Annotated in this window: 41 protein-coding genes and 1 rRNA gene (1 of these 42 running past the window's edge); 20 read left to right on the top strand and 22 right to left on the bottom strand. The window is 72.4% G+C overall.

The annotated features are described in order from the left end of the window. Both B124_RS03220 and B124_RS03215 read left to right on the top strand, forming a co-directional pair. Window positions 1–2,361 carry the 3' portion of a trypsin-like peptidase domain-containing protein gene (locus B124_RS03220; protein ID WP_496501076.1) on the top strand. Its footprint begins 1,587 nt before the window's first position, so only the last 2,361 of its 3,948 coding nucleotides appear in the window; its start codon lies beyond the left edge, outside the window; it ends in the stop codon at window positions 2,359–2,361. A 133-nt stretch (window positions 2,362–2,494) separates the two neighbouring features. Next, on the top strand, window positions 2,495–3,439 hold the full coding sequence (locus tag B124_RS03215) for a bifunctional riboflavin kinase/FAD synthetase (RefSeq protein ID WP_496501075.1): 945 nt from the start codon (window positions 2,495–2,497) through the stop codon (window positions 3,437–3,439). A gap of 54 nt (window positions 3,440–3,493) precedes the next feature. Here the strand turns inward: B124_RS03215 and B124_RS03210 are convergent, their stop codons facing one another. From B124_RS03210 to eccE, 8 genes are all read right to left on the bottom strand, one after another. Then, window positions 3,494–4,507 (bottom strand): ABC transporter ATP-binding protein, encoded by a 1,014-nt coding sequence (locus B124_RS03210; RefSeq protein ID WP_496501274.1) that lies wholly within the window; start codon window positions 4,505–4,507, stop codon window positions 3,494–3,496. Window positions 4,508–4,842: 335 nt separating this feature from the next. After that, window positions 4,843–5,820 carry an ABC transporter ATP-binding protein gene (locus tag B124_RS03205; protein ID WP_496501074.1) on the bottom strand — a complete coding sequence of 326 codons (978 nt, stop codon included), beginning with the start codon at window positions 5,818–5,820 and terminating at the stop codon, window positions 4,843–4,845. Beyond that, entirely contained in the window at window positions 5,817–6,797 is a 981-nt protein-coding gene (locus B124_RS03200; protein ID WP_496501073.1) for an ABC transporter permease, read from the bottom strand. The genes B124_RS03205 and B124_RS03200 overlap by 4 nt, the downstream gene beginning before the upstream one ends. Further along, window positions 6,794–7,849, bottom strand: a complete 1,056-nt coding sequence (locus tag B124_RS03195; protein WP_496501072.1) for an ABC transporter permease — start codon at window positions 7,847–7,849, stop codon at window positions 6,794–6,796. Before B124_RS03195 ends, B124_RS03200 begins: the two co-directional genes overlap by 4 nt. A 183-nt stretch (window positions 7,850–8,032) precedes the next feature. Beyond that, window positions 8,033–9,925, bottom strand: a complete 1,893-nt coding sequence (locus tag B124_RS03190) for an ABC transporter substrate-binding protein (protein WP_496501071.1) — start codon at window positions 9,923–9,925, stop codon at window positions 8,033–8,035. 227 nt (window positions 9,926–10,152) lie between these two features. Next, window positions 10,153–14,007, bottom strand: a complete 3,855-nt coding sequence (locus B124_RS03185; protein WP_496501070.1) for an SCO5717 family growth-regulating ATPase — start codon at window positions 14,005–14,007, stop codon at window positions 10,153–10,155. Between the two features lie 215 nt (window positions 14,008–14,222). Next, entirely contained in the window at window positions 14,223–14,942 is a 720-nt protein-coding gene (locus B124_RS03180) for a hypothetical protein (RefSeq protein WP_496501069.1), read from the bottom strand. Next, the gene (gene eccE / locus B124_RS03175) at window positions 14,942–16,165 is read right to left on the bottom strand and encodes a type VII secretion protein EccE (protein WP_496501068.1); all 1,224 of its coding nucleotides are present in this window, start codon (window positions 16,163–16,165) and stop codon (window positions 14,942–14,944) included. The genes B124_RS03180 and eccE overlap by 1 nt, the downstream gene beginning before the upstream one ends. Window positions 16,166–16,417: 252 nt before the next feature. Here eccE and eccB point away from each other — a divergent pair, with 252 nt between their 5' ends. From eccB to B124_RS03160, 3 genes are all read left to right on the top strand, one after another. Then, window positions 16,418–17,929 carry a type VII secretion protein EccB gene (gene eccB / locus B124_RS03170; protein WP_496501067.1) on the top strand — a complete coding sequence of 504 codons (1,512 nt, stop codon included), beginning with the start codon at window positions 16,418–16,420 and terminating at the stop codon, window positions 17,927–17,929. Then, on the top strand, window positions 17,929–19,194 hold the full coding sequence (mycP, locus tag B124_RS03165; RefSeq protein WP_496501066.1) for a type VII secretion-associated serine protease mycosin: 1,266 nt from the start codon (window positions 17,929–17,931) through the stop codon (window positions 19,192–19,194). Before eccB ends, mycP begins: the two co-directional genes overlap by 1 nt. Window positions 19,195–19,454: 260 nt before the next feature. Further along, window positions 19,455–19,895, top strand: coding sequence for a DUF2563 family protein (locus B124_RS03160; protein WP_496501065.1), 441 nt, complete (start codon window positions 19,455–19,457; stop codon window positions 19,893–19,895). A 195-nt stretch (window positions 19,896–20,090) separates the two neighbouring features. On the opposite strand, the gene B124_RS03155 is transcribed toward B124_RS03160, so the two are convergent. Further along, complete coding sequence (locus B124_RS03155; protein ID WP_496501064.1) at window positions 20,091–20,417, bottom strand: hypothetical protein; 327 nt, start codon at window positions 20,415–20,417, stop codon at window positions 20,091–20,093. Window positions 20,418–22,091: 1,674 nt separating this feature from the next. Between B124_RS03155 and B124_RS03150 the strand changes: the two genes are divergently transcribed. The 3 genes from B124_RS03150 to B124_RS03140 all read left to right on the top strand — a co-directional run bounded on the left by B124_RS03150 (window position 22,092) and on the right by B124_RS03140 (window position 24,111). Next, window positions 22,092–23,348 (top strand): S8 family serine peptidase, encoded by a 1,257-nt coding sequence (locus B124_RS03150; RefSeq protein WP_496501063.1) that lies wholly within the window; start codon window positions 22,092–22,094, stop codon window positions 23,346–23,348. Window positions 23,349–23,458: 110 nt separating this feature from the next. Then, window positions 23,459–23,812 (top strand): WXG100 family type VII secretion target, encoded by a 354-nt coding sequence (locus B124_RS03145; protein WP_496501062.1) that lies wholly within the window; start codon window positions 23,459–23,461, stop codon window positions 23,810–23,812. Between the two features lie 14 nt (window positions 23,813–23,826). Next, a complete protein-coding gene (locus tag B124_RS03140; RefSeq protein ID WP_496501061.1) occupies window positions 23,827–24,111 on the top strand; it encodes a WXG100 family type VII secretion target in 285 nt (94 codons plus the stop codon). Between the two features lie 465 nt (window positions 24,112–24,576). Here B124_RS03140 and B124_RS03135 read toward each other — a convergent pair whose 3' ends face one another. From B124_RS03135 to B124_RS03125, 3 genes are read right to left on the bottom strand one after another with little or no spacing between them, the layout of a single operon-like run. Then, the gene (locus tag B124_RS03135; protein ID WP_496501060.1) at window positions 24,577–24,858 is read right to left on the bottom strand and encodes a DUF7848 domain-containing protein; all 282 of its coding nucleotides are present in this window, start codon (window positions 24,856–24,858) and stop codon (window positions 24,577–24,579) included. Continuing rightward, window positions 24,855–25,199, bottom strand: a complete 345-nt coding sequence (locus tag B124_RS03130) for a hypothetical protein (protein WP_496501059.1) — start codon at window positions 25,197–25,199, stop codon at window positions 24,855–24,857. Before B124_RS03130 ends, B124_RS03135 begins: the two co-directional genes overlap by 4 nt. Next, window positions 25,196–25,423, bottom strand: a complete 228-nt coding sequence (locus B124_RS03125; RefSeq protein ID WP_496501058.1) for a hypothetical protein — start codon at window positions 25,421–25,423, stop codon at window positions 25,196–25,198. Before B124_RS03125 ends, B124_RS03130 begins: the two co-directional genes overlap by 4 nt. A 555-nt stretch (window positions 25,424–25,978) precedes the next feature. Between B124_RS03125 and B124_RS03120 the strand changes: the two genes are divergently transcribed. Together B124_RS03120 and B124_RS03115 are read left to right on the top strand one after the other, a co-directional pair. Next, on the top strand, window positions 25,979–26,830 hold the full coding sequence (locus B124_RS03120) for a helix-turn-helix domain-containing protein (RefSeq protein ID WP_496501057.1): 852 nt from the start codon (window positions 25,979–25,981) through the stop codon (window positions 26,828–26,830). Continuing rightward, window positions 26,811–27,032, top strand: coding sequence for a DUF397 domain-containing protein (locus tag B124_RS03115; RefSeq protein ID WP_496501273.1), 222 nt, complete (start codon window positions 26,811–26,813; stop codon window positions 27,030–27,032). Before B124_RS03120 ends, B124_RS03115 begins: the two co-directional genes overlap by 20 nt. Window positions 27,033–27,227: 195 nt before the next feature. Here B124_RS03115 and B124_RS03110 read toward each other — a convergent pair whose 3' ends face one another. The 4 genes from B124_RS03110 to eccCa form a co-directional block, all read right to left on the bottom strand. Continuing rightward, the gene (locus tag B124_RS03110) at window positions 27,228–28,355 is read right to left on the bottom strand and encodes a hypothetical protein (protein ID WP_496501056.1); all 1,128 of its coding nucleotides are present in this window, start codon (window positions 28,353–28,355) and stop codon (window positions 27,228–27,230) included. Window positions 28,356–28,360: 5 nt separating this feature from the next. Continuing rightward, window positions 28,361–30,481 (bottom strand): hypothetical protein, encoded by a 2,121-nt coding sequence (locus tag B124_RS03105; RefSeq protein WP_496501055.1) that lies wholly within the window; start codon window positions 30,479–30,481, stop codon window positions 28,361–28,363. Window positions 30,482–30,494: 13 nt separating this feature from the next. After that, entirely contained in the window at window positions 30,495–31,013 is a 519-nt protein-coding gene (locus B124_RS03100) for a hypothetical protein (RefSeq protein ID WP_496501054.1), read from the bottom strand. A 175-nt stretch (window positions 31,014–31,188) separates the two neighbouring features. Next, a complete protein-coding gene (gene eccCa / locus B124_RS03095) occupies window positions 31,189–35,184 on the bottom strand; it encodes a type VII secretion protein EccCa (RefSeq protein WP_496501053.1) in 3,996 nt (1,331 codons plus the stop codon). A gap of 133 nt (window positions 35,185–35,317) precedes the next feature. On the opposite strand from eccCa, the gene eccD reads away from it, so the two are divergent. Beyond that, entirely contained in the window at window positions 35,318–36,802 is a 1,485-nt protein-coding gene (gene eccD, locus B124_RS03090; RefSeq protein ID WP_496501052.1) for a type VII secretion integral membrane protein EccD, read from the top strand. Between the two features lie 22 nt (window positions 36,803–36,824). Here eccD and B124_RS03085 read toward each other — a convergent pair whose 3' ends face one another. Genes B124_RS03085 through B124_RS03070 form a run of 4 tightly spaced genes read right to left on the bottom strand, consistent with a single transcriptional unit; the run spans window position 36,825 to window position 45,951 of the window. After that, window positions 36,825–38,897, bottom strand: a complete 2,073-nt coding sequence (locus tag B124_RS03085; protein WP_496501051.1) for a protein kinase domain-containing protein — start codon at window positions 38,895–38,897, stop codon at window positions 36,825–36,827. Window positions 38,898–38,922: 25 nt separating this feature from the next. Beyond that, on the bottom strand, window positions 38,923–41,169 hold the full coding sequence (locus B124_RS03080; protein WP_496501050.1) for a protein kinase domain-containing protein: 2,247 nt from the start codon (window positions 41,167–41,169) through the stop codon (window positions 38,923–38,925). Between the two features lie 14 nt (window positions 41,170–41,183). Further along, complete coding sequence (locus tag B124_RS03075; RefSeq protein WP_496501049.1) at window positions 41,184–43,472, bottom strand: outer membrane protein assembly factor BamB family protein; 2,289 nt, start codon at window positions 43,470–43,472, stop codon at window positions 41,184–41,186. Window positions 43,473–43,500: 28 nt separating this feature from the next. Further along, window positions 43,501–45,951 (bottom strand): outer membrane protein assembly factor BamB family protein, encoded by a 2,451-nt coding sequence (locus tag B124_RS03070; protein ID WP_496501048.1) that lies wholly within the window; start codon window positions 45,949–45,951, stop codon window positions 43,501–43,503. Window positions 45,952–46,446: 495 nt separating this feature from the next. On the opposite strand from B124_RS03070, the gene B124_RS03065 reads away from it, so the two are divergent. The 6 genes from B124_RS03065 to B124_RS03040 all read left to right on the top strand — a co-directional run bounded on the left by B124_RS03065 (window position 46,447) and on the right by B124_RS03040 (window position 52,997). Next, entirely contained in the window at window positions 46,447–46,965 is a 519-nt protein-coding gene (locus B124_RS03065) for a M23 family metallopeptidase (RefSeq protein ID WP_496501047.1), read from the top strand. Window positions 46,966–47,173: 208 nt separating this feature from the next. Further along, the gene (gene rpsO / locus B124_RS03060; RefSeq protein WP_027743620.1) at window positions 47,174–47,461 is read left to right on the top strand and encodes a 30S ribosomal protein S15; all 288 of its coding nucleotides are present in this window, start codon (window positions 47,174–47,176) and stop codon (window positions 47,459–47,461) included. Window positions 47,462–47,871: 410 nt separating this feature from the next. After that, the gene (locus tag B124_RS03055) at window positions 47,872–50,100 is read left to right on the top strand and encodes a polyribonucleotide nucleotidyltransferase (RefSeq protein ID WP_496501046.1); all 2,229 of its coding nucleotides are present in this window, start codon (window positions 47,872–47,874) and stop codon (window positions 50,098–50,100) included. Next, on the top strand, window positions 50,097–51,521 hold the full coding sequence (locus B124_RS03050; protein ID WP_496501045.1) for a M16 family metallopeptidase: 1,425 nt from the start codon (window positions 50,097–50,099) through the stop codon (window positions 51,519–51,521). The genes B124_RS03055 and B124_RS03050 overlap by 4 nt, the downstream gene beginning before the upstream one ends. A 245-nt stretch (window positions 51,522–51,766) precedes the next feature. Next, window positions 51,767–52,522 (top strand): 4-hydroxy-tetrahydrodipicolinate reductase, encoded by a 756-nt coding sequence (dapB, locus tag B124_RS03045; RefSeq protein ID WP_496501044.1) that lies wholly within the window; start codon window positions 51,767–51,769, stop codon window positions 52,520–52,522. A gap of 22 nt (window positions 52,523–52,544) precedes the next feature. Further along, the gene (locus B124_RS03040) at window positions 52,545–52,997 is read left to right on the top strand and encodes a hypothetical protein (RefSeq protein WP_496501043.1); all 453 of its coding nucleotides are present in this window, start codon (window positions 52,545–52,547) and stop codon (window positions 52,995–52,997) included. Window positions 52,998–53,028: 31 nt separating this feature from the next. Here B124_RS03040 and B124_RS03035 read toward each other — a convergent pair whose 3' ends face one another. Together B124_RS03035 and B124_RS03030 are read right to left on the bottom strand one after the other, a co-directional pair. Then, on the bottom strand, window positions 53,029–53,592 hold the full coding sequence (locus B124_RS03035; protein ID WP_496501042.1) for an SCO5741 family PH domain-containing membrane protein: 564 nt from the start codon (window positions 53,590–53,592) through the stop codon (window positions 53,029–53,031). A gap of 113 nt (window positions 53,593–53,705) precedes the next feature. Further along, on the bottom strand, window positions 53,706–53,951 hold the full coding sequence (locus tag B124_RS03030) for a hypothetical protein (protein WP_496501041.1): 246 nt from the start codon (window positions 53,949–53,951) through the stop codon (window positions 53,706–53,708). Window positions 53,952–54,296: 345 nt separating this feature from the next. Here B124_RS03030 and dapA point away from each other — a divergent pair, with 345 nt between their 5' ends. From dapA to B124_RS03015, 3 genes are all read left to right on the top strand, one after another. Then, entirely contained in the window at window positions 54,297–55,196 is a 900-nt protein-coding gene (gene dapA / locus B124_RS03025; RefSeq protein WP_496501040.1) for a 4-hydroxy-tetrahydrodipicolinate synthase, read from the top strand. Window positions 55,197–55,378: 182 nt separating this feature from the next. Next, window positions 55,379–57,064 carry a ribonuclease J gene (locus B124_RS03020; protein WP_496501039.1) on the top strand — a complete coding sequence of 562 codons (1,686 nt, stop codon included), beginning with the start codon at window positions 55,379–55,381 and terminating at the stop codon, window positions 57,062–57,064. A 391-nt stretch (window positions 57,065–57,455) separates the two neighbouring features. Then, a 16S ribosomal RNA gene (locus tag B124_RS03015) occupies window positions 57,456–57,671 on the top strand; the annotation flags it as partial.

Raw genomic sequence — 57,671 nt, 5'->3', positions numbered from 1 at the left:
GGCACGGCCCGAGCGGGGGAGCCGGGCGGGGTCGGGGTGGGGGTGTCGGCGGACGACGCCGCTGCCCTGGCCGGGGACGGGGCCGCCGCGCCGGCAGCGGCTCCGCCGCAGACCGGCGCGGGCTCGCCGGTCTTGAGTGCCGGCGCGGGGCCGGCAGCGGCGGCGTCGTGCGGGACGGGGGCCGGGGCGGGGCGGGGGGAGGTGTTTGAGGCGTACCTTGCGCTCGTCTGTCTGCGCGTTGCCTCCCGGCTCGCGCGCGGCGCCGGGCCCCGTGGTGTCGCCGTCCGGCGGCTTGCGGCGTATGTCGCCGGGCAGGTGCACGAGGCGGCGCGGCGGTCTCTGGGGCCCGGGCAGGGGGAGCTGGAGCGGGCGGCGTTCGAGGAGCTGTTCCCGTGGCGGGTGCCGGATCGGCGCGCCGGGCTCACCGGGTGGGCCGCCGCGGTGCTCGCCGAAGGGCTGCTGGTGCCCGCGGGCGCCGGGTACCGCTTCGCGTACGAGGAGTTCGCCGACTGGCTGCAGGGCGCGCACCTCGACGCCGACGCCGCCCTCGCCGTGCTCGTCCACAGGACCTCCGAGCGCCTGCGCCCCGGCGGCCCGCCGTCCTCCGTGGACGGGGCCGGCGCGCGGCGGGTGCTGCCGGTGCCGCCGCACCGGATCGGGACCTGTGTCGAGGCGCTGCTCCTGCTGGAGCGGCGGCGCGGCCGTACGGAGCTGGCCCAGCGGCTGACGGATCTGCTGGCGGCCGTCGGCGCCGCGGCCACCGGCTGCTCGCCGATCCCGGAGCCGCGGCGTGAGCCGGAGCTGCGGCGTGAGCCGGGGGCGGGCGGCAGGCCCCCGGCCCCCGTCCCCGCTCCCGCTCCTGCTCCCGCTCTCGCCCCCGACCCCTGGTCCGACGGCGGCGGCGGCTGGTGGGCCGGTCACCTGCTCGCCGGGACCCTGCTGCGCGTCCCCGACGCCCGCCCGTACCGGCAGGTGATCCGGCGGCTGGTCGACTGCGTCGCCGGCCACGCCGCCCGTTCCGGCGGCTCCGCGCGGCTCCCCGGCGTGCTCGCCCCCTTCGGCCCGTCGTTCTTCACCCGGCTGCCCCTCCCGCTCGCCGACCGCCTCGACCTGCTGCGCCTCCTCGTACCCGCCGACACCCGCCGCCCGTCCGCGTACCTGACCGCCGCCGGGGAACTGCTCCGCGCCGACCCGGCCGCCGCGCAGCCGCTCCTCGTCGCCTGGTTCGACGACGAGCGTGCCCTGCCCGCCGAGGGCGCCACCGTCGCCGACGCCGCCCAGGCGCTCCTGCACACCCACCGCGCCCGCGCCACCGACGACCTCGCCGACGCCCTCATCGCCTCCGCCCACCCGCGCGCCGGCGAACTCCTCGCCGCGCTCGCCGAGGACGAGCCGTCCGCCCTCTCCCGCGCCGTGGACCGCTGGGCGCGCGACCCGCGTGCGCAGCGCCGGGCCGCCGCCGCCACATACGCGCCGTCGACCGCCCGGCACGCCCGCGGCGCCGCCGACCGCGCGCTTCTCCGCTCCGCCGCGCAGGCCCTGCTCGCGCGCGCTGGCGACGACGCCCTCCACGGCCCCGCCCTCGCCGTGCTCCTGTGCGACCCCGACAGCCGCGCCGCGTACCTCGACCGCGCCCTGGCCCTCCTCGCCGGTGACGACCCGCACCTCACCCCCGCCGACTTCGCCCCCGTGCTCGCCACCCATCCCGGGCCCGTGCTCGACGCCTTCAGGGACCGCCTCCACCGGCCCGGCAGCGGCGCCGCCGACGTGCTGCACGCCCTCGCCCGCGCCCGCACCCTCGCCCCGGCGGCGGCGCGCAGGGCCGCGGACCTCGTCCGCGAGTACGTCGCCCACCACCCCGAAGGCGCCGCGGGCGCCGCCGACTTCGTCGACCGGCGGCTGGAGGACGGGCAGAGCGACCGCGCCGTGCTCCTCCCGCTCGCCGTCGAGCTGCTGACCGCGCACTCACCGGTGGTACGCCGCGCGCTCGCGCCGGTCGCCGCGGACCCGGGCACCCCCGCCTCCCGCGCGCCGCGCCGCGAGCTGCTCGCCATCCTGCTGGACCGCGAGCGCGAACCCGCCGTGCTCGACGCGCTGCTCGCCGCGGTCGGCCGCGCCGCGGGCCGCCGGGCGGAACAGCACACGCGGGACCTGGTCCGGTGCATCGGGGCGCTGCTGTCCCGTACGCCGGAGGGCGCGGCGGTCTTCGACCGGCGGCTGGCGGTGCTCGCGGCCGAGCTGCCCGCGTTCGCGGCGCAACTGCGCGGGTGGCTGGCCGTGGACCGGGACGCCTGGGCGGTGCTGCTGGGGCCGAGCGCGCAGCTCGCCGTGGGTGCGGCGCACCCGCGGCGGGCGTCGTGAGCACGCGGGCGCGGGGCCCGGAGCCGGTCCGACCGCCGCCCGGGTCCTGCGCCGGGCCGCGAGCATGGCAGTCTTGTGTTCCACAATCCCGTACGGGGCAGGCATGACAACGGCGGACCGAGGAGCGGGCACTGTGCAGCGCTGGCGTGGCTTGGAGGACATCCCCGAGGGGTGGGGGCGCAGCGTCGTCACCATCGGCTCGTTCGACGGCGTGCACCGCGGCCACCAGCTCATCATCGGCCGGGCGGTGGAGCACGCCCGGGAGCTGGGCGTGCAGTCCGTCGTCGTGACCTTCGACCCGCATCCCGCGGAGGTCGTACGCCCCGGCAGCCACCCCCCGCTGCTGGCCGCGCACCACCGGCGGGCGGAGCTGATGGCGGACCTCGGCGTGGACGCGCTGCTGATCCTGCCGTTCACCGCGGAGTTCTCGAAGCTGCCGGCCGCGGATTTCGTGGTGAAGGTGCTGGTCGACAAGCTGCACGCGCGGATGGTGGTGGAGGGGCCCAACTTCCGCTTCGGCCACAAGGCCGCCGGCAACGTCGAGCTCCTCGCCTCGTTCGGCGAGACCTACGACTACGCCGTGGACGTCGTCGACCTCCAGGTCAGCGGCGCCGCGGGCGGCGGTGAGCCGTTCTCCTCCACGCTCGCCCGGCGGCTGATCGCCGAGGGCGACGTCGCCGGGGCGGCGGAGGTGCTGGGCCGGCCGCACCGGGTCGAGGGCGTCGTCGTACGGGGCGCGCAGCGCGGCCGGGAGCTGGGCTTCCCGACGGCGAACCTGGAGACGCTGCCGCACACCGCGATCCCCGCGGACGGGGTGTACGCGGGCTGGCTGGACGTTGCGGGGGAGCGGCTGCCGGCGGCGGTCTCGGTGGGCACGAATCCGCAGTTCGACGGCACGGAGCGGACGGTGGAGGCGTACGCGCTCGACCGCGACGACCTCGATCTGTACGGGGTGCACGTGGCCGTGGACTTCCTCGCCTTCGTCCGCGGCCAGCAGCGCTTCGACACGGTCGAGGACCTGAAGGCCCAGATGCGCCGCGACGTCGACGTCTGCCGCGAGCTGACCGCAGGACAGTGACCGCGCCCGCCCGGGCCTGACCCGGGCCGGCGCGGTCGCGCCGTGCCCGTAGCGCTACGCGGAGGGACCAGCCGGGCCTGCCGCGGCTTCCGGGCCGGCCGGGTTCGCCGCCGTGGTCCCCGCCAGGTGGCACGCCACCCCAGGCCCCGTCCCGGCCAGCACCGGCAGGTCCGTGCCGCGGCAGTCGTCGGCCACGCCCGCCGACGCCGCCTCGCCGGAGGCGAGTTGCTGGCAGCGGGCGTGGAACCGGCAGCCGCCCGGGATCCGCGCCGGATCCGGCGGCTCGCCCGTCAGCACCACCGGCGCCGTCCCCGACTCCGGCAGCACCGACAGCAGGGCCTTGGTGTACGGGTGCCGCGGCGCGGTCAGCACCTGCTCCACCGGGCCCGCCTCCACGATCCGGCCCAGGTACATCACCGCCACCCGGTCCGCGATGTTCCACGCAAGACCCAGGTCGTGCGTGACGACCAGCGCGGAGAGCCCCAGTTGGTCGCGGAGCCGCAGCAGCAGGGCCAGGATCTCGCCGCGTACCGAGGCGTCGAGCGAGGCCACCGGCTCGTCGGCGACGAGCAGCTCCGGGTCGAGGACGAGGGCGCCGGCGATGACGACGCGCTGCCGCTGCCCGCCGGACAGCTCGTGCGGATACCGCAGGAAGAACCGCTCCGGCGGGCGCAGCCCGGCGCGGGAGAGCGCGGAGGCCACGACGGCGCGCTCGTCGCCCGGGCGGCCGTGGATGCGCAGGCCCTCGGCGACGGCGTCGTAGACGGTGTGCCGCGGGTTGAGCGACCCGCTGGGGTCCTGCAGCACGAGCTGGACCTGCCGGCGGTACGCCTTGAGCGCCCGGCTGCCGTACGCCAGCGGGGAGCCGCGGAAGGAGACACTGCCCGCGGTGGGGCGGACCAGGCCGAGGAGCGCGCGGGCCAGGGTGGTCTTGCCGCAGCCGGACTCGCCGACGAGGGCGACGATCTCGCCGGCGCCGATGGCGAGGTTCACGCCGTCCACGGCCCGCGCGGCGGGCGCGCCGTGCCGCCCGGGGAAGACGACACGCAGCCCGCCCGCGGCGAGCAGCGGCTCGGCGGCGGTGCCGCGGGCGGCTCCGCCGCGTACGCCCTCGGCTGCCGCCGCGGCCGAGACCTCGCGCTTGCGCAGCTCGGGCCGCCGTTCGCCGCCGTGTGCGTCCGCGTCCGCCGCGTCTTTCGCCGCGTCCGCGGGCGCGCGCTTGCGTAGCCCGGGGTGCTGTTCGCTGCCGTGTGCGTCCGCGTCCGCCGCGTACGTCGCCGCGGCTACCGGCTCGCCCCCGCGCGGGACCGGCCGTTCGCCGGTGCTCTCCTGCGCCCCGGCCCGTACGCCCTCGTCCGCCCCCGGCTCCGCGCCCTTCGGCGCGTTCTCCGCCGACTCCCCGGTCACCGTGCCTCCTTGACGCTGTTCACATGTACGCACGCCGCCCGCCGCCCCGGGCCCGCCTCCCGCAGCCGCGGGTCGTCCGCCGCGCAGGTCTGAAGCGCCACCGGGCAGCGCGGGTGGAACGCGCAGCCCGGCGGCAGGTGCGCCGGGTCCGGCGGGTCGCCGGGAAGGCCCTGCGGGGCGCGGCGGTCCGCGGTGCGGCCGACGGTCGGGAACGCCGCCGCCAGGGCGCCGCTGTACGGGTGCTCCGCCGCCGTGAACACCCGCTGCGCCGGGCCCTCCTCGACGATCCGGCCCGCGTACATGACGGCCAGCCGGTCGCAGGTGTCGGAGAGCACCGCCAGGTCGTGGCTGATCATCAGCAGGCTGATGCCCTGGTCGGCGACCAGCCGCTCGATGAGCCGCAGGATCTGCGCCTGGATCATCACGTCCAGTGCCGTCGTCGGCTCGTCGGCGACGATCAGCCGCGGGTCGCACGCCAGCGCCATCGCGATCATCACCCGCTGCCGCTGGCCGCCGGAGAGCTCGTGCGGGTAGGCGCCGCCGCGGGCGGCCGGCAGCCCGACCTGTTCCAGCAGCCCGTCCGCCCGCCGCCGGGCCGCGGGCTGGGAGGTCTCCAGCCGGTGCAGCAGGATCGGCTCGGCGATCTGGTCGCGGATGCGGTGGACGGGGTTGAGCGAGTGCATCGCGCCCTGGAAGACGATCGACGCGCCCGCCCAGCGCACCGCGCGCAGCCGCCCCCACGACATGGTGAGCACGTCCTCGCCGTCGAGGAGGATCTCTCCGCTCAACCGCGCCGTGCGCGGCAGCAGCCGCAGCAGTGCCAGCGCCAGGGTCGACTTGCCGCAGCCCGACTCGCCGGCGAGGCCGAGCTTCTGCCCGGCGGCCAGGGTGAGGTCCACGCCGCGCACCGCGGGCACGGCCGCGGCGCCCGTACCGTACGTCACGTGCAGGTCCCGCACGTCGAGGAGCGTCACTTCGCCACCCCCAGCTTCGGGTTGAGGACGGATTCCAGCGCCCGGCCGGAGAGCGTGAAGCACAGGGCGACCACCGCGATGGCCAGGCCCGGCGGCACGAGGAACGACCAGTGGCCCGAGCTGATCGCGCCCGCTTCGCGGGCGTCCTGGAGCATGCCGCCCCAGGAGATGACCTGCGGGTCGCCGAGGCCGAGGAACGCGAGCGTGGCCTCGGTCAGGATGGCCTCGGAGATGACCAGCGTGGTCTGGGCGAGGACCAGCGGCATCACGTTCGGCAGCACGTGCCGGAGCATGACGTGCGTGTGCCCGCCGCCGAGCGCGCGGGCGCGTTCGACGTACGGGCGCGCCTCGATGGCCAGCGTCTGCGCCCGTACCAGCCGCGCGGTCTTGGGCCAGGCGGCCACGCCGATGGCGATGATGACGGTGGTGACCGACCGGGACATCACCGTGGCCAGCACGATGGCCAGCACCAGCGTCGGCATGACGAGGAAGAAGTCGGTGACGCGCATCAGGACGCCGGACAGCCAGCCGCCGTAGTGGCCGGCGACCATGCCGACGAGGGTGCCGATGCCCACGGTCAGCGCGGCGGCCAGCAGCCCGACGGTGAGCGAGATGCGCGCCCCGTGGACCAGGAGATCGAGCACCGGGCGGCCGAACTGGTCGGTGCCCAGCGGGAACCTGGTGCTGGGGTCCTCCAGCGCCGTGCCCGGCGCGTCGGTGACGCTGTCGGCGTCGGCGCCGACCAGCAGCGGTGCGGCCAGCGCCACGAACGCGATGACGACGAGCGCGGCGAGGCCCACGAGCCCCGCGCGCTGCCTGCGGTACGCGCGCCAGAAGCGGGCCGCGGAGCGGCGCCGGCGCGCGCGGGCCAGGGCCCGCGGGTCGGCGGCGGGTTCGGCGGCGGGTTCGGCGGGTTCCTTGACGGGCGGAACGGTGGGCTCCGGGCCCGGCTCCTCGCCCAGTGCTTCCGTACTCATCGGCCCACCCGGGGATCGAACAGCGGATAGATCAGGTCGGCGAGCACGCTCGCCAGGATCATCGAGCCCGCGTAGACGATGAACAGGCCCTGGACCAGGGGCAGGTCGGGGACGCTCAGCGCCTGGTAGAAGAGCCCGCCCAGGCCCGGCCAGGAGAAGACCGTCTCGACCAGGATGGAGCCGGCCGCGATGAAGCCGAGGTTGACGAAGACGAGCGTGATCGTCGGCAGCAGCGCGTTCGGCACGGCGTGCCGGCGGCGTACGAGATCGTCGCGCAGCCCCTTGGCGCGGGCGGCCGTCAGATAGTCGCTGCCCATCTCGTCGAGCAGCGAGGAGCGCATGACCAGCAGCGTCTGCGCGTAGCACGCGGCCACGAGGGTGAGCACCGGCAGGACCATGTGGTGGATCACGTCCACGACGTACGCGATGCCGTGCTCGCCGCCCGACTCCATGCCGCCGGTGGGGAACATGCCCGGGACGGGGCCGATGCCGACCGAGAAGACGATGATGAGCAGCATCCCGAGCCAGAAGTGCGGCACCGACCACAGGGTGAGCGCGACGCCGGTGTTGACCTTGTCGCCGAGGCCGCCGTGCCGCCAGGCCGCGCGGGTGCCCAGCCAGAGCCCGAGCGCGCTGTAGAGGACCACGGCCGTGCCGGTGAGCAGCAGGGTGGCCGGCACGCGCTCCCAGATGAGGTCCAGCACCGGCTCGTTGAACTGGTACGAGTCGCCGAGGTCGCCGGTCAGGGCGTCGCCGACGTACTGCGTGAACTGCTCCCACAGCGGCAGGTCGAGCCCGTACTGCCGGCGCAGCGCGGCCAGTTGCTCGGCGTCGACCCTGCGGCCGTGCGTCATCGTCTTGACCGGGTCGCCGGGGATGATCCGGAAGAGGAAGAAGCTGGTGAGGAGGATGGCGAAGAGGGAGACCGCGGCGCCGGCGAGCTTGCCCGCCACATAGCTGAGGTAGGCGCGGCGGGAACTGCCCGCGGGGCCGCGGGCGTCGGGCGCCGGTTTCACGGCGGCGGGGGTGACGGATGGGTCTGCCGTTGACATGGCCCTCGCTTTGCTGGGGGTGCCGTCCGGGGGGCGTGGCGCGGGCGCGTGGCCCGCGGATGGGGTGCGTCTCGGGCGGGTGGATGCGTCCCGGGCGGATGGGGTGCGTCCGGGACGGGGGTCGGGCGGGGTGGCCGGCGCCGCGCGGCGCCGGCCACCCCGGGTGGCGAGGGTGCGTACGGGCTACTCGCGGTCCTCCGCGGTGGCCCGGCGGCGCAGCGTGAAGACCACGCCCGCCGCGACCACCACGACGACCGCCGCGCCGCCGCCGAGCAACACGCCCATCGCCGAGCCGCCGTCGTCGGACGCCTCGGCGGCGGGGACCGCGGTGGCCCAGCTCCAGGAGCCGTCCTGACCCCAGATGTTGCCGTTGCCCGCGGGCATTGCGGTGATCGACTTGATGTGGTCGGTGCGGTACGCCTCCACGGAGTTCGGGTACGCCAGCACGTTCATGTACCCGGTGTCGTAGAGCAGCGACTGCATCTGGCGGACTATCTCCGCGCGCCTGGCCGGGTCGTCGTACGCGGCCAGTTGCTCGGCGTAGAGCCGGTCGTACTCCTTGTCGCAGATGAAGTTGTCGGTCTGCGCCACGTCGTCCTCCGACGCCGGCAGCGCGGCGCAGGTGTGGATGGCGAGGACGAAGTCCGGGTCGGGGTTGACCGACCAGCCGTCGAAGGCGAGGTCGTACTCACCGGCCACCCACGGGTCGCCGACGTTGTCCAGGCACTGCAGGTCCAGGCCGATGCCCAGCTCACCCCACCACTCCTCCAGGAACTTGCCCGCCGCCTTGTCCTTGGGGTCGGTGGCGTGGCACAGCATCCGGAAGTTCAGCGGCTTGCCGTCCTTGCCGACGCGCTTGCCGTCCTTGAGTTCGTAGCCCGCCTGGTCCAGCAGCCGGGCCGCCTTCTCGGGGTCGTAGCCGACCTTCTGACCGGCCGGCGGCTTCCAGTGGTAGTCGGCGAAGCGCGGCGGGATGTAGCCCTCGCCCTCGACGCCGTGCCCCTGGAGCACCTTGTCCACGATCTCCGCACGGTCCACCGCGAGGAAGAGCGCCTCGCGCACCCGCGGGTCGAGCAGCGCCGGATGGCCGTCGCCGAACTTGCGGCCCTTGAGGTCCCGCGCGCCGGGGTTGGTGGCGATGGCCCAGAAGCGCCTGCCCTGGCCGTCGTTGACCTTGATGTCGGACTGGCCCTCGAGCGACGCGGCCTGCGCCGGCGTCAGGTCCGGTACGAAGGACACCTCGCCCTTGCGCAGGGCGGCGACGGCGGCGTCGGTCTCCTTGTAGTACTTGAACGTCAGCTCGTCGAACTCCGGCTTGCCCCGCCAGAAGTTCTCGTTCGGCTCGAAGGTGACGTGCGAGTCGGTCTTGAAGTCCGTGAGCACGTACGGGCCGCTGCCGACGACCGGGAAGTCGGCGTCGTTGTTGAACTTCCCCAGGTCCTCGACGTCCTGCCAGACGTGCTTGGGCACGATCGGCAGGTCCATCGAGTTCATCGTGGCCTGCGGTTCCTTCAGCTCCACGACGAGCGTGTGCGGGTCGGGCGCAGAGACCTTCGCGAAGTTGGCGACGTACGAGCCGTTGGCCGCGCCCGCGGCGTCGTCGGTCATCATCGTGTGGAACGTCCAGCGGGCGTCCTCGGCGGTCAGCGGCTCGCCGTCGGACCACTTCACACCGTCGCGGATGGTGTACGTCCACGTCTTGCCCGCGTTCGAGGGCTCCCACTTCTCGGCCAGCCCCGGGATGGGCTTCTGCGTCTTGACGTCGTAGTTGACCAGGGAGTCGTACATCAGCCGGTTCATGCTCGTGGCCACGAGGGTGACCGCGAGGAAGGGGCTGAGGGAGTCGACGCTCTGCGCGACGGCGGCCGTCAGCACTGTCTTGTCGCCGTCGTCACCGTCGCCGTCGTCGTTCTGGGCTGGTCGCGCCGCGGCCGGGCCGACGGCGGCGGACCCGATCAGGGCAAGGGCCGCGGCGCCCGCGCAGAGCGCGCGGCGCAGCCGGCGGCCGGGGCGGGCGGCGGGGGTCGGCCGGCGGAGTGGGCCGGGCGTCAGGGCGTTGTCGTCGGTGGGCTGCATGACACCTCGCGGGCTGAAGGGGGCGGGATGCCGGCTGACCGGCCTGGCGGTCGGGTCTGTCTAGCGAGGTTGGTCTAAACATGTCAACGACCGTGACCGGCATGTACGAGGGCGATACCCGGCTGAAACGCGAATGAGGCCCGCGCCTTCAAAAAGGCTGCGGGCCTCATTGGTTCAACCCAATGGCGGCAGGCCGGGCGGGCGCCCGGCCCGGGGCGGCTAGGACGTCACCCGTACGGGCTCGGGCCGGACTGCGCCTGGGACGGGCCGGTGCCGGGAGCGCCACCCGGATAGCCGCCTCCGCCCGGGTACCCCCCGCCCGCGCCGTACCCGCCGGCACCGCCCGCGCCGCCGGCCTGGCCGGGCAGCGGCGGCATCGCGTGCGGCGGCTGCTGGCCGCCCTCGCCGGTCCACAGGCCCTGCGCCTGCTGGGCGCGGGTGAAGTCCTCGGCGACGAGCGCGGCGAGGTTGAAGTACGCCTCCTTGGTCTTCGGCCGCATCATCGACAGGTCCAGCTCGGCACCGGCCGACAGGTGCTCGTCGAACGGGATCACCTGCACCGCGCGGGTGCGCTGCTTGAAGTGGTTGACGATGTCGTCGATCTTGATCATCTTGGCGGTCTCGCGGACGCCGGAGATGACCGTGATGCTGCGGGAGACCAGGTCGGCGTAGCCGTGGGCGTGCAGCCAGTCCAGCGTGGTGCTGGCGCTGGACGCGCCGTCGACGGACGGCGTGGCCACGACGATCAACTGGTCGGCGAGGTCGAGCACGCCGCGCATGGCGCTGTAGAGCAGGCCGGTGCCCGAGTCGGTGAGGATCACCGGATACTGCTTGCCGAGCACGTCGATGACGCGGCGGTAGTCCTCGTCGTTGAACGTCGTGGAGACCGCCGGGTCGACGTCGTTGGCCAGGATCTCCAGACCCGAGGGCGCCTGCGAGGTGAACCGGCGGATGTCCATGTAGCTGTTGAGGTACGGGATCGCGGTGACCAGGTCGCGGATCGTCGCGCCCGTCTCGCGGCGCACCCGGCGGCCCAGGGTGCCGGCGTCCGGGTTGGCGTCGATCGCGATGACCTTGTCCTGCCGCTCGGCGGCGAGGGTCGCGCCGAGCGCGGTGGTGGTCGTGGTCTTGCCGACGCCGCCCTTGAGGGAGATCACCGCGATGCGGTAGCACGACAGCACCGGCGTGCGGACGAGGGCGATCTTGCGCTGCCGCTCCTCCTCGGCAGCCTTGCCGCCGAGCTTGAACCGGGACAGGCCGCCCCGCTCCGACTTGCGCTGCGGCTTGTGCTTGTCGTGCAGCAGTTGGTCGGAGGACAGCTCGACGGCCGCGGTGTAGCCGAGGGGGGCGTTGTGCACCGGCTGGCGGCGCTGCTCGGGCGAGACCTCGGGCCAGCCGCCGGACCGCGGGTCGCCGCCGCCGGGCTGGGCGGGGGGCGCCGGGGAGGTGGCCGGTGTGAGGGCGCCCTGGCCCGGAGCGCCGGGCTGGGAACCGCCGGCGGGCGGGAGGCCGGGGGGCTGCTGACCGGGTTGACCGGGCTGGCCGGGCTGGGGCTGCTGCGCGGGCTGGCCGGGCTGTCCAGGGAGGCCGGGTTGTCCGGGGAGGCCGGGGTAGGTGCCGGGCTGACCCGGCTGACCGGCCTGCTGTACCGGCTGTCCGGGCTGCTGTCCGGGCTGGCCCGGCTGACCAGGCTGCTGCCCCGGCTGGCCCTGCGGGGCGCCGGGCAGTTGGGGCCAGCCGTAACCGCCCTGCGGGGCACGGGAGTCGGGCTGCTGGCCCACCGGCGGTACGGGCACGCCGGAGGGCGACGCCACGGTCCAGCCCGGCGGCGGCTCGGCGGCGGGCCCGGGCGGGGCCGGCGGGGTGGCACCGGCGGACTCCGGGGCGGCGCCGGGCGCCGGGGCGCCGGGCGGGACGGCGCCCGGAGCGGGCTGGGCCGGGAACGGCTGCTGGGGCGGTGCGGCGGCCTGCGGGGCGGAGGGCGCCGCCGGGGGAGCCGCGGGAGGCTGCGGTGCGGACTGCCCGGGTACGGGCTGCGGGGTGGCCGCCGGCCAGGGTGCGCCCGCGGCGGGCGGCGGCGCGGGCGGCAGGTCCGCCGCCGGGGGGCGCTGCGTCTCGGCGGCGGGGAACTGCGGCGGGAGCGGCGGCAGCGCTGTCGGCGAGGCGGACTCGCCGGGGGCGGGTGCGGCTGCCCACGGGTTCGCGCCGGCGGGCCCGCTGTCCGTCACGTACGGGCTGGCCTGCGGCGGCGCGTCCTGCGGCTCGTCGTCGCGTACGGGCGCGGCGTCCGTCGGCACCCGGTCCTGCACCTCGGCGGCGGCGGGCACGGCGTCGTTCGGCTCGTCGTCCGCGGGCGTACGGTCTTGTACCTCCGCGGCCTGCGCCCGCAGCGAGGCGGGTGAGAAGCGCATGGTCGCGCCGCTCACCACGTCGCCCCTGTCCGGGTCGTCCTCCGCCTCGTCGTCTTCGCGGACCTGGCCTTGGTCCTGGTCCTGGGCCGCCTGCGCCGCGTCGGGCGCGGCGTGCGCGACCAGCGGGGTCAGCGTGCGCGTGGCGTCGTCGCGGTACGGGGCGGGCGTACCCGCGTCGTCGCCCTCCGGCCGCGGCGGCGGCGCGAACTGCGGTGCGGGGAAGGCGGATCCGCCGGCCGCGGGCGCGTCGTCGGCGGCCGGTTCCGCGGCGGGCGGCGTCCCGGGCAGGGGCGGCCATGCAGCCCCCGCCTCCGGCGCCCCGGCGTCGTCACCGGACGCGTCGGCCTCGCTGTCCGCGGCCTCCGGCGTCCCGTCGTAGGCGGGCCACCCGGCCCCGGACTCAGCTTCGGCGGGCTCGTCGGCCTCGGGCACGCTGCTCCGCCAGCCGCCGGCCGGGGCACCGGCCGTGTCCGGCGACGCGTCGCCGGCTGCGTCGTCGTCCGTCTCCGCGGCGGACGCGAACGGCCAGCCCGTTCCCGCTTCCCCGCTCGCCTGCGCGGCGGTGTCGCTGCGCCAGTCGTTGCCGCTCTGCCAGCCGGTGTCGTGCTGCCAGTCCGTTCCGGACGCCTCGGACTCCGCCTCGGGGGTCTCGTCGGTGTCCGCGGTCGCCGCGGCCGGTTCGTCGTCGTCCGCCGTCCGGTCCGCGGACGTGTCCGCGGTGCTGTGCCAGGTGTTGTCGGACCGGTCGTCCTCGTCCGCCTGCGCGGCCGGCGCCGTCTCCGGGAGCGAGGGCCAGTCGGCGCCGGACCCGGAGTCGTCGTCGGCGGACGCCTCGGTGGCGGCGGACCACTGGGTGCCGATGTCCCCGTCGTCGTCCGCGGCGGCCGTCGGCGCGGACTCCGCCGTGGCTCCGGCGGGCTCCTCCTGCGGCTCCGGCCCGGCGGAGGCGGCGTCCTGCTCGTCGTACGCCGCGGCCTCCCGGTCATCCGTCTCGTCGGTGCCCACCGGCGTCGCGGAGGCGCCGCCGCCGTACCAACTCGGCGTACTCACATTCGGAAAGGTGAACTCCCCGGACGCCGCCCCGGGCGCGTCCCCGGCGTCCCTGTTCTCGGTGTCCTCTCCCCCGTCGGCATCGGCGTCGGCCTCCGGCACCGCCGGGGCCATCGGCAGCGCCGCGAACGCCACCGCGCCCGGGTCCGTCGCCGCCGTCAGCGGCGCGGAGTCGTCCTCGTCCGCGTACGCCTCATCCTGGTCGTCGTCCCCGGCCTCTTCCGCGTCCGCGTCCGCGTCTGCGTCGGCGTCCGCCTCCGGTACCGCGCCGAATCCCGGCTCCGCGGGCGCCGCTTCCGGGGCGGCCTCGGGCCGCGGCGGCTCGTCCGGCAGCGTCAGCAGGAACGGCGGCGGCGTCATCGACTCCGGCACCGGCCCCGGTGCCTGGGCGTGGGCGGCGGTGAAGCCGTTGGGCAACGGGGGCATCGCCGAGCCGGCGTGGGGTGAGCCGGTGCCGGCCTCCTCGTCCTGCCTGGGGCTCGGGGCCGGCACCCCCTGCGTGTACCAGGCGGCGGGCGCCGGGCTGGTGGTGAACTCGCCCGTACCCTCCGGCTCCGTACCGGACCGCTCGGCATCGGGGCTGGCCCGGCCCGCGCCGTTCTCGTCCCGATCGCTGCTCACTGTGCCTCCCGTATCCCCTCGCACCACGGCGGTCGTGCCGGCGCCTGCCCGGTGCCGTGTGCCTCTCCCACCCTAAGGGGAGGACGGAGCGCGCCGGCAGGCCGGATCGTCGCAATCGGCAACGGATGTGTCACCGTTCAGACCCCGGACCACACGGCGGCCCGGCACATCCGCGGGTATCCGTCAGCCGGCCGGTCGGCACACCGGGCGCGCGGTCAGTCGCCCCTGCGCGGATTGCCCAGCAGTCCCGTCTCCGCGTCCGTCGGGTGGATGCCGGCGTACTGCCTGCCGGCCGGCGTGCACCATAGGGTCACCCCGTCGGGCAGCGTCGGGAGCGTCTCCACGTCCGGCCCCGGCAACTGCATCAACTGCCCGATCTGCGCTGCTTCACCGGGTGACACCCGCTGCACCCCGACAAGCGACGCCCCGTGCAGCAGCCGCACCGCGGCGCGGCTCAGATACGGCACCACGGTCACCACCGACTGCCAGGGCGACGGGAGCATGCCGTGCCGCGGCAGACGCGTACCGCTGTCGCGCAGGACCACGACCGGCGCCGTGACGGACGGCGCGAGCGCCGGGACACGGCCGGGGTCGAACAGCGCGACGGGACCGGGAACGCCGCCCGGCCGGCGGACCGCCTGCGCCACCGGCTCCCACGAAGCGGCACGCCCCGTCTCGACCGCGACGCGCACACCGGTCCCCGCGGCGCGCAGCGTCAGCACCTGCGCCGTCCACAGGCTGCCGATCAACGCCACCGCGTACCGCACCGGATGGCACAGCCCCAGCGCCAGCGGACGGCCCTGCGCGTCGTTCCCGACCACCACGCCGTCGTCCCCCACCGGCACGGCGAGCGCGCCGAGGCTGTCGTCCCGCAGCGCCTGCCCGGCCCGGCGGGAGCCGCGCAGCCCCCGCATCGCGATCCGAACGCCGGGCATCAGCGCGTACCCCCCAGCGGCAGCGAGGCGAGCACCCCTGGCAGCTGCTCGCGGTCCAGCCGCACCAGGCCCGTCCTCGCGGCCCGCGCCTGCCGCTCCAGCAGCCGCCGCACCTCGACGAGCTCGCGATCCGAGCGGGCGGTCACGCGCACGTGGGCGCGCAGCGACAGCGACCCGCGGGCGCTGCCGCGCCCCAGCGCCACACTGAACGTCGAGGCCACCGCCGGCACCGCGGTCAGCAGCGACACCGCCCACGGCAGCGTCCCGGCCGACCGGTCCAGTACCGGCCAGCGGCCGACCGCGTACGCCGTGTGCCACGCCCGGTCGCACCGCCACGCCCGCATCGACTCCTGCGTCCGCCGCCGCGGTGGCGCGCCCTCCGGCACCGGCGCGGGTACGTCAGCGTGCGGATCGGCGCCGGCCGACAGCGCGAGCGCGGAGAGCAACTCGTCCTCGTCGAGCACCGTGGCGCGGAAGCCGGCCCCCGTGACCCGGCTCGCCAGGTGGTCGGTGACCCGCACCAGGCAGCGCTGGGCACCTTCGCGACCGCCGCCGCGCGCCTCCACCGCCTCCCGGCACAGCTCCGGGTCGAGCTTCAGCGCCACCCACGTGTGCCGTACCGCGGGCACACCGCTCTGCTCGTACAGCGGAAGGTAACTGCTCCGCAGCACCGAACTCTCCGGCATGAGCGCCGCGGCCGGCGGCTGCACATGCTGCACGAGCTGCACCGATTCGAGCGCGATCCCGTCCACCTCAAGGGCGTCGCGCAGCAGCTCCAGCGGAAACGCCCTGCTGCCCTGCGGCGGGTGCAGCGCCGCGCCGCGCGCCTCGACATGCAGAACGGAGGTGAAGAACGTGCCGTCGCCGACCATGCCGACGGTGCGCCGGGCACGGTCCACGTAGCCGAACGACCGCACGGACGGAGCCCATTCCGTGATCGGAACCAGCCGCGGGTCCACCGGCGGGTCGGGGAGCACGGCGGCGGCCATCCGCTTGCGCGCGCGGAAGGCGAACTGCGTCGACAGCCAGTCGAGGACCGACCGGCGGCGCCGGCGTAACAGCGCCAGCGTCATGAGGCCCGCAGCGACCACCACCGCGGGCACCAGCAGCCCGTCGACGGCCGCGGCCACCAGCGGCACGGCGAGGGCCAGCTCGATGAGAACCAGCTGGGTCAGCGCGAACGGCCCCACGCGGTTGGTCCGCGCCTCGGTCCGCAGAGCCACCTGGCCCGCTGCCGGCCCCGGTACGGCGGCGGGCGCGGGATCCGGCGGCCGTGCCGGGCCGCGCGGCTCAGCCTGCAGCGCCACATCGCCCCCCAAGGTCGGTTGCCGCTTTCTCCGATGGCGTCGTGCAGTGACGCCCTGTAGAACGGTGTTGAACCGACAATCACCCTACCGGATATGGTGTGCCCCGCCGGAGGTCACCCACGGGCCGCGGGGCGGCAACCGGCATCGGCGGCGAGGGGCGGAGCGCAGATGGCGTCACGGCGGGACGAGTTCAACGCGTACACCTACGCCAGGAAACGCCTCATCGGGCAGTTCTTGCAGCCCTCACCCACCGGCACCGAGGAAGGTGCGCCCCTGCCGCTGCGAGCCGTCCTCCCCGGCATGGTCATCGCGGTCGTGATCCTCGCCGTCTTCGGCGCCGTCGGCCTGTTCAAGCCCCGGGCGCCCGAGGGCTGGGACGACGTCGGCGCGAAGGTCATCGTCGCCGACGAGTCCACCACGCGCTACGTCGTCCTGAAGACCGACGGCAAGGCCCAGCTCCACCCCGTACTCAACATGGCCTCCGCCAAGCTCCTCCTCGACCCGGACAACGGCGAGGTCGTCAAGGTCGCGGAGAACATCCTCGACGGCGGGGACCTCCCGCACGGCGCCACCCTCGGCATCCCCTACGCCCCCGACCGCCTGCCCGACGCGGCCGAAGCCGCGGACGCCAAGCGGTGGGCGGTGTGCCAGCGCACGGGCGAAGGCGGCGGTTCCGTGCAGAAAGCGGCCTTCGTCTTAGCCGAGCGCGACCACGGCAAGGTCGAGGGCCGGGGCCGGTTGCGCGGCGGCGACGTCCTCTTCGTCGTTGGCCCAGGCGACGACCACTACCTGGTGGACCGCGAGGGCAAGCGCTACCCCATCGAGCCCGACGACCACCTCCTGCGCGTCGTCGTCGGCGACAGCGAGCCGCAGCGCGTCACCGATGCGTGGCTGCGCACCCTCCACCGGGGCGACTCCGTCGACTTCCCCGCCCTCGACGGCTACGGCTCCGCGGCCGGCGTCGGCGGCATCGATGCCGGCCTCGACCGGATCGGCACGGTGCTGCGCGCCCCCACCGGCGAGGGGCCGCGGCACTATGTCGTACTCGACGGCGAGATCGCCCCGGTCTCCGACTTCACCGCCAAGCTCCTGCTCAACTCCGAAGACGCCGTCGAACTCGGCCAGGACGGCTCGCCCGCCGATCTCGGTGCCGGGTCCTTCACCCCGGCCGACACCGCCTACGACGACGACCTCGACTGGCCGCGGCCCGAGGCCACCGCGGTCAACTCCGCCACCGCCCAGGGCACTCGGAACACCGTCTGCAACGTGCTGCGCCACGTCGACGGCGACACCGGCGAAACCACCCTCAGCACCTGGGCCGGCACCGACTTCCCCGCGCCCCTCCCCGAGGGCACCACCAGCGCTTACGTCACCCCCGGTGCCGGCCAGCTCTACCGCCAGACGCGCGGCACCTCCGCCACGGCCGGCGCCGTATTCCTCGTCACCGACACCGGCCTGCGCTACGCCCTGCAGTCCAACGCCGACAGCGCCCAGGACGACGCCGGTATCGGCATCGACGACGAAAAGCGCGAGCGGCTGCAACAGGAGGCGCGGCAGGCGCAGACCCGGCTCGGCTACGGCGATACCAAGCCCGTGCCCGTACCCATCGACTGGTCCGAATTCCTGCCCACGGGACCGCGGCTGTCCACCTCCGCCGCCCGCCAGCCGCAGGGGTCGTGATGCCTGCCGGACCGCGAGTCGCCGCGGCCCTCGCCGTACTGGCGCTCGCCGCGCCCCTGGCCGCCGTGCCCCTGGCCGCCGCACCGCCGGCCGCGGCCCAGACCGGCCCCGGCGCGGCCAGTTGCAGCAGCTTCCCGGCGCGGCCCTACGCCGGCAAGCCGTGGCCGCTGCAGCGCGTACTCCTCGACGAGGTCTGGGCCCACGCCACCGGCGCGGGCGTGACGGTCGCTGTCATCGACTCCGGCGTCGACGCGGGCCACCCGCAGCTCCGCGGCGCGGTCGACACCGACAACGGCGGCAACTACCTGCCCACGAAGGACGACCAGAACCGCCCGATCGAGCGCGGCAAGCCGAACGGCACCTCCGACGCCGCCGGGCACGGCACCAAGGTCGCCGGCATCATCGCGGCCCGCCCCGCGGACGGCACCGGCTTCGTCGGACTGGCCCCGGAAGCCACCGTCATCCCTCTCACCCAGAACGACGCGGAGGGCAACGGCACCGCCGCCGGCCTCGCCCAGGCCATCGACCACGCGGTGCGGAAGGACGCCGACATCATCAACATCAGCCAGGACACGACCGGCGCCGTACGTCCCGACGCCACCCTCCAGGCGGCCGTGAACCGCGCCCTCGCCGCGGACGTCGTCGTCATCGCCTCCGCGGGCAACGAAGGCACCGGCGGCAACGTCAAGGACACCTACCCCGCCTCGTACGAAGGCGTCCTCGCCGTCGCCGCCTCCGACCGCAACAACGAGCGTGCCCCCTTCTCCCAGTCCGGCGACTTCGTCGGCATCGCCGCCCCGGGCGTCGACATCATCTCCACTGTCCCCCGGGGCGGCCACTGCCTCGACAACGGCACCAGCTTCGCCGCCCCGTACGTCGCCGCCGTCGCGGCCCTGGTCCGCGACAAGCACCCGGACTGGACCGGCGCCCAGGTCGTCGCCCAGCTCCAGCAGACCGCGGAACGCACCATCCCCGGCCCCGACCGCCTGGTCGGCTGGGGCGTCGTCGACCCGGTCCGGGCCCTGACCGAAGACGACCAGCCAATCGACGAGCCGGTCGAGCGCAACGCCGCCGCGGGCGGCAAGGGCCCGCAACCGCAGCCTCTCCAACAGGGCGAGACCGCGGCGGAGCGCAACCGGCGTCTGGGCACGTACACCGTGGTGGGCGGCGCGGTGCTGGTCGCCGTGGTCGCCGGCACGGCGGTAGTCCACCGCGACCGGCGCCGCCGCCTGCGCCCGCGGCCCGACGCTGTGACAAAACCATGACAATGGCGTGGCTGGTTGGCGAGTAGTCGCCAGATTCTGGAGTGGGGGACGACACCGTGACGAAACTGATGCACCATTGCCGCGCCCCGCGGGTTTATGCCGGTGAACACAGAGCGCGAATCACCGAACTGATCGCGCCAAAAGGGCAGTTGCTGCCTATGGCGGTTGGAATCGCACCCGCGCCGTGACTAGAGTTGCAAGTGCGCGACATCGGAGGAACGTGACGAGCTGAGGGTACAACCGGGGAGAACGGGGAAGCCGTGCTGGCACCGTTAGGTGACGGGACCACGAGCGCCGCGAAGGTCAAAGTCGTCTACGACTCGCTGGCCACGTTCAAGAGCAACGTGGACAGGATTCTCACCGCACTCGAAGAGTCCCCCGCGGCGCGCACGCGGGTAGCCGAGCAGCGGATCACCAGGAACGCGGTGAGCGGCGCGAACGCCCCTTTCCACGAGGCCGACGCGCTCTACGAGAACTTCCACCGCGTGCACCACGAACTCACCCGGCTGTCCGCGATGCTCAGCGACCAGGTCGAGTCGCTGGGAATCGTCGTCCAGGGGGCGTCGCAGGGCTTTGAGAACCTGGAGGAGTCGCAGCGGCAACGTTTCTGGGAGATCCAGTCCCGGCTGGAGCAGCGCGCACCCGACCGGACGGACAAGGCCGAGACCGACGTCACGGACTGGGACTACGCCCCCGAGTGAGGCCGTGCGGTAGACGACCCGGCGAGCAGAGAGTGGAGAACCTGTCGTGAGTGGCGAGAAAACCACCGCAGAAGAGGGCCTGCCGGACGAGCCGGTGACCGCGGCGCCCCTGGTGAACGCGGACGCGTCACGGGCGTTCCAGTCCCTGGGGCCGCTCGCCGGCGGCACCGCGGCAGGCAGCACGAGCTTCGACGCCTACGGGCTCAACGAGCTGGTGGGGCTGGTACGAGGCGCGAACCCGAAGGAACTCGGTGCGGCCGGCCAGAAGCTGTTCGACGCCGCCAGGGCGATCGAGAAGGCCGCCGACGACCTGGACAACGACATCGAACGGACCGACTGGGACGGCGAGTCCGGAAACCAGTTCCGCGAGTACAGCAGGAACCTCAGCAGGTCCACGCGGCAACTCGCGGCGTACGCCGCCAACGCCGGCACGCAGATCGCGGCGGCGGGCGAGGGCCTGGCGATGGTGCAGGGCTCCATGCCGCCGCCGGACGACGGCTCGGGCCCGCGGGTCGAGGACATCCCCGGGCAGTTACGGGAGCCGGACAACGAGGAGTACGCGGACGCGCTCGCCGCGCAGCAGAGGCGGGAGAAGAACCGGCAAGAGGCCATCAACCAGATGAACAAGCTGGCCTCGTACTACTCGGTGACGAACAGCTCGCTGGAGTCGGCGGAACCGCCGGTGTTCAAGCCGATGCGCGGGGCGCAGGTGCCGCGGCCGGACCCGAGGATCCAAACAGGTGGAAGCGGTGCCGGCGAAGGGGGCGGTGCAGGCGGTCAGCCAACCCCCGCAGCCGGACCGGGAGCTGCGGCAGCAGGCTCCGGATCGGCCATGCCTGCGGTCGACGCCGGAGGCGCCGCAGCCGGTGGCCCGGCATCGGCGGGCGGGTCGCCGCCAGACCGTACGACACCGAGCCCAGTGGTGGGAACGGGGTTGGGCAGCGCAGGTACTCCCGCACCACCCCCGACGGTGGGAACGGGTTTGGACAGCGTCGCCGTTCCCACACCTCCGGCCGAGGCGGCCCCACGCCCGGTGACGCCCGGGCAGCCGGGGCCGGCGCCGTCTGGCGGCCCGCCGCCCTCTGCCGGCGGCATGCCGATAGCTCCTCCAGTTGGCGGGCCTCGCCCGGTGAGCGCAGCTCCCCCGACGGCGAAGAGCCCCGGTCCGGGGCCGGCGGCCGGTCGGCCGATGGGCCCGGCACCTCAGGTCGGCCGACCTGGCATGCCTACCGGGGCCGGCCCCACCGGAACCAGCCCTGTTGGCCGACCCCCGACGGCCACTGGTCCGGCAACTCCCGCGGGAAGACCTCCCGTGACCGGCGCGCCCCCTCCGGCAGCGAGACCTCCGGTCACGGGCGGAATGCCCACGGCGGCTCCGCGGTCTCCCTCGGCCGGTTCACGACCTCCTGTCGGCAGACCGGGAGTCGTCGGTGGGATGCCTACGTCATCCGGCACGCCAGGCCGTCCCGGTACCGCCGTGGGGCGGCCGGGTGTCGTGGGCGGTCCCCCCGGTCCGGCGGCTGGGCGTGGTTCCGGCCCGGGGATGACGGGGCGTCCTGGCGCCGGGCCACGCCCCGGTGTCGTGGGGGGTACGCCCGTTCCCACCAGGCCGTCCGCACCTCGCCAGCCTGTATCTCCGGTTACACCCCGCAGTGGCGGTCCAGCCGGCCGCCCGGGAGTTGTAGGTGCTCCCTCCGGTGGTGCGGTGCCCGCGGGCCGTGCTCCGGGTCCGGCAGCGAGCCGGACCGGCGCGGTGATCGGGTCTCCCTCGGGTGCCACCGGCAGGCCACCGACCGCACCTGGCTCTCGAACGGGTACGAGTAGTCCGACTGGAAGGAGCACGGAGAATCCAGCACCCAGCGGGCCGTCTCGGGGCACGCGAAGCAATGCCGGCATCACCGGAGGACAACCACAGCGCCGCTTCGAGCCGGGTTCTCCACGCGGCGCCGGTGCAGCAACGGGAGTCACCGGCACTCCGCGCAACGTCGGTGCAGTACGTCCGTCGCGAGGGTTCACGCCGGGAGGTGCTGGGCTTGTCGGTGATGGAAACAGCGCTCGGTGGACCGAGCCGAGCGATTGTGATCGACACGAACCAGTATTCTCCGACGAGTTGCTCACCGATGGGGACGGTCGTTCATCGGAAGAGCAAGATGACCTCCCACGGGCAGCGGAGTAGCACCGCATATGAAGGTGAGTATGACCGCACGGGTTGCAGCGAAGGCGCGGACACGGAAACGGTGGAGCGAGATCCTCGCCGTCGTGGTCACCCTGACCACCGCGTGGATGCTCTCGCTGACGGCATTAGCACCGGTGGCTGCGGCCCAAGGGGTACAGTCACAGCAGTGGTATCTCGATCCCATGCGGGCCGAAGACATCTGGGAGGTCAGCACAGGGAAGGGCGTGACGGTGGCAGTCATCGATTCTGGCGTTGACCCAGCCAGCCCGACCCTGGAAGGCAGATTGCTCCCGGGTGAGAACTTCGCCGACAGTCCGGGTGACGAGAACACAGACTTCTCCGGCCATGGGACGACGATGGCTGAACTGATCGCAGGCACTGGAAAGGGCGGTGGGCTGCGCGGCCTCGCGCCCGAAGTGAAGATTGTGCCGATTCGCATCGCCATGCCTGAAGATTTCGGAGGTGGGCTGGATGCCACGCCCGCTGTTATGGCCAAAGCGATCAGGACAGCCGCGGATCGCGCCGACATCATCAACATGTCGTTCGGTAGTGAATACTCTGCTATCGATGAACGAGAGGCAGTAGAATACGCTGCCAGAAAAGGTAAGTTGATGTTTGCTGGGGTGGGAAACGATGCCAAGAAGGAGGGGGCGGCAGCCATCTATCCCTCCCAATATCCGCACGTGGCCGCCGTCGCCGCAGGTGATGAGTCTGGCACGATTTCCGACTACTCTAAGTACGGAAAGGACACAGACGTCACGTTCATGGCCCCGGGTGACAACATCCCGGGTCACTGCACGCCTGACATCACGCAGTACTGCGTTGCTGGCGGTAGCAGTAACGCGACCGCCCTGGCCTCAGCGTCCGCCGCCCTTATCTGGGCCGAGCACCCCGACTGGAACGCGAACCAGGTCATGCGCGTCATGATCGAGACCGCCGGGTTGAAGAAGAAGAGCAAGTACATCGGCTGGGGCTCGGTGAAACCCGGCTCCAACCTGCTCAGCGGCAAGGGCGATCCCGGCGACCCGAACGTCAATCCGCTGACCAAAGAGCGAACCAAGGACCCGGCGGAGGCGTCTCCTTCACCAGAGGACACCACCGACAAGCCCACCCCGGGCGATGAGGCAGTTGCCGATGACGACAAGGCGGATACGGCCGCCGAGGGCGATTCAGACGGCGACAACGACCTCATCGCGATCATCGCCCTCGTCGCCGGTATCGCTCTCCTCACAGTTACGGTGTTCGCCTTCGCGCGACAGCGCCGACAGTCGCCGTAGGAAGAAACATGTGAGCGTTCCGCGTACGGCCCGCTCGCGAAAGGAGATCGCGTCGGGCAGCGATCGGGACCAAGCGACACAGTAAGCAACTTTCAGGAGGATGGAACACGATGGGTGCGCAACGAGATGCCAAGCACGTCGAGTCAGAAGCCCAAAGAATCATCGCAGACACCCAGAGCCTGCAAAGTGATCTCATGACCACCATCGGCAAGCTCAACGCCGCGGTCGACGCGATCGAGCAGGGCTGGAAGGGCTCGGCGCACGGTGCTTACGACGCCCTCCAGCGCAAGGCCAACGAGCACGCCCGGCAGTTGCACAAGAAGCTGCAGCTCATCGAGGAAGCATTACAGATGAGCAAGAGCGGCTTCGAGCAGCACGAGGTGGAAGAGCTCGAAAACTTCAACAGGCTGCACCAGGCCAGCCCGATCAGCGACTTCATCGACGCGACACCGACCGTCAAGTAACGCCGGGGGGAACCATGGAAATCACCTACGGGACCGTCATCATGGCGGCCGAGGACATCAAGACGACCACGGAGAGCCTGGTCGCCCGCCTCAACGACCTGGACGCACGGGTGACGGCACATGTCCAGGAGAACTTCATCGGCGAGGCAAGCCAGGCGTACTTCGCCCAGCACAGCGGCTGGAAGAGCCACGTCGACGGCCTGAACGGCACGCTGCTGGCCATCTCCCAGGCATTGCAGAACGCCACCGCCGGCTACCAGGCCACCGACCGCCGCGCCGCCGCCCAGTTCGACATCTGAGCCGCCAAACCCGGCGTCACGGTCAGAGCCAGGAGGGGTGCCCGCCACTCGGCAGGCACCCCTCCTGGCCTTGACTATCCCGGACAAGCCGGCCCACCACGCTCCCAGGGCTTGATCAAGCCCTGCCAAGACGGCGGGCCCCCGCGGTCAGGCCCCCGGGTGGGAGCCGAGAGCGAGAGGGGACCGGGCCGTGTTCGGCGGCGCCCGACACGCCACCGAACCCCGCGACCGTTGGCCCGGCTTCTCGGCCCCGGCCCTGCACGGGGAACGGGAAGGGGCTGCGGGCGCGGGTGCGTAGGATAGCGGCGCCCCCTGGGGCAGGTGATCACCAGAGGGCGCCGCCGCGTTCCCTGCGGCGGGCGGTGCCGGTCGCACGCCCCGTCGTCCCGGGGCATGAGACGTGACCACTCACACGAGGGACAGGGGGCGGCACAGGGCCGTGCGGTGTGCCCGCCGCAGGGGCCTCTACGGCGCCGCGTCGGGGGTGTCCGCCGAGGCAATCGGCGGCGCGGCTACGAGGTGGCCGGTAACTGCGGCGTGGAAGCGTGTATGCCCGGCTCGTCCGGCCTGCGCAACGCACCAGTCCTGCACCGGCGTCCACCCCGGGTGGGCACCGGATGCCGCAGGGCACAGTGTGCACGCGGCCGAGTGCGACAAGCCCGCGTGCCCGTCCGTCGCCAGCGTCCACGGCGCACACACCGGCCGCGTGCCCGCCGCCGGGCGTGCAGCGCTGTCCGCGGCGCTCATCCGAACCCCTCTCCCGGGGGTGTCCACCCCGGGCCGGTGCCGTCGTCTGCCGGGTCGTTGTCCGGTTCGGCTGCACGCTGTCCGCGGCTCTGCGCGACCCGTAGCGCGTCGCGTAGCGCCTCACTCAGCCGCTGCACCAGGAACCGTAGTTCAGTCTCCGAAACCCCACCGGCGAGCATCCGGGCGGAACGCTCCAACAACTGGTGTCCCCAGACGAGTTGCTGGCCCTCGATGGCATCGGCGTACGCCGACAGCCACCCCGGGCCGACCGGCACGTAGCACGGGTGCCCCTCCGGCGTCGTCCACGGCAGCAACCGCATCTCCGACAGGCGTGCGCTCACGTCTCCGCCCCCCGGGCGATCAGCCGCGCCAGACACCGCGCCACCGGCGGCGACACCGCACCCAACTCGACCATCCCGTACGCGGGCTTGCCGCCCTTCACCGTCTGCGGCTTCACGTCCATGGCAGGGAACGAAACCCCCGCCTTCCGCAGCGCGGCGGAGAGTTCATCCCGTGCCGCGTCCGCCTCTCGAACCTTGCCGCCGCTGTCTGCCCGTGCACTCACGCGGGCACCTCCACTCCATGAATCCAGCGCGGACCCGCATCAACCCCGTGCGTCGCAAGGACCAGAGCACGCCGCCGCTCCCGCTGCAGACGCGCCACCTCCCGCCGCCCATGGGCGACTACGTACGGCCGGACAATCCCGATGTCCTCACCACCCACCACACGCACACACGCCACAGGCACAGTCGGCCGATCCAGACGGCAGGCGACCGGACTTGAGCCGGCCTCTCGGTGACGCCCCGGCGCAGGCAGTAACCACCTCAGCAGCGGCACGAACAGCCACGCGATAACTTGGAACACGTCGTCAACCTCCTGGGGTTGAGGGCCACGCCCCCGGACCGTTCGCGCGGTCGCGGGGGTCTTGCATGTGGCCAGTCGAGTATGAGAACCCGCCCCGCATCAGGGGGTGTTGGAGCCGTGGGGAGGGCTCTACGCCGTGTCATCCGGCACGGGGCGGGAGTGGTTACCACCATCCCCGACCGGGAACACTGGGGACACATCTGACGTGGGACCGAAACCCGGGTAGTGCCCAACGAGCTGAAGGCATGTTCGAACGGTGGAACTGAATAGCGAGGATGAGGAACTGACACCCCGTAAGAAGTTGGGGAAGCGAATCAAGCGCCTGAGAGAGAAAAAGGGCCTTTCTCAGCGCGCCCTCTGTGAAGCGATCGACAGTCCGCCACTTCCGCACAGCTATCTAGGGCGTGTGGAACGTGGCGAACAATTGCCCTCTGAGGGTCTCTTAAGGAAGCTTGAAGAGTTCTTCGATGCGGACGGAGTGCTGTTCGATCTCTGGGAGATGGCGCAAGATGAGACGGTTGTTGATTACGGGCGAGCTTTCGTAGGCAAGGAAGGGAAAGCGACCCGCATTCATACCTTTTCGAGCAGTCTAATTCCTGGGCTACTGCAAACCCCGGAGTACACGCGTTCCCTCATTCCCGCGAGCCTCCCCGGAGCTATGCAGTCGGACGAAGAAATTGATGGCGTGGTCGAGCGGCGAGAACGACGCAAGCGGGTATTCACCAAAGACGATCCGCCGTTCTATTTGGCAGTCATTGACGAATCGGCGCTTAAGCGACCAATAGGTGGCGTAGGGTGCATGTGGCGTCAAATCTCTCACGTCATCGAGATGGCGCGGTCGCCCAACATCACAGTGCAGGTCCTGCCGTTCGTCTGCGGGGAGCACTCTATGCTGGGTGGGAGCATGACTCTGCTAACGCTCCCGAGCGGTGCCACAATTGGTTACGTGGAGAGCTTCGCGTCTGGGGAATTGGCGGAATCGCCGAAAAAGGTTCTTGAGTTTACGCAGATGTTCGACATGGCTCGTTCGAAAGCGTTGTCCGAACAAGAATCCTTCAACCTGTTGAACGCTTACTTGGAAGAGTATGATGATGAAGACCATTCTTGATGCGTCTACGCTAAGCGGCTGGCGTAAGAGTAGTTACAGTAATGCGCAGGGTGGCGACTGCCTGGAACTCGCCGACGGCTTTCCGAGGGGAATTCCCGTCCGTGACAGCAAGAATCCCTGTGGCCCGGCGCTGGTCTTCTCGGCTGACGGTTGGTCGTCGTTCGTGTCGGCCGTCAAGCGCGGGGAGTTCCCCGCCACCTGACCCACGCAGCAACCAGTCACCGAAGCGAGCGGCCCCCTTGACCCGGGGGCCCTCGTCCCTCCCGGGGATTGCATCTACCCGTCCGGCGCAGCGCCGTGGAGTGAACTCCCTGCCCGCAGTACCTCTCAGACGTGCAGAAACATTCCGTCTTGTTGAACAGTGTCTACGGCGACGCGGTGCCGTTTCCCGGTGAAGTCAGCTTTCCGGCAGTGGGTGTGGAGGGGCGCATCCGTGGCGGCCTGATGATCTGGCTGCGAACTCCTGGAGGGCGGACCTCAGTAATTTCCGATCGAGCCGCTTTACTTCCCGCTCGAAGATGCCATACCACTCGGCGATGTAAAGGGCCTCGCCCTCCGTGCATCGCGCCGTCGTCCACACCAGGCCCCTTCTGTCTCCGGACGCGCCTTGCACGTGCGGACCCATATCCGTCTCCGAACGGGCACTGTCCACGTAGGGCCCGTAGTACGCCGAGAGCCGGTAGTGGGGAAGCTTAAGGCCGTCGTACAAATCGCAGTTCTCAATAGGTGCTGTCGCATCGGCCGGGACAGGGTCGGCGGGGGCGTTGATACCGGCACAGGTCGTCCGTGGTCCACCTCTTGGCGGCAGTGTGCCCTCCGGGATCTCGGGGATCTCGGGAAGGGCGTCGATCTGCGTACCGGGTTCTGTCTTGCAGCCGCTCTGACTTGCAGTGTCGAGGGCCGTGCTCGTCACCGCCCGGGCGAGCGCGCGAGGCCCCTCGCCCTCCTCCACATCCACGCCCACCTTACCGACGGCGGTAAACGTGACCGCGAGATAGGAGTCGTGCGTGTTGTTGTCTCCCTTGCAAGGCAGCACGACAGCCGCTCGCGGCAGTTTACTCGTGTTGAGTACGCCGTGCCACCCGTTGCCGATGGGAAGCACGCCCTGGCCGCGGTACGTGTCATGCCGATCCAGTTGCTCAAGAAGTCCCGAGTCCTTGGCGTCCCAGGAGATGTCTACGTGCAACCATCCCCCACTGTCCCGAACGTCGCCGATGTCGCAGCTCATGGCCGAGCCCTTGCCGAACGCGGCGGACGGCCCCGGATCTGTCGTGCGCAGTCGGTCGATGTCCAGTAGGTTCTTGAGTTCAGCGTGATTGACAACGCCCTGGCAGGCGTCGTCAAGCGTGCGGTTGTTCTTCCACTTGTCGTAAGCATCGTTTGCATAGCGGCCGATGGCCGCCAGAAGTGCAAGGAGCAGCACACCGGCCAGCACGATGAGGCGGCGGCGGAGCTTGCGCTTTGGTCCGCGGGGGTGCGGTTCTTCACCAGCCTCCGAAGCCCCGCCGACGGTCGTCACGTTCACCTGCCTCACACCACCCGAAGCGCGGAAAGTGCCGTATGGCGCTGTGCGATATAGCTCTGTTTCGCCTCGCCGCGCATCTGCTCCACGAGGGCGTCCTCCAGCGGATCCATGTCTCTCCTGTCAGCCCACTCGTCTATCAGGTCATTGACGCCCTCGTTCTTCGCCGCCAGGTCAGTGGAGTTCCGGTGCACGGCCACCTGCTCTGCCTCCGCCTGTACGTCCTTCGCCCACTCGTAGGTCGCCGCGTCGATCAGACGCTGCGCAGGGTCGCCGACAACCGGTATCTGGGTCACAGCCGCGCCCCCACCGTGATAGCTGTAGCGGGCCACGTCGTTGGCCCAGCCCACCCTGGCGTCCCGCTCGTCCATGATGATGTCCGCGCCGATAGCGTTGTACACGCCGGCGCTGCTGCCGACGCGCTTGGCCGCGCTGTCCCAGTCTTCCGTGCCGTACTTCCCGGGTTCCTGAGGTGCGCTGATCAGGTCCTGCGCGGACTGGAAGCGGTCCGCCTCGTAGAGAAGAGAGAAGTTCTCCGGGGCCTCGGACACACCGCGCATGACGCGCACCAGGCTTTGCAAGTCGACGTCGACGGCGCCGTTCTCGCCACTGACGATGGGATCGCCGCCTACGTGCTTCTCATATCCCCGGACGTCGGAGAAGATGGCATGGGTGTCGTCGCTGTAATTGGCCAGAGCACGGGCGAGGGGTTGTTCCATGCCGGGTGGAATGCTGGTGTCGCCTTTTTCGCCTGCGTCGAGGAGCTGAATAGCCTCCTGCATAAGGCGCGCTTCTGCGATCGTGTGCTTGCTGTCCCCTTTGAGGTCCGCGGAGCCGGGCGGCTCTCCTGTGGTCGCGGCCTCGATCGCCAGCCCCAGCCCTTGGTGGCTGACCGTTGAGGTCGCGCTGCCCGGCCACTCCCGTTCCTCGAGCAGGTAGGTCAGGTTGTCCGTCTGGTTGGGATCGAGGTAGGACGTGGCCGCGTCGGGGTTTTTGCTCATGACTGACAGGAGGTTGTCCAGCGGATCGTGATGGATCCCCTCCTCCTCGCTGCCATGCTCGTTCCAGATCGCAGAACCGTCCTCCTCCGCTGCCCGGATGTCGTTGCCGAGCCCGTGGAGGAACGGCTTGCTGTAGCTGCCGTCGTGTTCCATGAGCGAGGTGAGCACGGCGTAGCCGCGTATCGGCTGGGTGTTGCTGCCGACATGGCGCATACCTTCCTCGCGCATGCCTGCGAGGAATTCCTTGGTGAAGGCGTCGTTGTGGGTGGTGGCGGTGTTGAGCGTCGTTGCCAGGGACTTCTCCAGCGCGGTGTACTGCTTGGTGTTGCCGTCCCCGTGAGCCTCGGAGTTCAACTCGTACGCCAGCCCGACCACACCGGCCGGACCACCCAGCCCGTTGATCAGCGTGCGGGAGAACACCGGCTCATCGGCGTTGTCGCGCATCAGGCGGCGCAGTTCCGCCATCTCCGTGCCCGACAGGTCCTCACCGGAGCTGAGCTTCGTGGCTAGCTCCGTCGCTCGCTCGCCCTCGAACTTCTCGACGTCGTCCACGACATCCGCGTTGAAGCCGTGTTTGCCCGCTTCCAAGTTCGCGGGCGGCTGGACTGCCGCTTCGAGTGCGGAACGCACCGTCCTGTCGGTGTGGTTGACGTCCTCCACGCGGCGGTCGATCGCGGCCTGCCATTCCCGTACCGCGTCGTCGGTGGTGGCCGCATACGTGGGATCGTTGCGGTACGCGGTGTACTGCGCCTCGGTGAGGGCGCCGGTGTTGAGGCTTACGAGACCGGCTGCATCGACCGACATGTGCGCGTCTTCCGCCCTGCGGACCTCCTTGCGCAGTTCGTTCCTGCTCTCCTCCAGGTTTCTGCAAGCGTCTTTGAGCAGGTTGGCGATGGCTTCGGCCTGCTTCTCCGCCGCTGATAACTCCCCGGCCGTCACGCGGCCCACGTCGGCGTAGGCCGCCTCGCCGAGCCCTTCCCATGTCCCGTTCACCAGCGGATCGTGTACCCGGGACCGGTAGTTGGCGTGCATGGCGTTGAATCGGCTGCTCATCTTCCGCCAAGCCGCCGCTGCATCCTCCAGCTCCGACAGGTCGGCCGAGATGATGTCGCGGAACGACAGTGCCATTGCCCCAGCCCCCTCAACCCGCCGGCCGTAGGCCGGTCAAGTCGGCACGCGTGGTGATACTGCCGATCATAGGAACGTCCTGAGTCCTGGTCGGGGAAAAGGTCTCCTGCACCTGCGCGTCCTGTGTCTGGTACAGCACCTGCGCACCGCGCAGCGCGTCGCGCTCACCCAGGAGCCGCTGCTGCAGGTTGTCCACCTGCCTGGCCCATGCGCGCAGGACCTCGTCCACGCCCGCCCACGTCTGCCAGTTCTGGAGTGTGCCGCCCGACACCGACCGCTCGGCACCCACCATCCCCGGTGCGGGATCGGCGGAGGCTTCCCCCACCAGGCCATGCGCGGTCTTCAGGTCGGGTAATAACTCCTGCCCCACATATGCCGCCGCCCCCGCCTTCGCCGCCGCGTCAACGGCCAGCCGGGCCGCACCGGAGCCCGAGCCGTCGCTCGGTCGCGAGTTCAGCTGTGTGTGCGGCGAATCCTCGGCCTGCACCTGCGCAAGCAGCGCATCCCACTCTGACTGAAACGCATCGGACATATCCCACCCCCGGGTGTCTCACGCGGCCAACCGCGTTTCCTTGTGTTCTCCGTGTGCAACCCCGGGCCACACCGTAACAGAACGCACCGGCACTCACTCCCTGAGTCACCGCCGGAGGATCGGCATGACGCCGATCCGCCCCGTGCGGCTGTCCGACGGGCGCCGGCCGCACCGCCTATGCCGGTGGGGTCCAGGCGGTCTGGACGAGTGCGGAGCCCTTTCTGCGGGAGACGTGAAAGCCGCGTCCCGGGGGCATGGGCCGCGGGCGGACGTTGCCGAGGATGTCCCCCTCGGACTTGTCGCCGGACAGGACCACGCCCTGGACGCCGAGTTCACGGATGCGCTGCAGGAAGGGTTCGAAGGAGGTGCGCGCGGCACCCGAGGAGTTGCGGGCGATGAGGAAGCGGACGCCGATGTCGCGGGCGAAGGGGAGGTGGTCGACGAGCGGGGCGAGAGGGTTGCCCGAGGCGGTGGCGACGAGTTCGTAGTCGTCGACGACGACGAAGAACTTCGGCCCCGACCACCAACTGCGGTCGCGTAGCTGCTGTGGCGTGACGTCCCCGGGGGGAGTGCGGCTCTCCATGAGCTTGGTGAGGGCCGCGACGTGCCGGTCGACGGCGTTGGGCATCGGGGCGTAGACCAGCAGGTGCGAGTCCGGGACGGCGCCGAGGAGCCCGCGGCGGTAGTCGAGGACGACGAGGCGGGCCTCGTCCGGGGTGTAGCGCTCGGTGATCTGCCTGACCAGCAGGCGCAGCAGCGCGCTCTTCCCGCTTTCGCCCTCGCCGTAGACAAGGAAGAACGGGTCGGTGTCGAAGTCCACGTACACCGGCGCCAGGTTGGTCTCGTCGATACCGAAGGCGATACCGAGTTCCGGGCGGGCGTCGCCCGCGGGGAGGTGCTCGGCGCGCAGTTCCTCGGGGAGCAGCCGGACCCGGGGTGCCTTCGGGCCGGTCCAGTGATCGGCTACGCGGGCGCACAGTGCGGCGGTGGCGGCGGAGAGCTGGTCGTCGGAGGGTTCGCCGTCGATACGGGGGACGGCCGCCATGAGATGCAGCTTCTCCGGCACCTGTCCCCGGCCGGGGACTCCCGTGGGGACGTTCGCGGCGACCTTGCGGTCGAAGTCGGAGTCCAGGGGGTCGCCGAGACGGAGTTCGAGGCGGTTGCCGAGCTGGTCCTTCAGCGAGGCCCGTACCTCCATGCTGCGGCCCGCGCAGATGACGAGGTGGATGCCGTAGCCGAGACCGCGGGCGGCGATGTCGTGGATGACGGGTTCGAGCGCGTCGTACTCGGTGCGGAAGTTGCCCCAGCCGTCGATGATGAGGAACACGTCGCCCCACGGCTGGTCCGTGAGGTCACCGTGGGCGCGGCGGCTGCGGTAGGCGGCGATGGTGTCGATGCCGTGTGCGCGGAAGTACGCCTCGCGGCTGTTGAGGATCCCGTGGACCTCGGCCACGGTGCGGCGTACCCGCTCCGGGTCGAGCCGGGCGGCGACGCCGCCGACGTGCGGGAGGCCGGAGACCGCGGACATGCCGCCGCCGCCGAAGTCCAGGCCGTAGAACTGGACTTCCTCAGGGGTGTGGGTGAGTGCGAACGAGCAGATCAGGGTGCGTAGCAGGGTGGATTTGCCGGACTGCGGGCCGCCGACGAGCTGCATGTGGCCCGCCGCGCCCGAGAAGTCCCGCCACAGGACCTCGCGGCGCTGTTCGTACGGCTTGTCGACCACGCCGACAGGGACCGAGAGGCGGCCGAGTGAGGGGTGGCCGGGGATGGTGAGGCCGCGGCCGGAGACGGAGGTGAGGCCGGGGAGGAGTTCGTCCAGGGACGGCGGGGCGTCCAGCGGTGGCAACCAGACTTGGTGGGCCTGCGGGCCCTTGCCGGCGAGGCGCTGCACGATGATGTCCAGCACCTTGTCCGCCAGCGCGTCGTCCTCCGCCCCAGCGGGCGGGGAGGCCGGGGGCGCCTGGAGGGCCAGGCGCGGGTCGGCGGCCGGCGGCGGGGCCGGCGGGACGGGAACGGGGGCGGCGGTGAAGACGACCGGTCTGGGGGGCGCCAGGCGTGCGCCGGCGGCCTCGGACTCCTCGGGCGTGCCGGCCGCGCGGTAGACGCCGGAGACGTACGCGGCCTTGAAGCGGACCATCTCGTCGTTGCCGAACTTCAGATAGCCGGAGCCGGGTACGGACGGCAGCTCGTAGGCGTCCGGCACGCCCAGCGCGGCGCGCGACTCGGCGGCGGAGAAGGTGCGCAGGCCGACGCGGTACGAAAGGTACGTCTCCAGGCCCCGAAGGCGGCCCTCCTCCAGGCGCTGGGAGGCCAGGAGCAGGTGCACGCCCAGGGATCGGCCGATGCGGCCGATCTGGATGAACATGTCGATGAAATCCGGCTTCGCGGTCAGCAGCTCGCTGAACTCGTCGATGACCAGGACCAGGGAGGCGATGGGCCGCAGCGGGGCGCCGGCGGCGCGGGCGCGCTCGTAGTCGTGGATGTTGGCGTAGTTGCCGGCGTCGCGCAGCAGCTCCTGGCGGCGGTTCAGCTCTCCGCGGATGGAGTCGCCCATGCGGTCGACGAGGGAGAGGTCGTCGGCGAGGTTGGTGATGACCGCGGCGACGTGCGGCAGCTCCGTCATGCCGGCGAAGGTGGCGCCGCCCTTGAAGTCGGCCAGTACGAAGTTCAGCGACTCCGAGGAGTGGGTGACGGCGAGACCCAGCACGAGCGTGCGCAGCAGCTCCGACTTGCCGGATCCGGTGGCGCCCACGCACAGTCCGTGCGGGCCCATGCCGTCCTGCGCCGCCTCCTTGATGTCCAGCATGACCGGCGCGCCCTCCTCGTCGACACCGATCGGCACCCGCAGCCGCTCCGCGGGAGTGCGCGGGCGCCAGGTACGGGTGACGTCGACGGACGCGGCGTCGTCGAGGCCGAGCAGGTCGGTGAACTCAAGCTTGGCCAGCAGCGGCTCGTCACCGTCGTCGCCGGACGACGGCGGCCTCAGCGGGGCCAGCTGCCGGGCGAGGGCTTCGGCGGCAGCCAGCGGCAGGTTGTCGGGCGTGCCCTCGTAGACCAGGTCCCGGTGGGACTGGATGCGCAGCGTGCCCGGGTGCACGGCGATGGCGAGGCCGCCGCGCACCGTGTCCACTTCGCCGGGCACGACTTCAAGGAACGACACGCCCTGGATGCCCTCGGGGGCGGCGAGTACGGAGTCCGGGGGGACGGTGGTGCCGTCGAGGACGATGAGGAGGTGCGGCTGCTCCAGCAGGGGAGTGCCGTCAGCGCTGAAGCGGGGACGGCCCTCCAGCCGGGCGGCCAGCCGCTGCTCCAGGTCGCGTACGTCATCGGTGATGAGGCGGCGGGCACCGGCGCCGTCGGCCTCGCCGGTGTCCTGGACGTGCGGCAGCCACTTGGCCCACTCCCACCGCGGCGCGCTCCCGGGGGCGGTGGCGATGGCGATGACCGCGTTGTCGGGGGAGTGCAGGGCGGCGAGCTGGCAGAGCATGGCGCGGGCGGCGCCGTAGACAGACTCGCGTTCGCCGCTGAGGGTGAGGTGGTAGAAGGCGCGTAAGGAGACGGCGAGGGGGAGGTTCTCGACCGTGCCGTGGGTGTTGAGGAACTGGTGCATGGCGCCCGCGGTGAGCGGCTCCAGTTCGTCGGCCGGCGCGGTGTCCGGCGGGATGAGGGGGGTGGCCAACTGCTGCGGGCCGCGGCCGATCCGCAACTCGGTGCAGTCCGCGTCGCCCGCGCGCCGCTCCCACACCCTGCTGCCTTCGGCGACGAGTGCCCACAGCTGGTCGGGGGCGGGGTGGAGGTATAACTGCGCGTCGCGCTGACTGCGCGCCGTCTGCCGCACCTTGCGGCGGGTCTGGGCAAGGTAGCGCAGATAGTCGCGGCGCATGTCCGCCATCTCGCCCTGGGTGCCCCTGCGGTGGCGGACGACCATCGCGATGACCATGGCGACCATCGCGGCAACCATCACCAGGCCCATGATGCGCATGATCGGGTGTGCGCCCGGCATGAAGAAGAACACGGCCATGCCGCCCATCCCGAACATGGGCAGGACCTGCATCAGTACGCCCTCGCGGTAGCCGCGGGGGAGTTCGGGCGGTGCCTGCAGACGGAGGTCGCCGGCTGGGACGTCCGGAGGGAAGGTACGCGGGGGCCGCTTGACGACGAGTTGGCTCACAACCCCTCCATCCGCTGCACACGGCAGCCGTCGGCGGTCGATCGACGGAAAGTGATCCTACTGATACGACAAGTGGGTGCGGGCGGTAGGGTCGTGACGCCGTCAAGCCACGGGACATGGAGGAGGCTCGCAGTTGAGTGCAGGTGTTCCGGCGACGGGCAGCGCCACGGGCTTCTGCCGGGTGACCATCGTCGCGCCCGACAGCCGTATCGACGTCGCGCTTCCCGAGGACGTCGCGGTCGCCGACATCCACCCCGAGGTGCTGCGGCTGTCCGGGCAGACACCGGCCCGGGGTGCCCCGGTCGGCTACCACCTAGTGCGCAGGGACGGCACGGTGCTCGACAGCTCCCGCTCGCTGCTGGCCCAGGGCGTGCTGGACGGCGATGTGCTGACGCTGCGGCCGTTCGCACAGTCGCTGCCGCCCGCGGTGTACGACGACGTCAGCGACGCCGTCGCCGCCGCGGTGTCGCGGGACTACACGCTGTGGGGCGACGCGCAGATGCGGGCCGCGGGGCTCATCGGCGGCGGGGTGCTGCTGGCGCTGATGGCGTTCGTGCTGTGGTACGCGGATCCGGTCGGCCACGACATGCACGGGCTGCCGGGGGTGCTGGCCGGCGTCGCGGCGGTCCTGCTGGTGTGCCTGTCGGCGGTGCGGGCCCGGGTGTACGAGGACCGGGCGTCCGCCGTCGCGCTGGGGCTCGGCGCCATGCCGCTGGTGATGATCGCCGGGTCCGCGGTGCTGCCGCCGGCGGACGGACATGGCATCGGCAGGCTGCAGTTCCTGGGCGGGTGCGCCGCCGTCCTGGTCGCCGCGGCCGTGCTGGTCGCGCTGGCGCCGCGCGGCGACGGGTCGTTCGTGGCGGTGGCGTTCGCGGCGGCGTTCGGCATGCTCGTCACGTTCGTCGCCGTCGTCACCGACATCGAGGCGGTCGAGGCTGCGGCGATCTGCTCGCCGGTCGCGCTGGGCACCGTGGCGTTCCTTCCGGGTCTGTCCGTGCGCTTCGCCCGGTTACCGGTCGGGTTCGAGCCGCCGAAGACGCAGATCGCGGACTACGGCGCCGACCCCGACGACATTCCGGAGACGCAGGGCCCGGTGGCCGCCGACCGGATCGCGGTCCAGGCACGGCGCGGGCACGAGACGCTCGTCGGTCTGGTGGGCGGCTGCTCGGCGGTGGTGATCGGGGCGGCGGCGGTGCTGGGCTTCTCCGACTCGGGGTGGGCGCAGTTGCTGGCGCTGGCCACGGGGGTGGCGATGCTGTTGCGGGCGCGGTTGTTCCGGTACACGTCGCAGGTCGCGTCCGCGCTGGTGGCGGGTATCGCCGCCGTGGTGCTCCTGGGCGTGGGGCTCGCGCTGAACCCGCCGGCGTACGCGATGGCGGCGCTGCGGGCGCGCGGCGACAGCTCGGACCTGGACGCGCGGACGCTGTGGCTCGTCGCGGTGCTGGCGATCGGGGCCGCGGTGCTCACGGCGATCGGGCTGATGGTGCCGCGGGTGGGCGTATCCCCGTTCTGGGGGCGGTTCCTGGAGATCTTCGAGAGCTTCGTACTGCTGTCGCTGCTGCCGCTGTGTCTCGCCGTGATGGATGTGTACACGTCGATGCGGGAGTTGACCAGCTAAGGGTCCGTGTGGACAGCGCCCGTCAGAACACGGGGTTTGCCGTCAGTGACCCCGTGTAGAGGACGAACACCCGGTTCTTCGCCGCGGCCATGGTCCAGTCGTCCCGCTCTGTGGACGTCCGGCGGTCCTCCCACGCCACCCTGCCCTTGCCGATGTCGTAGACCTTCAGCGCGTCCGGATCGATGTTGGACGTCGTCCCGGCCCACAGCGAGTTCCCCTGGATCACCGGCGGGTACCTCAGCGCGACGGCCAGGGCCTCCTCCGTCCACTCGATCTCCCGCGTCCTGGCGTTCCGCACGGTGAGCTTCGCGTCGTTCACCGCGTAGAGCAAGTCGCCGTCCAGGGCCGGCGCGCTCCAGATGTACTCGCCCTTCGGCTCCTCGTTCCACTCCGGCTTCCCGTCGCCCTTCAGCGCGTACGCCGTCAGCCCGTCGCCGCCCGCGTACACGAAGCCCCCGCCGACCGCGCACGGCAGCGCGTAGGAGCTGCGCTTGGGGGTGTCCCACACCGTGTCGCCGCTGCTCGTGTCCACCACCGCGAGCCTGCCGTCGGAGCCGGAGAGCACCAGCATGCCGTCTACGGTCGTGGCCCACGCGGGCTTGCTGACGCTGGACTTGACCGGCAGTTCGACCGTCCAGCGCTGTTTGCCGTCCGTGCCGACGGCGCGCAGCTCGCCGTCCTTCGTCGCCACGTACGCCCCGTCCGCCGACGCCGCGAGGACGACGGCCGCCCGGGCGTCCGGCGCCGACCACTGCTCGCGCCGGTCGCGCCCGCGCAGCCCGTACACGGCGCCCTCGGCGTCCGCTACGGCGAAGGTCTGCTCGTCGAGCGCCGCCCCGCGGGCCGCCGCCACCGCGTCCTCCTGCCGCCACTTCTCCTTGCCGGTGCGGATGTCCAGGCCCGCGATGCTGCCGTCGGCCATCGCGGCGACCAGCGTCTCGCGCAGCGGAAGGAGCAGCGGCGTATCGGAGTTGAGCCCGCCGACCGGGCCCCAGAGCGCCGCGGGGGCGTTGTCGGCGCTGTAGCCCTTCAGCCGCTGCGCCGCCCACGGGTCGCGCTTGGGCGCCGTGGTCGTGCCGCCGTCGTCCCTGCCCAGCCACCACCAGGCGGCCGTGCCCCCGCCCGCGGCCACCACCGCGCCGCCGGTGCCGAGCGCGACCAGCAGCCGCCGCCGCGAGGGCCCCGGCACCTGGGTGTCGCCGGCCGCGGGGAGCGCGGCGAGGCGGGCCGCCTCCTGCTCGCGGCCCGCGATGTCCGCGGCGAGCGGGCCCTGCTGCCAGACGGCCTCGGCGCCGGGCGGCGGGGCGAGGGCGGCGGCGATCTGCGGGGGAGTCGGGCGGTACGCGGGGTCCTTGGCCAGGCACGGGGCGATCAGCGGGTGCAGGTCGGGCGGCAGCCCGTCGAGCCGCGGCTCCCCGTGCACCACCTCGTACTGCACGGCCGCCACATGGCTGCCCTGGTACGCCGTGTGGCCCGTCGCCGCCAGCGTGAGCACCGCGCCCAGCGCGAACACGTCCGCGGGCGGGCCCACGCGCTGCCCGAGCACCTGCTCCGGCGGGCCGTAGCCGGGCGTGACGGGGGCCTCGCCGGTGCTGGTGAGCGTCAGGCCGTGCTCGGGGCGGGCGATGCCGAAGTCGATGATGCGGGGCCCGGTCGCGGTCAGCACGATGTTCGGCGGCTTGACGTCGCGGTGGACGAGGCCGGCCGCGTGGATGTCGGTGAGCGTGCTCGCCAGCGCCGCGCCGATCGCGCGCAGCGCCGTGCCGTCCAGCGGCCCGTAGCGCTCGACGGCCTCGGCCAGCGTCGGCCCGGCGAGGAACTCGCAGGCGATCCACGGCCGTCCGCCCTCCGTCTCGGCGCCGAGCACCCGCGCCACGCCGGGGCTCTGCACCGCCTGCGCGGCGTGCGCCTCGCGGACGAAGCGCTGCGCCAGGTTCGACTGGTGGGCCAGCTCCGGCCGCAGCACCTTGATCGCGGCGGGACGCCCCGAGGAGTCCCGGCCGAGGTACACCTTGCCCATGCCGCCCGCGCCGAGCACGCCGATGAGGCGGTACGGGCCGAGGCGCAGCGGGTCTCCGGTGCCGAGGGGTTTCATGGGCGTACCGCTCCTGGGGAAGTTCCTACTGAAGGGGAAGTCCGCGCACTTCGGCCGCGGTGACGACGAGGAGGACCCCGGCGTCGTCCTGCTCGATGACCATGGGGCGTTCGTTGTCCTCGGGCCCCCGGTACGACCACGCCGTCCGGTGCTCTTCGAGGTCGACCGCCCGCACCCAGTCGCGCCCGCCGGTGCCCACGTACACGTACTTCTTGCCGACCACGGGCGCGACGATGAACGCCTGCGGCCCGGCCCAGTCGGCCTCGGCCTCCCACTCGACCTCGCCGCTGGCGCCGTCGATGGCGATGAGCCCGTTGCCGTTCTCGACGACGTAGACCTTGCCGTCCTTGACCGCCGGGGTGCCGTACAGGCGGGTGTCAGGGCCCAGTTCCGCGCGCGCGTCGCGGTCCTTGCCGAGCGTCCAGTCCACCTCGCCGTCCGACAGCCGCAGCGCGGTCAGGTCGCGCAGGCCGAGGAGCACGTGGTCCTTGGTGGTGGGGAACTGCTGCAGGCCGGCGAGCGCGTCGCGGTCGGCCTTGGGCGCCGTCCAGGACCAGCGCTCCTCGCCGGTCTTCGGGTCGAGGCACGTCAGGGTGGACTCGACCCGGATGAGCACCTCGTTCTTCGTCACGGAGGTGGCGTACGAGGGGCCGGTGTCCGGGGACTTGTTGTCGAACCCCCAGAGCATCTTCCCGGTCTTCATGTCCGCGCCCACGAACTGCGGGGTCCACGGGGTCTTCTCGACGACGCGCTTCTTGGTCTCCTTGTCGCGGTAGACCCGGGTGACCCAGCGGGTGGTCGCACGCAGCAGCAGGATGCCGTTCTCCAGGCCCTCGATGGCCGGTCCCTTGATCTCCGCGCCGCTGAGGGCGACGTGCTCCTCCTGCTCGCCCGTCTCCGGGTCGGTGGCGAACACGGCGTGGGTGCCCTCACCGGAGGCGCTGCGGCTGGAGATGGAGAAGAACCCGGAGTCGTCGCCGATGAGGCCGAGCATCGGGGTGGCGAGGTCGTCGACCCCGCGCAGCTTGCCGCTGCGCGCGTCCACGAACTGCCCGCCGCCGGTGGACGTCAGCAGCAGGACGTAGTTGCCGCCGGTGGCCAGGGAGAACGCGCCGCCGCCGCCGACGACCGGCCGCGTCCACACCTCCTTCGGCGCCTTCGGCTTCTTCGCCTTCGGCTTGGCCTCCGGCTCCTTGCCGTCGTCGCGGAGGTACGCCCACGCCCCCACCCCCGCGCCGCCGACGGCCACGGCGCCCGCGCCCGCCAGCGCCAGCACCTTGCGACGCGACGGACCCGTGGCCGCGCCCGACTGCGTCGCCAGCGCGGCCTGCTCCGGCGACGGCAGCCGGGGCGGCTGCGGCTGCCAGGCGACGGCGGCGCGGCGCAGGATGTCGGCGTGCAGCGCGTCCGGGAGGTGGTCGGCGAAGCCGGCTGCGCCGTCCGCGCAGTCCGGCAGCCCCTCGGCGAGCAGCCCCGCCAGCTCGTCGGTGCCGGGGCGGACCTCCGGCTCCTTGGCCAGGCAGCGCTGCAGCAGCGGCAGCAGCCCGGCGGGCACGCCGGACAGGTCGGCCTCGCCGTAGCGCACCCGGTACAGCAGGTCCGCGGCCTGCCCGCCGCCGAAGGGGCCGTGGCCCGTACAGGCGAAGACCAGCACGCCCGCGAGCGCGAACACGTCGCCGACCGGGGTGTGTTCGACGCCGGACGCCTGCTCGGGCGACATGAAGGCGGGGGTGCCGGCCGCGGTGCCGGTACGGGTCAGGTGGTCGTCGCCCGCCGCGCGGGCGATGCCGAAGTCGATCACCTTCGGGCCCGCCGACGTCAGCAGGATGTTCGACGGCTTCAGGTCGCGGTGGACGACGCCGGAGCGGTGCAGTTGCCCCAGCGCCTCGCAGAGCGCGGCGCCCAGCGCCCGCGTCGTGGTCTCGGGCAGCGGGCCGCACAGCGCCACCGCCTCGTCCAGCGGCGGGCCGAGCACGTACTCCGTCGCCAGCCACGGCGTCTCCGCCAGCGGGTCGGCGTCGACGACCTCGGCGCCGTAGCGGTCGCCGATGACCCGGGCGGCGTCGGTCTCCAGCCGGAAGCGGGTGCGGAACTCCGCGCCCGCGGTGCCGGCTTCACCGCTGACGAGGTCGGCGTGCATGGTCTTCAGCGCCACGGTGCGCCCGCCCGCGGAGCGGGCGAGGTAGACGGTGCCCATGCCGCCGCTGCCGAGGCGGGCGACCAGCCGGTACGGGCCCAGTTGCCGCGGGTCGTCGTGGGTGAGAGGCGTCATCGAGGCAGCCATGATCAGTCCACCGGGAGTGCGTAGAGGGCGTCCTTGGACAGGACGAGGGCGATGCCGTCGCCCGCGGCGAGCACGCGGCCGGAGACGCCGGGGCCGTCGTCCATGGACGAGCCGCCCTCGCTGACCGTCGCGAACCGCCACAGCGGCGACCCGCCGCGGGTGTCGAACGCCTGCACCTCGGCCTCGTTGCTGTAGAAGATGGTCCTGCCGGTGCCGCTGAGGCGGATGTCGTTGACGTCGAACCGGCCGCCGGCGTAGACCGGGGTGCGCCATAGCTGCTTGCCGTCCTGCACCGACAGCGCCGTCATCTGCGCGTCCTGGGTGCCGTACAGCGTGCGGCCCTTGCGGTCGGTGAGCGCGGAGAAGAAGTGCTCCTTCATCGGCCGCTCCCACACCTGCTTGCCGCCGCGCATCTCGTACGCCCGCAGCATGTCGTCGTCGTTCTGCGGGCTGACGAGGATGCCGGCCTTGGTCGCGAACGTGTCGGGGCCGTCGTAGTTCTTGACCCCGTCGTACCTCTGCTCCCACGCTTTGTCGCCGCTGCGCGGGTCGAGCGCGAGGTAGGTGAAGTCGAAGTCGGCTGTGGGGTCGCTGGGGAGGAGCAGCTCGCCGCCGAGGATCTTGGGGTGGTCGCCGTCGCTGAGCTGCTGGTCGTCCAGGTCGCCGTAGCCCTTCGGCAGCGGTACGCGCCACACCTCCTCGCGCTTGCCCGTGTCGTACGCCACCGCGGAGAACTTCTCCAGCGAGTCGTCCGCGCCCATGAAGTAGAAGACCCCGTCGATGACGCCGATGGTCTCCTGGTAGCTCACCTTGCTGTTGAGCGTGTAGTCCTCGATGGAGCCCTTCGACTTGCCGTCGGCCATGTCGACGATCGCCAGTCCGGCGATCTGCTCCGGGAAGAGCGCCAGCCCGCCGCCGAGGGGGGTCAGCATGCCGTCCGCGAACACGTCGGAATCCCACGCCTTCTTGCCGGTGCGCACGTTCACGGCGGTGAGGGCCCCCAGCGTCTCCACGACGGCGATCCTGCCGATGACGCTGACCTTGCTGGCGTCCTGGCCCGGCAGCGGGTAGACCCACAGCGGCTTGGGCGGGGCGCCCTTCGCGGGGGTGGTGCGGTAGACGGGCGGGTCCTCCTTCGTCGCACGCCGGTACGCGTAGCCGCCGCCCCCGCCGACGGCCAGTCCCGCGGCGCCGAAGGCGAGGCCGCGCAGCAGCGCGCGGCGGCCCGGGCGCGGCGGGGGCAGGGAGGTCTCGCCGAGCCCCGCCCCGGCCGCCGTGTCCGGCGTCCGGCCGGGGACGGGCGGGCCGCCGGGCGCACTGCTGCCCTGGACGGCGCCCGGCGGGGGCGTGAGCGGGCCCTGCGCCGGCAGCGCCGGCAGTTGGGCGGCCAGCGCCGCCGCGACGGCCCCGGGCACCTGCTCCTGCCCCGGCTCCGCCGGCAGGGCCTGCTGCGCCTGCTGGAGCTGCTGGAGCAGCGCGTCCGCGCGGGGCCGCCGCGCCGGGTCCTGGGCCAGACAGCCGGCGAGCACCGAGGCCAGCGGCTCCGGCAGCGCGCCCGGGTCGGGGGAGTGGGCGCCGGTGGCGGCGTACGCCAGCACCACGCCCAGCGCGTAGATGTCGCCCAGGGGCCGCGGCACCCCGCCCGCCGCCTGCTCCGGCGGCAGCCACGCGGGCGGCAGCCCGGGCACCGCCGCACGGGGCCCCTCGCCCGGCGCCGCCGCGCGCACCGCGCCGTACGCCCCGAGCCGCGGCCCGGCCGGCGTCAGCAGCACCGCGGCCGGCGTCAGCCCCGCGTACACCAGGCCCTGCGCGTGCGACTGCAGCACCGCGGCGGCCAGCGACACCCCCAGCCGGCAGACGTACGCCACCGGCAGCGGGCCGCCGTGCGCCGCCAGCGCCGCGGGCAGCGGCAGCGCGGGCGCGCAGTCGTACGCCACCCACGGCTCCTCGTCCTGCGGCGCCACCCCGGCCACCGGCGCGGCGGCCGGTCCTGCCAGCCGCGCGGACGTACCGGCCTCGGAGGCGAACCTGACCCGGAAGCCGGGGTCCGCGGCGAGCGCCGCCGGCGGCGTCATCAGCACCACGACCCGGCCCAGCGGCTCGCTGAAGGCCAGGTGGAACCGGGGCCCGTCGTCTCCGGGCCCGCCCCCCGGGGCATACGGGTCCTCCGGGGCGTACGGGCCGAGCGGCGCGATGATCCGGTGCGGGCCCACCCGCTGCTGCGGGGCGCCTCCGGCCGTGCCGCCGGCCGCGCCGCCGTTCGAACCGCCGGAGCCGGTCAACGTCTGCATACGAACTGTCCCCCTTGCCGCCGCGCGCTCAGTCCAGCGGCAGCGCGTACACGCTGCTCCCGCTCGCGACCACGGCCGTGTTCTTGCCGACCGCCACCCGGCGCCGGTGCGCGTACTTCGGCTTGCCCGGCCGCATGTCCGTGAACCGCCACAGCAGATCGCCGCCGTCCGTGTCGTAGGCCAGCACCTGCATGTCGTCGCCCGCGATCAGGCACCGCTCGTCGGGCGTGACGTGCAGCGCCGGGGCCTGGACGAGCACCCCGACGTAGGCCAGCAGCGGATTGCGCTTCCACTGCTCCTCGCCCGAGTCGCGCGCCACCGAGTGCACGGCGCGGAAGGTGTCGAGGGCGTGGATCATCTCGCCCTGCACGGCGGGCGGGCCGAAGTTCTGCGGGTTGGTGCTCTCCATGTCCTTGTCCCACGGCTCGGCGGTCAGGGTCCACAGCTCGGCGCCGTCGCCGCCCGCGTCGTATCCGCGCATGTCCTTGCCGGCGGTGGCGACCAGCAGGTCCTTCCCGGCCGCCGCCCAGTGCCCGCCCGCCATGCCGGCGTACTCCTGCGCCCACCGCACCTCGCCGCTGCCGAGGTCGAGCGCGGAGACCGCGGCCGGCTTGTCGCGGTGCTCCGCGCTCTCGTCGGCCTCGGGCACCAGGACGACACAGTCGCCGACGAAGAGCGCGGCGGTCGCGGCGGCCGAGCCGGGCGAGCGCCACAGCTCGCGGCGCTCGGCGAGGTCGTAGCCGACGACGGTCAGCCCGCCGCCCTCCTTGACGGTGAACGCGGCGGTGTCGCCGGCCACGCCGAGGAGTGCGCCGTACGGCGCCTTGCCGCCCCGGCGGAACTTCTCCGACGTCCACGCCACCGCGCCGTCCGCGGCGTCGAGCACGGTCAGGTCCCTGCCGGGCACCAGCACCATGCCGTCGCCGAGCGGCACCGCGGAGCCCGCGGCGCTGACGTCCGACTGCTCCCACAGCTCGTCGCCGGTGCGCAGGTCCATCGCGTAGACGCCGGACTTCGCCACGACCAGCGCGGCGGAGCCCCCGGCGACGACGGGCGGGCCGACCGGCTCGACCTTGCCCAGGCCCTTGCCCCACAGCACGGGGGGCGGGGCGCCGGTCAGCCGCTTCCTGCCGGTGTTGCGGGCCGCCAGCCGCTCCGCGGTGGTCGGCGGCGGAGGCGGGTCCTCGGTGGTCGCGGCCCACGCCGCGGCGCCGCCGGCCGCGAGGCCCGCCGCACCGCCGGCGATGCCGGCGAGCAGGGCGCGGCGGGGGGCGGGGCGGCCGATGACGGTGGTGTTGCCGATCAGGTCCGGAGCGCCGGGGGTGCCGGGGGCCGGCGCCGCGAGGAAGGCGGGGTCCGGCTCGGTCTCGGCGGCGAGCACGTCGGCGGCCTGGAGCGCCAGTGCGGCGCTGACCCGGCGGGGCAGCCAGCCGGGGGCCAGGGCGGCGCCGGAGCGGGTGGTCGCCGCGTCGAGCACGGTCCCGGGAGCCGCCGCACCCGGGCCGGGGGCTGCGGCCCCGGGCGCGGCACCGCGGAGCAGCTCGGGCAGGAGCGCGGCGGCGGCGGGGCGGCGGGCGGGGTCGGGGTGGAGGCAGGGCTCCAGGGCGGCGCGCAGCGCGGGCTGGAGGAGGTCCAGCGGGTCCGCGGGGGTGCCGTACGGGTCGGAGGCGCCGGGGTCAGCGCCGTACGGGTCTGCGCCGTACGGGTCTGCGCTGTTCGGGTCCGGGGCGTAGCCGGCACCGCCGGTGGACGGGCCGGTCAGCGGGTCGCCGAAGGCGTCCGCCCGCGGGTCCGCCGCGTCCGGGCCGGTCCCGCCCGGAATCCGGCCGGTCGCGGCGTACAGGAGCACCGCGGCCAGCGCGTACACGTCCCCCAGGGGCCGTGGCCGCCCGCCCGCCGCCTGCTCCGGCGGCAGGAACTCCGGTATGAGCCCGGCAAGGCTCCCGCGCGGGCTGCCGTCGGCGCCCGCCGCACCCACCGTGCCGTAGCCGGTCAGCAGCGGGCCGTCACCGGTGAGCAGCACCGCCGTCGGGTCGAGCCCCCCGTGCGCGGCGCCCGCGGCGTGCAGCGCGGCCAGCGTCTCGGCCAGCGCGGCGCCCACCGCGTACACGGTGCGCTCGGGCAGCGGGTTCTGCTGTGCGTCCAGCGCGGCGGGCAGCGGCAGCGCCGGCCGGTACGGCATCGCCCACCAGGGCGCGCCGCCGGCGGACAGCTCGCCCACCGGCGCCAGCCACGGGCCGCCGGAACCGCCGAGGCGCTGGGCCTCGGCCGCGGCGGCGCGGAAGCGCCCGGCGTAGCCGTCGTCGGCGGCCGTCGCCTCGGCGCGCGGTGCGGTGACAAGGACAGTGCGTTCTCCACCCGGCGCCTGCGCGATGTAGCGCGCGGCCGGCGCGCGCATCCCGCTCGCGTCCGAGTCCAGACGCCCCACCGGCCGGTACGCCCCGAACTGCTCGGGGTCGTCGAGTCGCAGCGGTTCCATACCCCCTCCTAGGAACTGGCTCGGGCAGCCTACCGGGGCGGGCCGGGCTCCGCTGGAGGCGGGGGGTAAAAGGTCCCGTCCGGGAGAGGAGAAAGTCCCGCGGGAGAGCCGTTTTTTCTTATCCAGAAGTGGTGTCCGCCACATGCCTCTGAAGGAATCCTAAAAGCGGTAGTAGCGGAATTGGACGAGGGTCCGGGACTTTCGTCCCTGTACTCGCCGGACTTTCGGCAGGGGAGTGGGACGGACTTTCGGAAACGCCCCGCGCGAACCGCTCTCACCTGCACATTTGGCCTCCTTTTGCTGTCCTTTACGCCGTCAGAAGCCGTTCTCGAAGGTGGTCTTCAGGGGTGGACAAGGGGCAGGAAAACCCGACTCGTCGCTACGACACCGACTCGTACCAAGGGTCCTTGTCTATCCCGGTCCTGCGGGTTACCAAGGTGATGCGACCTCGGAGCGCAGCCGGGGTCGGAACCTTTTCTGGAGGGAATTCCAAGAATGTTCAAGAACGCCAAGCTCACCGCCCCCATTGCCACCTCCGCGATGCTCGCCGCCGGCGCCGGCATGGTCGTCGCCCTCGGCTCGGGTGTGGCCACGGCCGACAGCAAGCCCGACTGGGTCAAGCCCGTCTCGGCCCATTACGACGTCACCGGTCAGTACAACCAGGGCGGTGCCCACTGGGCCGCGAAGCACAGCGGTCAGGACTTCGCCGCCCCCACGGGCACCAAGGTCCAGGCGGCGCACGAGGGCACCGTGGTCACGGCCGGCTGGGGCGGCGCCTACGGCAACAACATCGTGATCAAGCACGGTGAGGGCGTCTACACGCAGTACGGCCACCTGTCCAAGATCGACGTCTCCGTCGGCGAGCACGTCAACGCCAAGACGGACATCGGCAAGATCGGCTCGACCGGTAACTCCACCGGCCCGCACCTGCACTTCGAGGTCCGCACCACCCCCTACTACGGTTCCGCCGTGGACCCGGTCGCGTTCCTGAACAAGCACGGCGTCAGGATCTGACCCGCGAACCCCGCACTCTGACGGGCGGCGCCGGGCGGCGGTCTTCGGACCGCCGCCCGGCTGCTAGGCTGGCGGACGGTTCGCGTGAGTGCCCCCGTATCCCTCGGGTGAGGCGCCGCGACCGCCCCGCCCGCCGAGTCACCGCAGATTCCCTGTGACCAAAACCAGGGACGCTCGGCGGCGCCGACCAGAGGAGTTGGGAAAGAGTATGTCGCTCGACACCGCGACGAAGAAGAAGATCATGGCCGAGTACGCCACGAAGGAAGGCGACACCGGCTCCCCCGAGGTGCAGGTGGCGATGCTCACCCAGCGCATCAGCGACCTGACCGAGCACCTGAAGACCCACAAGCACGACCACCACTCGCGCCGCGGTCTGCTCCTGCTCGTCGGCCGCCGCCGCCGGCTGCTCCAGTACCTGGCCAAGAAGGACATCGCCCGCTTCCGTACGCTGGTCGACCGCCTCGGCATCCGCCGCGGCGCCGCCGGCGCCCGCTAGCGCCGTACCAGGGAGCGGCCCCCGCACCGGGGGCCGCTCCCTCGGCGTATGCCCGCAGCGCTCCGGCTCCGCCCGGGCGCCGGGGCCCGGTCCGTCCGTACGGACCCTTACCGCACGGTTGCCAGCCAGCCGTCGAGAAGCCGCCGGAGGGACTTGTACTCTGGTCGGCAGGACATCAGCACAGAGTGAATACGGGGAGCAACCGCCCGCAGCCGCCGGACCTGTGCCGACAGCGGGCGCCGGTCCTCGGTAGTGGCCTTCGGAGCACGCGAGAGCGCGCACCCCGACGGCTTCGATCGAAGACCGGCCCGGCCTACAGCCGCTCATCCGGCCCGAGCCTGCCGCGCGGGTGCTCCACCGCTCACCGCCCACGCCACACGGGCGTGGGCGCAGACGAGGAGAATTTCCTGGTGGAGAACGAAACCCACTACAGCGAGGCCGTTATCGACAACGGCTCGTTCGGCACCCGCACCATCCGCTTCGAGACCGGCCGGCTCGCCAAGCTCGCCGCCGGCTCCGCCGTCGCCTACCTCGACGACGAGACCATGGTTCTCGCGGCGACCAGCGCCTCCAAGCAGCCCAAGGACCAGCTCGACTTCTTCCCCCTGACGGTGGACGTCGAAGAGCGCATGTACGCCATCGGCAAGATCCCCGGCTCCTTCTTCCGCCGCGAGGGCCGCCCCAGCGAGGACGCCATCCTCACCTGCCGGCTCATCGACCGGCCGCTGCGCCCCTCCTTCAAGAAGGGCCTGCGCAACGAGATCCAGATCGTCGCCACCATCGAGGCGCTCAACCCCGACCACCTCTACGACGTGGTCGCCATCAACGCCGCCTCCGCCTCCACCCAACTGGCCGGCCTGCCGTTCTCCGGCCCCATCGGCGGCACCCGCGTCGCCCTCATCCGCGGCCAGTGGGTGGCCTTCCCCACCCACGCCGAGCTGGAAGAGGCCGTCTTCGACATGGTCGTCGCCGGCCGGGTCCTCGACGACGGCGACGTGGCGATCATGATGGTCGAGGCCGAGGCCACCGACCAGACCGTCGAGCTGGTCAAGGGCGGCGCCACCGCGCCGACCGAGGAGGTCGTCGCCGCCGGTCTGGAGGCCGCCAAGCCCTTCATCAAGACCCTCTGCAAGGCCCAGGCCGACCTCGCCGCCAAGGCCGCCAAGCCCACCGGCGAGTTCCCGGTCTTCCTGGACTTCCAGGACGACGTGCTGCAGGCGCTCACCGCAGCCGTACGCGACGAGCTGGCCCAGGCCCTGACCGTCAGCAACAAGCTGGAGCGCGAGGCCGAGCTGGACCGCGTCAAGGACGTCGCCGCCGAGAAGCTGCTGCCGCAGTTCGAGGGCCGCGAGAAGGAGGTCTCCGCGGCGTACCGCGCGCTCACCAAGGAGCTGGTGCGCGAGCGCGTCATCCGCGAGAAGGTCCGTATCGACGGCCGCGGCGTCACCGACATCCGGCCGCTGGCGGTCGAGGTCGAGGCGATTCCGCGGGTGCACGGCTCGGCGCTCTTCGAGCGCGGCGAGACCCAGATCATGGGCGTGACGACGCTGAACATGCTGCGCATGGAGCAGCAGCTGGACACCCTCAACCCGGTGACCCGCAAGCGCTACATGCACAACTACATCTTCCCGCCGTACTCCACCGGCGAGACCGGCCGCGTCGGCACCCCCAAGCGCCGCGAGATCGGCCATGGCGCGCTCGCCGAGCGCGCCATCGTCCCGGTGCTGCCCAGCCGTGAGGACTTCCCGTACGCGATCCGCCAGGTCTCCGAGGCGCTCGGCTCCAACGGCTCGACGTCCATGGGCTCCGTCTGCGCCTCCACGATGTCGCTGCTGAACGCCGGTGTGCCGCTGAAGGCCCCGGTCGCCGGCATCGCCATGGGCCTGATCTCCAAGGAGATCGAGGGCGAGACGCGCTACGTGACGCTGACCGACATCCTCGGTGCCGAGGACGCCTTCGGCGACATGGACTTCAAGGTCGCCGGCACCAAGGAGTTCGTCACCGCGCTGCAGCTCGACACCAAGCTCGACGGCATCCCCGCCTCCGTGCTGGCCGCGGCCCTGAAGCAGGCCCGCGACGCCCGGCTGCACATCCTCGACGTGATGATGGAGGCCATCGACCGGCCGGACGAGATGTCCCCGCACGCCCCGCGGATCATCACCATCAAGATCCCCGTGGACAAGATCGGCGAGGTCATCGGCCCCAAGGGCAAGATGATCAACCAGATTCAGGAGGACACCGGCGCCGAGATCACCATCGAGGACGACGGCACGATCTACATCGGTGCCGCCGACGGCCCGGCCGCCGAGGCCGCCCGTACGACCATCAACGGCATCGCCAACCCGACGATGCCCGAGGTCGGCGAGCGCTACCTGGGCACGGTCGTGAAGACCACCTCCTTCGGCGCCTTCGTCTCCCTGCTGCCCGGCAAGGACGGTCTGCTGCACATCTCGCAGATCCGCAAGCTCGCCGGCGGCAAGCGCGTGGAGAACGTCGAGGACGTCCTCGGCGTCGGCCAGAAGGTCCAGGTCGAGATCGCCGAGATCGACCAGCGCGGCAAGCTGTCCCTCATCCCCGTCCTGGAGGACGAGGAGAAGGACGGCGACGCCGGGAAGTCCGGGGACGAGTCCGCGAAGTGACCCTGCCCCCCAGCAGTCGGAAGGCGGCCCGCCCCCCGTACCGGGGGCGGGCCGTCCCCCGTCCGCGCTCCACCACCGCGACCCTCGCCGAGGGCTCCGCCGCCGGTTCCGCCGGCGCCGCCAGCTCTGGCAGTGCCGGCACCGTACGCAAGACGGTGCTGCCCGGCGGCCTGCGCGTGCTCACCGAGACCGTGCCGTCCGTCCGCTCCGCCACCTTCGGCATCTGGGCCCACGTCGGCTCCCGCGACGAGACCCCCGCCCTCGGCGGCGCCACGCACTACCTGGAGCACCTGCTCTTCAAAGGCACGCGGACGCGCTCCGCGCTCGACATCTCCGCGCCCATCGACGCGGTCGGCGGCGAGATGAACGCGTTCACGGCCAAGGAGTACACCTGCTACTACGCGCGGGTCCTCGACACCGACCTGCCGCTGGCCGTCGACATCGTCTGCGACATGCTCACCGGCTCCGTCATCCGCGCCGAGGACGTCGAGGCGGAACGCGGCGTCGTCCTCGAAGAGATCGCGATGACCGAGGACGACCCCGGCGACTGCGTCCACGACCTCTTCGCCCGCACGATGCTCGGCGACACCCCCCTCGGCCGCCCCGTCCTCGGCACCGTCGAGACCGTCACGGCGCTCACCCGCGACCGCGTCGCCCGCTTCTACCAGCGCCACTACGTGCCCACCCGGCTCGTCGTCGCCGCCGCCGGGAACGTCGACCACGACGACGTCGTACGCCGCGTGGCCGCCGCCTTCGACCGCGCCGGCGCCCTCGACGCCCCCGACGCAACCCCGCACGGCCCCCGCGCCGGCAGCCGCGCGCTGCGCACCGCGGGCCGCGTCGAGCTGCAGGAGCGCAAAACCGAGCAGACCCACCTGGTCCTCGGCGCCCCCGGCGTCGGCCGCCACGACGAGCGCCGCTGGGCGCTCAGCGTGCTGTCCGCAGCCCTCGGCGGCGGCATGAGCTCCCGGCTCTTCCAGGAGATCCGGGAGAAGCGCGGCCTGGCCTACTCCGTGTACTCGTACACCTCGGGCTTCGCCGACTGCGGCCTCTTCGGCGTCTACGCCGGCTGCCGCCCCGCGCAGGCCGCCGACGTGCTCAAGCTCTGCCGCGAGGAACTCGCGCACGTCGCCCGGCACGGCCTCGCCGACGAGGAGGTCGCCCGCGCCGTCGGCCAGTTGTGCGGCTCCCTGGTGCTGGGCCTGGAGGACACCGGCGCGCTGATGCACCGCCTCGGCAAGAGCGAGCTGTGCTGGGGCGAGCAGATGTCGGTCGACGACATCCTGGCCCGGATCCGCGCCGTCACACCCGACGACGTACGCGAGGTGGCGGCGAGCGTCCTGGGCCGCCGCCCGTCCCTGTCGGTCATCGGCCCGGTAACGGACCGCCAGGCGACGGCGCTGCAGGAGGCGGTGGCCTGAGGGCGTAGCGTAGGGGAGCGCCCTTCGCGACCCGGAGGGTGAAGCCTGGGGCGGTGGCTTCGGGCCGTCCACCCGGGCGAGCCCCTCTCGGGTCCGGGGCGGAGCCCCGGCGGGGTCCGGGGCGGCAGCCCCGGGTCCGCCAACCCGCGCCGGAGGCGCGGTTCGGGGGGCTGGGGGCGCAGCCCCCAGTTTCGGGAAGGGGCGGGGTTGGGGAAGATCCACCGAACACCGGAGGTAGTACGCGCATGACCACCCCGCTCAAGGTCGCCGTCATCGGCGCCCGCGGCCGCATCGGCTCCGAGGCCGCGAGGGCCGTGGAGGCCGCCGACGACATGGACCTCGTCGCCGCCGTCGACCGCGACGACGACCTCGCTGAGCTGACGAAGGCCGGCGCCGAGGTCGCCGTCGAGCTGACCCACCCGGACTCCGCCCCCGCCAACGTCGACTTCTGCGTACGCAACGGAATCCACGCCGTCGTCGGCACCACCGGCTGGACAGACGAGCGCCTCGCCGCGCTGCGCACCCGGCTCGCCGACAGCCCCGGCACCGGCGTGTTCATCGCCCCGAACTTCTCCCTCGGCGCCGTCCTCACCATGCACTTCGCCCGGCAGGCCGCCCGGTTCTTCGAGTCCGCCGAGGTCGTGGAGCTGCACCATCCGAACAAGGCCGACGCCCCGTCCGGCACCGCCACCCGCACCGCCCGCCTCATCGCCGAGGCCCGCCGCGAGGCCGGCCTGCCGCCGCAGCCCGACGCCACCGCCACCGCCCTGCCCGGCGCCCGCGGCGCCGACGTCGACGGGGTGCCCGTGCATGCCGTACGGCTGCGGGGGCTCCTCGCCCACCAGGAGGTGCTGCTCGGCGACACCGGGGAGACGCTCACCATCCGGCACGACTCGCTGCACCACAGCAGCTTCATGCCGGGCATCCTGCTCGCCGTCCGCCGGGTGCGTCAGACCCCCGGCCTGACGGTCGGCCTGGAACACTTCCTCGACCTCGGCTGACGCCGCCGCCAGGACCCCGCTCATGCGCTCGAAGATCACTTACGTAGTGCTGTCGGCCGTGCTGATCGTCTACTTCTTCCTCGCCGGCACCCGCGGCTGGTACCTGCTGCGCGAGGGCACGCCGGTGACCGTCGCCTTCGGCGCCGCCGTGCTCGTGCTCCCCGGCATCGGCCTGTGGTTCCTGTGGCACACCACCGCCTTCGCCCGCGCCGCGAACGCGCTGGCGCGGGAGCTCGACGCCGAGGGCGGGCTGCCGGTCGACGAGCTGAAGCGCCTGCCCAGCGGCCGTATCGACCGAGACTCGGCCGACGAGGTCTTCCGCCGCCGCAAGGCGGAGACGGAGGCGGCGCCGCAGGACTGGCGGTGCTGGTTCCGGCTGGCGGTCGCGTACCACGACGCGCGCGACACCCCGCGGGCACGCAGGGCCATGCAGCGGGCGATCACGCTGCGCAGAACGGCGGGCCAGCGGCCGTAGCGCCCTCGGCGCCGGCCGCGCTACGGGAGCGTCAGCGCAGCTCCGTCGCCCACGCCTCGACCGTGTCGGCCGCCCGGTCGAACGCCTCGGGCCGGCTGAGGAAGTCGGCGTTGGAGTCCGTCAGCAGCGGGCGCAGCGCAGCGCCCCCGCCCCGCCCCCGCCGCGCCGCGGGCGTCACCAGGAGCGCCTGCCCCTGCACCGTACGCGGCAGACCGAGCCACTTCACCGGCTGCTGCACGGTCCGCACGTCGCCGACCTCGTCCCACGACAGGGTGACGGTGTGGAGGAGATGCACCTGCCGCAGCCCGTGCGCGCTCACCCACACCCCGACGCGCAGCAGCCGCAGCGCCGCCGCGATGAACCCCACCGCCACACCGGCGCACGTCAGCGCGCCGGTGACCGACTCGGCGAGCAGCATGATGACGGTCGCGAAGAGGAGGTACGAGGCGAGCAGCAGCTCGACGGCGGCCATCAGCACCCGCCAGGGTCCCGGGCGGTACGGACGGCGCCAGCGGTCGCGGTCGGCGTACGGGAGGGGGGCGTCGCCGGCGACATCTCCGAAGTCGCGGTCGGCGGTCAGAAAGGGCAGTGGCACGCCTGCGAGGCTAGCGAGGCCCCGGCGCGCTCACCACCCCGGGGGTGCGGACGGGGCACCCGCGCCGCCGGTGACGGGCACCCGCGGGTGGTGACAGCGCGACGCGGACGGGGTCAGGGCGTCTGCACGGTCTCCGTGTCCTGCGCGGACCCCGGGTCGTCGGTGAGCTGCATCGCCGGGATGCCGAACACCACCGCACCGACGAGCCCCGCCACTATCAGCACGCCCACCAGCACCCGCCCGGCGATCTCCCCGATCCCGGCGCGCTGCACGGGGGGCGGCACGGGGACATCGCTGCGGAAGCGGTCGGCCTCCGCCACGAAGGCGAACGGAACGGGCTCACGCCGACGGCGAAACATGCTGGGGCACCACCTCAGGGCTCGTAGGTCTGCCGACCTGACTCCTGCCACCCGGACAACGTCGGAACGTCCCCTAAAGTGCCCAGATCCAGGGCCATGTGCCGAATACCCGTCAAAGGTACCAAGGCGCAAGCGGCGCCCGGAATGCCGCCGGAGACGGCGGGCGCTCGAAAGCCGCGGCGAATTGTCTGGAATGGTGGTTATAGCGAAGTTCGCCTAGGCTGAGGATACGAACCCGGTACTGCTTGAACCCCCGAGCAGGCAGTGCCGGGTTCTCCCGCACCTGCCGCACCGCACGCCACCCAAGCGCGCACTCCGGGCATTCTTACGAGTAGCGTGTCACTCATGGCTCCGACATCCACCCCGCAGACGCCCTTCGGACGGATGCTGACCGCCATGGTCACGCCGTTCACCCCTGACGGCGCCCTCGACCTCGACGGCGCCCAGCGACTCGCCGCCCACCTCGTGGACGCCGGCAACGACGGCCTGGTGCTCAACGGCACCACCGGCGAGTCGCCCACCACCAGCGATGCGGAGAAAGCCCAACTCGTACGGGCCGTCGTGGACGCCGTCGGCGACCGCGCCCACATCGTCGCCGGGGCCTCGACGAACGACACCCGGCACAGCATCGAGCTGGCCCGCGCCGCCCAGGACGCCGGCGCCCACGGTCTGCTGACCGTCACCCCGTACTACAGCAAGCCGCCGCAGCAGGGCCTCTACGCCCACTTCAAGGCCATCGCCGACGCCACCGACCTGCCCGTGATGCTCTACGACATCCCCGGCCGCAGCGGCGTCCCGATCAACACCGAGACCATGCTCCGGCTGGCCGAGCACCCCCGGATCGTCGCCAACAAGGACGCCAAGGGCGACCTCGGCCGCGCAAGCTGGGCCATCGCCCAGACGGGGCTGGCCTGGTACTCCGGCGACGACATGCTGAACCTGCCCCTGCTGTCCGTCGGCGGCGTCGGCTTCGTCTCCGTCGTCGGCCATCTCGTCACCCCCGAACTGGTCGCCCTCGTCGAGGCGTACACCAGCGGCGACGTGACCAAGGCCACCGAACTGCACCAGCAACTGCTCCCCGTCTACACCGGCATGTTCCGCACCCAGGGCGTCATCACCGTCAAGGCGGCACTCGCCCTGCAGAACCTGCCCGGCGGCCCGCTGCGGCTGCCGCTCGTCGGGCTCTCGCCGGAGGAGACCGAGCAGCTCAAGCGCGACCTCAAGGGCGGCGGCGTGCACGTGTAGGCGTACGCCCCCGGCCGTACGCACCGCACCATCGCCGCCCTCACCGCTACCGAGACGTCACAACCGCATACCGAGAAACCCGCGGCGCGGCTTCAGGGAAGCCGCCGCCGCACGCATTCATGTGCGCCCCGCCCCGGGCCCACCGCCGGGACCCGGCCGGTGCGCATGGTGAGGAGACACCTTTGAGCCATCCCCATCCCGAACTCGGCCCGCCTCCCGCACTCGCGGAGGGCGCCCTGCGCGTCACGCCGCTCGGCGGACTCGGCGAGATCGGCCGCAACATGACCGTCCTCGAATACGACGGCCGTCTGCTGATCGTCGACTGCGGCGTTCTCTTCCCCGAGGAGGAGCAACCCGGGGTCGACCTGATCCTTCCCGACTTCTCCACCATCAGGGGCCGCCTCGACGACATCGAAGGCATCGTCCTCACGCACGGCCACGAGGACCACATCGGCGCCGTGCCCTACCTGCTCCGCGAAAAGCCGGACATCCCCCTGATCGGCTCCAAGCTGACCCTCGCCCTCATCGAGGCCAAGCTCCAGGAGCACCGCATCCGCCCGTACACGCTCCAGGTCGCCGAGGGCGGCAGGGAGCGCATCGGGCCCTTCGACTGCGAGTTCGTCTCCGTCAACCACTCCATCCCGGACAGCCTCGCCGTCGCGGTCCGCACCCCCGCGGGCGTCGTCGTGCACACCGGCGACTTCAAGATGGACCAACTGCCCCTCGACGGCCGCCTCACCGACCTGCCCGCGTTCGCGCGCCTCGGCGAGGAGGGCATCGACCTGCTGCTCGTCGACTCCACCAACGCCGAGGTCCCGGGGTTCGTGGCACCGGAGAAGGACATCTCCGGGGTGCTGCGGGGAGTGTTCGCGGCGGCGCAGCGAAGGATCATCGTCGCGAGCTTCGCCAGCCACGTCCACCGCATCCAGCAGGTCCTGGACGCGGCGCACGCGTACGGACGGAAGGTCGCCTTCGTCGGCCGCTCGATGGTCCGCAACATGGGCATCGCCCGCGACCTCGGCTACCTGCGCGTGCCCGCCGGACTCGTCGTGGACGTGAAGACCCTCGACGACCTGCCGGACCATGAGGTCGTCCTCGTCTGTACGGGCTCGCAGGGCGAGCCGATGGCCGCCCTGTCCCGCATGGCCAACCGCGACCACCAGATCCGCATCGTCGCCGGCGACACGGTCATCCTCGCCTCGTCCCTGATCCCGGGCAACGAGAACGCCGTCTACCGCGTGATCAACGGCCTCACCCGCTGGGGCGCCAACGTCGTCCACAAGGGCAACGCCAAGGTCCACGTCTCGGGCCACGCCTCGGCCGGCGAACTGCTGTACTTCTACAACATCTGCAAGCCCCGCAACGTCATGCCGGTCCACGGCGAATGGCGCCACCTGCGCGCGAACGCCGAACTCGCCGCGGCGACGGGCGTCCGCGCCGACCGCATCGTCATCGCCGAGGACGGCGTGGCCGTCGACCTGATCGACGGGGTCGCCAAGATCTCCGGCAAGGTCCAGGCGGGCTACGTGTACGTCGACGGCCTCTCCGTCGGTGACGTGACGGAGTCCTCGCTCAAGGACCGCCGGATCCTGGGCGAGGAGGGCATCATCAGCGTCTTCGTCGTGGTGGACAGCACCACCGGCAAGATCGTCGCCGGCCCCCACGTCCAGAGCCGCGGCTCCGGCATCGAGGACGCGGCGTTCCGGGACGTCATCCCGAAACTCGAGGAAGCCCTCGCCAAGTGCGCCTCGGACGGCGTCGCCGAGACCCACCAGCTCCAGCAACTGGTCCGGCGCACAGTGGGCAAGTGGGTCTCCGACACCTTCCGCCGCCGCCCGATGATCCTCCCGGTCGTCGTCGAGGTCTGACCCCCGCCCGAACACCCCCTGCCCCACCCGGTCCGGCCCTGACCCCGCCTCGGACGTTGCCCGAGGCGGGGGTTGGGGCCGGCACCGATTTGCACGGGGGCCGAACGTCCAGTAGTTTTACGTCACCGCCCGACGAGCCTGCGGGCCGTCGTGCCCGGTCAACTGGGCCCGAGGGGCGGTCATTTCAACCCCGAGAAAGCTGTTAGGGTTGGAACACACCGAAGGGAAACGCCCGGAGAAGCCCGGTGAGGGTTTTGAAGGTAGTGTCCGTTCTTTGAGAACTCAACAGTGTGCCAAGTAATTGATGCCAAGTGTTTGATGTAGTGACACAGCAGTAGCGAGGCAGACTCGTTCTGTAGTGCCTGCAGGCTCATTTGAGCTTTTGTATGCATTTACGGAGAGTTTGATCCTGGCTCAGGACGAACGCTGGCGGCGTGCTTAACACATGCAAGTCGAACGATGATCCGGTTTCGGCCGGGGATTAGTGGCGAACGGGTGAGTAACACGTGGGCAATCTGCCCTGCACTCTGGGACAAGCCCTGGAAACGGGGTCTAATACCGGATAGTACCTTCGGGCGCATGCCTGGGGGTGGAAAGCTCCGGCGGT

Source organism: Streptomyces sp. CNP082 (genome assembly GCF_059570535.1).
Note: the sequence above shows the minus strand (reverse complement) of the source record. Positions and strands in the feature narration are given on the sequence as shown.

Bases quoted from the DNA above. Each gene is read 5' to 3' on its own strand.
- B124_RS03190 (WP_496501071.1), bottom strand. From the start codon at position 9,925: ATGCAGCCCACCGACGACAACGCCCTGACGCCCGGCCCACTCCGCCGG.
- B124_RS03040 (WP_496501043.1), top strand. From the start codon at position 52,545: ATGCGCTCGAAGATCACTTACGTAGTGCTGTCGGCCGTGCTGATCGTC.
- B124_RS03065 (WP_496501047.1), top strand. From the start codon at position 46,447: ATGTTCAAGAACGCCAAGCTCACCGCCCCCATTGCCACCTCCGCGATG.
- B124_RS03180 (WP_496501069.1), bottom strand. From the start codon at position 14,942: ATGCCCGGCGTTCGGATCGCGATGCGGGGGCTGCGCGGCTCCCGCCGG.
- B124_RS03070 (WP_496501048.1), bottom strand. From the start codon at position 45,951: ATGGAACCGCTGCGACTCGACGACCCCGAGCAGTTCGGGGCGTACCGG.
- B124_RS03195 (WP_496501072.1), bottom strand. From the start codon at position 7,849: ATGTCAACGGCAGACCCATCCGTCACCCCCGCCGCCGTGAAACCGGCG.
- B124_RS03085 (WP_496501051.1), bottom strand. From the start codon at position 38,897: ATGAAACCCCTCGGCACCGGAGACCCGCTGCGCCTCGGCCCGTACCGC.
- B124_RS03075 (WP_496501049.1), bottom strand. From the start codon at position 43,472: ATGCAGACGTTGACCGGCTCCGGCGGTTCGAACGGCGGCGCGGCCGGC.
- B124_RS03155 (WP_496501064.1), bottom strand. From the start codon at position 20,417: ATGTCCTCGACCCGCGGGCCCGAGCCGTCGTCCGGCGGCGGCATGGAG.
- B124_RS03135 (WP_496501060.1), bottom strand. From the start codon at position 24,858: ATGAGCGCCGCGGACAGCGCTGCACGCCCGGCGGCGGGCACGCGGCCG.
- B124_RS03145 (WP_496501062.1), top strand. From the start codon at position 23,459: ATGGGTGCGCAACGAGATGCCAAGCACGTCGAGTCAGAAGCCCAAAGA.
- B124_RS03100 (WP_496501054.1), bottom strand. From the start codon at position 31,013: ATGTCCGATGCGTTTCAGTCAGAGTGGGATGCGCTGCTTGCGCAGGTG.
- eccB (WP_496501067.1), top strand. From the start codon at position 16,418: ATGGCGTCACGGCGGGACGAGTTCAACGCGTACACCTACGCCAGGAAA.
- rpsO (WP_027743620.1), top strand. From the start codon at position 47,174: ATGTCGCTCGACACCGCGACGAAGAAGAAGATCATGGCCGAGTACGCC.
- B124_RS03030 (WP_496501041.1), bottom strand. From the start codon at position 53,951: ATGTTTCGCCGTCGGCGTGAGCCCGTTCCGTTCGCCTTCGTGGCGGAG.
- dapB (WP_496501044.1), top strand. From the start codon at position 51,767: ATGACCACCCCGCTCAAGGTCGCCGTCATCGGCGCCCGCGGCCGCATC.
- B124_RS03140 (WP_496501061.1), top strand. From the start codon at position 23,827: ATGGAAATCACCTACGGGACCGTCATCATGGCGGCCGAGGACATCAAG.
- mycP (WP_496501066.1), top strand. From the start codon at position 17,929: ATGCCTGCCGGACCGCGAGTCGCCGCGGCCCTCGCCGTACTGGCGCTC.
- B124_RS03150 (WP_496501063.1), top strand. From the start codon at position 22,092: ATGACCGCACGGGTTGCAGCGAAGGCGCGGACACGGAAACGGTGGAGC.
- B124_RS03200 (WP_496501073.1), bottom strand. From the start codon at position 6,797: ATGAGTACGGAAGCACTGGGCGAGGAGCCGGGCCCGGAGCCCACCGTT.
- B124_RS03105 (WP_496501055.1), bottom strand. From the start codon at position 30,481: ATGGCACTGTCGTTCCGCGACATCATCTCGGCCGACCTGTCGGAGCTG.
- dapA (WP_496501040.1), top strand. From the start codon at position 54,297: ATGGCTCCGACATCCACCCCGCAGACGCCCTTCGGACGGATGCTGACC.
- B124_RS03115 (WP_496501273.1), top strand. From the start codon at position 26,811: ATGATGAAGACCATTCTTGATGCGTCTACGCTAAGCGGCTGGCGTAAG.
- B124_RS03080 (WP_496501050.1), bottom strand. From the start codon at position 41,169: ATGACGCCTCTCACCCACGACGACCCGCGGCAACTGGGCCCGTACCGG.